The sequence below is a fragment of the Paractinoplanes durhamensis genome, from assembly GCF_016862175.1.
Classification (GTDB): Bacteria; Actinomycetota; Actinomycetes; order Mycobacteriales; family Micromonosporaceae; genus Actinoplanes; species Actinoplanes durhamensis.
In genome coordinates this window covers 1-56789 of the sequence record NZ_BOML01000060.1, presented here as the reverse complement: position 1 = coordinate 56789, position 56789 = coordinate 1, and the positions used below count along the sequence as shown (strand labels likewise).

Genomic DNA, 56789 nt, shown 5'->3' with positions numbered 1-56789 from the left:
CACAGCGTCCCGCACGCCGGCGAGACCACCGGTCCGGAGACGATCTGGTCAGCCCTGCGCGACCTCGGCGCCGAGCGGATCGGGCACGGCATCTCCGCCGCGCAGGACCCGGAGCTGATGGCCTACCTGGCCGAGCACCGGATCCCGCTGGAGATCAGCCCGACCTCCAACCTGTGCACCCGCGCGGTCGCGGCGATCGGCGAGCACCCGCTGCCGGCGCTCAAGGCCGCCGGCGTGCTGTTCAGCATCAACTCCGACGACCCGCCGATGTTCGGCACCAGCCTCGAAGAGGAGTACGCGGTGGCCGCCCGGCTGCTCGACCTCGACGAGGCCGGCGTGGCCGGGCTGGCCCGTGCCGCCGTCGAGCAGAGCTTCCTCGCCCCGGCCGGGAAGGAAGCCCTGCTCGCCGAGATCGGCGACTATCAGAACCGCGCGTAGAGCGGGTCCTGCCAGACCGCGAGCACCACGATGATGCCGATCGTGAGTATCGCGATCCAACGGATCATTCGCCGTCGGTTGAACCGGGCCGGGCCCTCATCGGGCTCGGTCTGTTGCCTCTCCAAGGTGTCGCGCATCGCCGTCGCCTCCGGTCAGTCGGGTACCGCGGTCCAGCTCTGGTGGCGCTGCCCGTTGCCGTTCTGAAGCACCAGAACCCGGTGCGCGCCGAAACGTTGCTCTCCCACCCCCGCCACCAGGTCACCGACCGTGGTGCGCAGGGTGAAGCCGTAATCCGAGGCCTGCAGCTGCCAGCGGGCCCCGTCGTCGGTGCCGCAGTCGCCCTGCGCCAGCGGGGTGCCGGCGACCGGGTTGCCGTCCAGCGGCACCACGCACTTGCCGGTCGCCCGGGAGACCAGCGAGTAGGAGCCGTTGCCGGCCGGCACCAGCTGCCACTGCTGCTGGGCGTTGCCGTCGGTCTCGGCCAGGGTCAGCGGCGTGCCGTTGGCGGTGCGCGCCGCGTAGAGATCGGCCGCGCCGCCGGTCAGCGCGTTGGTCAGGGTGAACCAGGTGTTCTGCGCGGGCGCGGCGGCGGGCGCGGTCTCGGCCGTCGCCTTCGCCGTGTAGGCCGCCCCCGACTTGATCGTCACCTGGACCTTCGCGTCCGGCTTGAGGCCGATCAGCCGGGCCCGGGTCGCCTTCGTGGTGGCGATCGGCGCGTCGCCGACCCACACCTCGTAGGTCGCGGTCGGGGCAGCCGCGCTCCAGGTCAGCCGGACCGAGCTGCTGTCCGCGTCGCGGATCTCCAGCACGGCCTGCACCGGCGCCCGGGCGATCGGGTTGGTGATCGGCTCGACCTTGGAGCCGACCGGCTGGGTCGACGGGTTCGCGCCCGGCGGCTGCGCGTCGGCGGCGCTCGGTGCCGTGCTCGGCGGGGCGTCGCCGCCACCGTTCGCGACACCCGGGTCGGCCGGGGCCGGGGCGGTCCCGGTCGCGCCCGGCGCCGGGGTGGTCGGGCTGCTGCTCGGCGTGGCGGTGTCCTCCGGCGCGCCGACCGAGTCGGGGATGTCGTCGCCGCCGTCGCTGCGGAGCAGGAAATCGCTGGTCGCGATGTTCCAGTTCTTCGCGAGGTAGCTGCCCGCCTTCGGGCTGGTGCTGAAGTAGTCGTCGTGGCCGCAGTCGAGGCGGTTCTCGTGCTTCTTCGGGCACACGTTGCGCACCGCCTTGCCCGAGCGGTCCTGGTCGCAGAGCAGGTCGTACTCGTCCAGGCAGCCGCCGGCGCCGCTGGCGTTCGGGGTGTCGATCAGCACCGCGCCGAGCGTGCGGGTCAGCTCGCGGGCCGCCATCACCGAACTCCAGCAGCCGGCGTCGACCCGGCCGTACGACGGGCCGCCGTTGTTTCGGTTGCCCAGGCCGGCCCGGCGGTCGGCGATGAAGGTCGCGATGCCGCAGTAGACGTTCGAGTCGGCGAACATCAGGTATTTACGGTCGTTGCGGTTGTAGCCGAGCGTCTGCAGCGCCTTGACGCTTGTCGCGAACGAGCTCAGCTGGTCGGGCGGCAGCTGCACCTCGGCCACCTCGACCCGGCACTGCGGGGTGGTGACGAAGCGGACGTGCCGGGAGCCGCCGGTCTCGCCCGCGCTCTCGTCGAAGATCTGGTCGGCCCCGGCACTCCAGGTGCGGATCGAGCCGAGGTAGTCGGTGTAACGCGACGGCGTGCCGAACTCGTGCAGGTAGAGGACCTGGATGCGCTTGCCGCTGCGGCCGTCGGCCTCGCAGGCCACCCCGTTGGAGCCCATGATGAAGTCGGCCTCGCCGGGCGCCGCATCCGGGATCAGCGCCGGAGCGTCCGCGGTCAGCGCGCTGCCGCCCTGGTCGCGGGCGATCTCCGCGTCGGTCGGCACGGTCGCCGCCTCCAGGGTCGGCATGACCGGCTCGGGCGCCTTCGACGTCACCGGGATGACGTTGCGGCGCACCGACAGACCGGCCGGCGCCGCGTCCGGGCCGCTCGTGCAGGTCTGCTCGTCGAGCTGGTAGGTGCCGGCGCAGATCGCGTCGGACTTGGCGGTCTGCAGTCCTTCGTAGATCAGGCCCTGGCCGGGGTCGTCCTCGGGCACCGAGGTCAGCTCGAGCTGGTGCGAGCTGCCGCCGGAAACCTCTTCGACCACGCTCGGCCCGACCACGCCGCCGATGCCGAGCACCGCGAGTCCGAGGCCGACCGGCAGCAGCCGATGGGTCCACGGACGCTCCATCCGGCGATGCGCGCTCGCGGCGAGCGGCCGGCGGTGGATCGACAAATCCTCTCCTTGCCTGGCGGGTGCGCGGTGGGAGGTGGCTATGGGGTGACCACCCCGCACCGCGCGCTGGCTCCGCCGGTTCGACTCGCGGGGACGATTTGCGGGCTCCGAACCGGAGAGCCGGATGGGATCGGGAGGAAGACTGCCAGCCCGGACACGCGAGCGGAACGCCTTTAATCCATTTCTAAGCAACTGTTGCACCGTCTTGCGTAATCGGGCTCACTCGGACTTGCCCGGCCTGCTCGTCCGTTCCCGGGCGAGCCGGCCGACCAGACCGAAACGGCTGACCTGTTTCGGGGTCGCCTCGGCGTCGGCCAGAAGCATCACCACGCTGGCCCCGCCCATCGCGGCGCGGTCGAGGCTGACCGAACCACCCGCGTCCTGCGCGGCCCGGCGGGCGATGTCGAGGCCGAGGCCGGTCGATCCCTGGTCGCTCTGGCCACGCTGCATCGCCTTCTCCGGGTCGGGGATCCCGGGCCCCGCATCGTCGACACGGACCGCAACCCAGCCGTCACGCCGGGAGATGCCCACCTCGAACGCGGTGCCCTGAGGTGTGTAGCGGAACACATTACCGAGAATCGCGTCGAGTGCGGCAGCCAACTCGGCCCGGGCGACCGGAACCGGGATCCGCAGGTGCGCACCGATCACTTTGTACTGCCTGTTCTGGTCCCCGGCCAGCGCCGACCAGAACATCATCCGTTCGCGTACGACCTCGCTGGCGTCGCACAAACCGTCCTCGGCGGCCTCCGCGACCTGGGCCGCGACCGCCTGCCGGGTGGTGTTGATCAGCTGGTTGACCTCACCCTCCAGGGTCACGATCGCCTGCCGGATGCGCCGGATCCCGCGCCGCCGGTCCAGCTCGGCCTGATCGAACATGATGCCGACCTGGGTGTCGTCCGGGTCGAGCGCCTCCGCGTCCAGCCGCAGTGCGGTCAGCGGGGTGCGCAGCCGGTGCGACAGGTCGGCGACCATCTCGCGCTCGTCGGTGCGCGCGGTGACCAGGCGGTCGGCCATCCGGTTGAACGCGTACCCGGCCTCGGCCAGCTCGCGCGGGCCGGACGGCTGGATGCGCACGCCGAGGTCGCCGCCGCCGACCGCGAGCGCGGCCTGCACCAGGTTGCGGGCCGAGTTGACCGCGCCGCGGGCCAGCCGGTCGACCACGAACACCGAGCCGGCCACGAGGCCGAGCGCGATGCCGAGCAGCAGCAGCCAGTCGCGCGAGGTATCACCGTCGAGCTCGGCCGACGGCACGAAGATCTCGACGACCGAGGTCTTGCCGGCCACCGTCACCGGCTCCAGGCGTACCACCCCGGCGGAGACGTCGATGGTGCGGATGTCGCCGCTGTCGGCCGTGCGTTGCACCTCGGCCGCGCTGACCCGGCCCTCGACGTTGCCGGTCGGCGGATGCACCACCGCGCCGCCGCCCGCCGCCGTGACGGCGGCGGCCAGGCCCTTCTGATTGGCGCCCGCGGCGATCGCGCCGGCCACCGTCGCGCTGTGCCGCTCGGCGACCGCCATCACCTCGTCGCGGTGGTCGGCACGCAGTTCCCAGCCGAGCGGGACGAGGAAGGCGATCGCGGCGACGGCCGTGGTGGCCGCGGTGATCGCGGCCAGCCGGGACCTCAGTCCGGCGCCACCAACCGGAATCCGACCCCCCGCACGGTGCGCAGGTAGCGAGGCTTCGCCGCGGATTCGCCCAGTTTCCTCCGCAGCCAGTACAGATGGACGTCGATCGTCTGGTCCTCGCCGACCGATGGCTGTCGCCATACCTCCTCCAACAGCTCACGACGGGAGACCACCCGGCCCGGGCGGGCCGCGAGGTATGCCAGCAGGTCGAATTCCTTGCGGGTCAGGGCCAGCACCTGGTCGCCCAGGCTGGCGCTGCGCTCGCCGACATCCACCCGGAGCTCGCCGACCTCGTGCACGGCGGGCTGGGCGGTGCGGCTGGCCCGGCCCACCCGGCGCAGCACCGTGGCGATGCGCGCGTCGAGGTGGGCACCGGTGAACGGCTTGACCATGTAGTCGTCGGCGCCGGCCCGCAGCAGCCGGACGACGGTCTGCTCATCGTCACGCGCCGTGGCGATGATGATCGGGACGTCGGTGATGCCGCGCAGCATCCGCAGCGCGTCCGAACCGTCCAGATCGGGCAGTCCCAGGTCGAGCACCACGAGGTCGGGTGTTTCCGCGGCGACCCGGCGCAGTGCGTCCAGCGCGGTGCCCACGGCGTGCACGGCGTGGCCCCGATCGGTGAGCGATCGGAGCATGGCGCCCCGCACGACGTGATCGTCCTCGACGAGCAACACCGTGGCCATGCAGAGACCGTAGCGCCAAGCGCGGGCACCGCCTAACCGGTGATTGAGGGACACCTCTCGATCACGCAGCGTGCTCGAATACCATCCGATGTGCCGATGTCGTTCACTCTGTTTCCCGGTACCAGGCTGGCTCTCGCGCTGGAGAGCCTGGCCGGACTGAGTGTGGGCGACGCCCTCGGCGCGGCCGCTCCAACGGACATTTCGGACCTGCCGCCGGCGCCCTGGGCGTGGACCGACGACACCGAGGAAGCCTGCTGCCTGGTCGCGGTGCTCGCCGACGGCGACTTCGACCGGGACGCCTTCGCCGACCTCCTCGGCCGCCACCACGATCCGGACCGCGCCTACGGCCGGGGTGCGCTGCTGATGCTGCGCGAGATCCGCGACGGGCTGCCCTGGCCGATCGCGTCCGCCGCCGCCTTCGACGGTCAGGGCTCGGCCGGTAACGGTGCCGCCATGCGGGCCGCGCCGCTCGGCGCCTGGCACGCCGACTCCCTCGTGCACGCGGCCGTGCAGGGGGCGCGGGCCGCCGAGGTCACGCACGCGCACGCGGAGGGGATCGCCGGGGGAGTGGCGGTCACGGTCGCCGCTGCCGCCGCCGCGGCCGGCCGGCTCAACGGGGTCAAGCCGTCGCTGCTGGGAGCGGTCGCGGCGCACACGCCCGAGGGGCATGTGCGGGAGGGGTTGATCCAGGCGGTTCGCCTGCGCTCAATTCCCGAGGCTGCGTACGCGCTGGGCACCGGCGCCCGGTCGATGGCGCAGGACACCGTCCCGTTCGCGATCTGGGTCGCCGACCGGTTCCTTGGCGACTACCCGGCCGCGATCGCCGCGTGCCTGGCCGCCGGCGGGGACGTCGACACCACCTGCGCGATCGCCGGGGGCATCGTCGCGGCGTACACCGGCCTGGGCGGCATCCCGCCGGCCTGGCGCTCGGCCCGGGAGCCGCTGCCGGGATGGCTGGCGGCGGCGACAGCCGCGGGCGAATGACCGTAGTCTGCTGACGTGACGGAGCAGCGACTCGAGACCGGCGAACCGGACGGGCTGGACCGGCTGTGGACGCCGCACCGGATGGCGTACATCTCCGGCGAGGATCGGCCCGACGGCGGCTACGAGAAGCCGTCCGGCTGCCCGTTCTGCCTGGCGCCCGGCACGCCCGAGCCGGAGAGCCTGGTGGTCGCGCGCGGCAGCCTGGTCTACGCGGTGCTCAACCTCTATCCGTACAACCCGGGCCACCTGCTGATCTGCCCCTACCGGCACGTCGCCGACTACACCGACCTCACCGAGGAGGAGACGGTCGAGGTGGCGGCGTTCACCCGGACGGCGATGCGGGTGGTGCGTTCGGTGAGCAGCCCGCACGGTTTCAACCTGGGTATGAACCAGGGCTCGGTGGCCGGCGCCGGCATCGCCGCCCACCTGCACCAGCACGTGGTGCCGCGGTGGGGTGGCGACGGCAATTTCATGCCGGTGATCGCCCGCACCAAGGTGCTGCCGCAGCTGCTCGCCGACACCCGCCTCATGCTGACGAAGGCGTGGACCGCGTCAGAGCTCTGATCCCGGCCACGATCTCCTCCGGGGCGGGCGCGGTCGCCGGGTCGGCCAGCCACTGCGTCAGCACCCCCGACATCAGCGCCATCTGCATCGAGCCGACGGTCCGCACGATCTCATCGCTGAGCTGATCCTCCGGCGTCCCGGTCAGCAGCGCCGCCATGCCCCGGCGACCCTGCTGGATCCCGTCGGCCAGCTGCGCACGCAACTGCGGATTGTGCTCGGCCTGGATCATGACTTCGACGCTGGCCAGCCAGAGCGGCCGGTGCTCGGTGATCGAGCCGATGATCCGCCGCCAGAACCCGACCATCGGATCCTCATCGGCCTCACCCGGCCCGGTCAGCGCGACAAAGACGGCCTCGCCCCAGTCCTCCATGGCGCTCAACATGGCCGTGGTCATCAGCGCCTCGGTCGAGCCGTAGTGATAGCCGATCGAGCCCAGGTTGGTGCCGGAGAACGCCACGATGTCGCGCGCCTTGGTGCGCGCATAGCCCTTCTCGTACAGCGATCGCTTGGCCCCAGCCAGCAGATCTTCTTTGTGCCCCACGACCAGGATCCTAACTTCGGAGTCGACCTGCACATCTATACAAACGTGTAAGACGTTTGTATATTACTCCCATGACGACCTCACGGGTACTGATCTCCGGAGCCGGCGTTGCCGGCCCCGCCCTGGCTATGGGCCTGCGCCGCCGAGGCTTCGAGGTGACGATCGTGGAGCGCGCCCCCGCACCGCGCCCCGGCGGCTACAAGGTGGACGTGCGCGGCGCCGGCACCGAAGTCCTGAAACGACTGGGCATATACGAGGCCGCAAAGGCCCGCGACTGCGGCATGAAGCAGATCACCTACGTGAAGAAGGACGGCCACCCCCTGGCCGCGCTCCCGGCGAGCCTGCTGATGGGCCGGCGCGGCGACGACCTCGAGCTGATGCGCGGAGACCTGAGCCAGATCCTGTACGAGGAGACCGCCGCCGACGTGGAATACCTGTTCGGCGACTCGATCACGGGCCTGACCGACGGCCCCGACGGTGTCGACGTGACGTTCGAGCGGGGGACGGCACGCCGATTCGACTACGTGGTGGGCGCAGACGGCCTGCATTCCAACACGAGGAAACTGGCCTTCGGCGAGGTGGAGCCGGTCCACTTGGGCGCGTACATCTCGATCTTCACAGTGCCGAACCACTTGAAGATCGACCAGGAGGAACTGATGTTCTCCCGCCCAGGCCGCCTGGTCTTCGCGTACGCCATGGGCGCCGACGAGCCGGCCAAGGTGGGCCTGACGTTCGCGTCTGCGCCGCTGGGTTACGACCGCCGGGATCAGGCCGAGCAGAAGGAACTGGTGAAGCAGGCCTTCGCCGGTCTCGGCTGGGAGACCGACAAGTTTCTGGCTTCGATTGACGCGGCGGACGACTTCTACTTCGACTCGCTGAGCCAGATCCAGATGCCGCGCTGGTCCTCCGGCCGGGTCGTCCTGCTCGGCGACGCCGCCCACTGCCCTTCCCCGGCCTCCGGCCAAGGCACCAGCATGGCCCTGGTCGGCGCGCACGTCCTGGCATCGACCTTGGGCACGCCGGGTGGCTTCAAGGAGTACGAGGAGACGCTGCGGACGTTCGTCGAGAAGAACATGGCGTTCGGCCGCAAGATGGCCAAGGACATGGTCCCCGGTGGCCGTGTGGCGATCGCCTTCCGCAACTACGGGATGCGGACCCTCAAGTACCACCCGCGCAAGGAGCAGGTGATCGACAAGTTCTTGGCCCCGATGCACGAAGCTGCCAACGCCATCACGATCTAGCTCCGATTGCTTTCTTACTCCGGGACGGCTGAGGGCCGGGGTGACCACGCACGGCGGTAAAGCATCCAGTGCCGTGCGTGGTCACCCCGGCCCTCAACCTTGCCTGGGAGAAAGCGCAGGCCAGGAGATGGCTCACCCGCAGCTGAGGGGCCGAGCGAGCAAGCGGTCCCCTGACGGCGAGTGGTCTGGCTGCCGCGCCGTGGCACAGCCGGCAGACCCACCTGGTAACTGGTCCACGGCGCGAGCGCGCAAGCTCTTAACGAGATCGACCAAGGCCCCCACCTGTAGCCCCGTCGGGTTCCGATTCCGCCGACGGCGGCCGGCCTGACGGCCGAAAAAAGGGTCAAACCCGTGGTGGGTACGGGTGGGAGGGTTGGAGGAGCTTTTTAGAGCTTGCGTGCCCCCGCCGTAGTCCACGTTGACTTCGAGCGCTTCGTTGTGTCCACCCCTGGTTTGGTTACCTGTCTATGGCGCGAGCGCGCAAGCTTTAAAAGGGGTTCCACCACTACCCACCTGTACCCACCACGGGTTTGATCTTTTCTTTGGCCGTGGGCGGCGCTGAATGTTCGCTTGACCCACCACGCAGGCTGGCCCGGGTGAGTGGACGTCCTGGCTGTGCCACAGCGCGGCAGCCCGACCGGTCGCCGTCAGGGGACCGCCGGCTTGATCGTGCATTCAGCTGCGGGTGACCGAAGTCCTGGCCGTCAGGTGTTCCCATGCAAGGTTGAGGGCCGGGGGTGACCACGCAGGGCATAGATGCTTTACCGCCCAGCGTGGTCACCCCCGGCCCTCAACCGTCCCGGAGTGAGAGAGCCTATTTGGCGGCATGCTCCTTGCTGACGGCTTCAGCCAGATGGGAAGGCATCGGCTCGTGCCGGATATAGGTGCGACTGAACGTCCCAGACCCAGAGGAAAGGGCACGGAGCTCCACGGCGTAGCGGACCAACTCGGTAGCAGGGACCTCGGCTCGGACCACGCTGTGGACGCCATCAGGCTCGGACTCGGAACCCAGCGGGCGGCCTCGGCGGCCCGACAAGTCGCTCATCACTGCGCCGACGAATGACTCCGGCACTCGCACTGCGATCTCGTCGATCGGCTCCAACAGCGTCACCTGGCCCGCCGCTGCTGCCTCTCGCAACGCCAGTGCTCCTGCTGTCTGGAATGCGGCGTCTGACGAATCGACGCTGTGGGCTTTGCCGTCGAACAACGTCACTCTCAGGTCCACCACCGGGTAACCCGAGACCAAACCCCGTTCCAGCTGGGCTCGTACGCCCTTTTCTACTGATGGGATGTAGTTGTGGGGTACTGCTCCGCCTACGACCTTGTCTACGAACTCGAAGCCGGCGCCTCGGGGGAGGGGCTCTACCTCGATGTGGCATACCGCGTACTGGCCGTGGCCTCCGGACTGCTTCACGTGCCGGCCGTGGCCTTTTGCGGTGCAGCCGAATGTCTCTCGTAGTGGCACCTTTACCGGCTCTGTGTCGAGCTCTACTCCGCCGGAACGCAGACGGTCCAGGACCACGTCGGCGTGTGATTCGCCCATGGTCCATAGCACCAGCTGGTGGGTTTCGACGTTGCGTTCCAGGCGCAGGGTTGGGTCGCCTGCTACCAGCCTTCCTAGGTTTTTCGCCAGGGCGTCCTCGTCTGAACGTGTCTTGGCTACCACTGCGATTGGCAGTAGTGGCTCCGGCATCGTCCAGGGCTCCATCAGGAGCGGGGTTTCCTTGCTGGAGAGGGTGTCGCCGGTTTCTGCGCTTCCCGACTTTGTTATTGCGCAGATGTCGCCTGCTACGCAGTAGGGGACCTCGCGTAGCTGGGCGCCCAGGGGGGAGTAGATGTGGGCCACTCGCTCGTCTGCGTCGTGGTCGGGGTGGCCGCGCTCGCTCAGGCCGTGGCCGGAGACGTGCAGGACCTGCTCGGGCTTCAGGGTGCCGGAGAAGACTCGGACCAGGGAAACTCTGCCTACGTGGCGGTCGATCGTGGTCTTGACCACCTCGGCCACCAGTGGGCCATGGGGGTCGCAGGTCAGTGGTGGGCGTGGTGAGCCGTCCACTCCGGTGACCACCGGCAGGTCGTGCTCCAAGGGAGTTGGGGCGGCGCTTACCAGGCCGTCGAGCAGGGCGTCGAGGCCCACTCCCGTCGCCGAGCAGACCGGGATGACCGGGTAGAAGTTGCCCTTGGCTACCGCTTTCTCCAGGTCCTTCATCACCGTGTCGGTGGAGACCAGCTCGCCGCTCAGGTAGCGGTCCATGAGGGTCTCGTCCTCGCTCTCGGCGATGATTCCCTCGATCAGCGTGTTGCGGTCGTCGGCGATCGGGTTCAGGTGTTCCGGCTCGGCCTCGCCCACGCGCGGTGGGTAGCCCTCGGAGTAGTCCAGTACGCGCAGCGATACCAGGCCGATCAGGCCGACCACCGACTGGCCGTCGTCGTCGAGCATCGGCTGGTAGGTCGGCATCACGTTCTCGCCGAACGCCTCCTGGCAGTCCTGCAGGGTGCCGTCGTAGTCGGCCCGCGGGTGGTCCAGTCGGGTGATCGCGACCGCGCGGGGCATGCCGACCGCGGCGCACTCCTCCCAGAGGGCGGTGGTCGCGTCGTCGACGCCGTCGACCGCGGAGACGACGAAGAGCGCGGCGTCCGCGGCCCGCAGGCCGGCGCGCAGCTCTCCGACGAAGTCGGCGTAGCCGGGGGTGTCGAGCAGGTTGATCTTCACGTCCTGGTGCATCAGCGGGGCCGCGGCCAGCGAGACCGAGCGCTGCTGGCGGACCGCTGCCGGATCGTGGTCGGACACCGTGGTGCCGTCGGTCACGTTGCCCGCCCGCGGAATCGTCCCGGTGGCGGCGAGCAGGGCCTCGACCAGAGTGGTCTTGCCCGAACCCGAATGACCCACCAGCACCACGTTGCGTACTCTGCCGGGCTCGTTCACCACCGGCGCCGTCGCGCCGTTGAGCCCCTTCTCCAAGGTCTTCTGCGCCATGGCGTCCGCTCCTGTCGTTTCGTGACTGTTACGACGCTGTTCCTGAATCCCACACCCGCTGCCGCGGCGGCCGCAACCCTTTGTAGTCGTCAAACGACATAGAGGGGACTTTGGTCCTTTTGTGGGGTGCGCGCGGAGATGACGATACGGCTACTCCCCGGCCGGGTTGTGCCGTGCCCGGCCGAGCGCCGATAAGGTGGGACGGCCATGGCAAAGATCGTCAACATTCCCGCGCGTGCCGTCGTCTCGCACGTTGTCAATCCGACCGCCCGATTCCTCCTGAAGATCGGCGTCACTCCCAACGCCGTCACGGTTGCCGGCACGATCGGCGTGCTCATCGGCGCGTGGTTCGGCTCCCAGGGCTACCTGCTCGTGGGCACCGTGGTGGTCACCGCCTGCGCGCTGACCGACGCGCTGGACGGCACGATGGCCCGGATGCGCGGCGGCACGAGCAAGTTCGGTGCGCTGCTCGACTCGTCGATGGACCGGATCGCCGACGGTGCCGTGTTCGGCGCCGTCGTCTGGTACATGGCCGTGCAGGGAAATCCGTACGGCGGCATGATCGCGTGCCTGATCAGCCTGGTCGCCGGGCAGGTCGTGTCGTATGTGAAGGCGCGCGCCCAGAGCCTCGGCCTGAACGCCGACGTGGGCATCGCCGAGCGCCTCGAACGCCTGCTCATCCTGGGTGTCGGCGGCCTGCTCGGCAGCGCCGGGCTGGAGTGGGGGCTGCCGGGGGCGCTGTGGGTGCTCGCCGCGCTCTCCGTGATCACCGTGTTCCAGCGGCTGATCCACGCGGGCCGCACCGAGGTCCTGCCGGAGCCCGCGGCGCCGACCGAGCCGGCGGCATGAAGGACCGGCTCACCGAGATCGGGTTCGCCGCCGGGTGGCGGCTGGTCCGGATGCTGCCGTTGCCCGCGGCGCGGGCCCTGTTCAACGCGGGGGCCGACCGGGCGTACAAGAAGAACGGCCGGGGCGTGCAGCGGCTGCGCCGCAACCTGCAGCAGGTCGATCCCGGCCTGCCGGAGCCGGTGGTCCGGGACGGGCTGCGCTCGTACGCGCGGTACTGGCTCGAAGCGTTCCGGCTGCCGTCGCTGAACAAGCAGCAGTGCCTGGACGGGTTCGGCATCTCGGACGAGCACTACGACTGGCTTCGTAAGGGTGCTGCCGACGGCAACGGTGTGGTGCTGGCCCTGCCGCACATCGGCAACTGGGACGCGGCCGCCGCGTGGGTCGTCTCGAACGGCTGGCCGATGGTGACGGTCGCCGAGCGGCTCAAGCCGGAAGCGGTGTACCAGCAGTTCGTGGCGTACCGGGAGACGCTCGGCATGGAGGTGGTGCCGCTCACCGGCGGCCCGCGCCCCCCGCTCGACGTGCTCGCCGAACGGCTCGGTCAGGGCTGGATCGTCTGCCTCCTCGGCGACCGGGACCTGTCCCGCAGCGGCGTCGAGGTCTCGTTCTTCGGCGGGAAGACCCGGATGCCGGCCGGCCCGGCGATTCTGGCGATCCGGACGGGTGCCCCGCTGTACGCGGTGGATCTGTCGTTCACGCCCACCCAGACCTACGCGGTGCTGCGGCGGATCGTCCCGCCGACCGAGGGGCCGCTGGACCAGCGGGTCAAGGCCACCACGCAGCTGCTGGCCGACGCGTACGCGGCGGGCATCGCCGAGCACCCGCAGGACTGGCACATGCTGCAGAAACTGTGGCTGTAGGGGGACCATCGTGCGGATCGGGATCGTCTCGCCCTACTCCTTCGACGTGCCCGGCGGCGTACAGAACCACATCATGGACCTGTCCGAGGCGCTGATCGCCCTCGGTCATGCGGTGAGCGTGCTCGCGCCCGCCGACGAGGACGCCGACCTGCCGCCCTACGTGGTGCCGGCCGGCCGGGCGGTGCCGCTGCCCTACAACGGGTCGGTCGCCCGGATCGCGTTCGGGCCGGTCTCCACCGCCCGGGTGCGGCGCTGGATCAACCGGGGCAACTTCGACGTGCTGCACGTGCACGAGCCGCTGGCCCTGTCGCTGTCGATGCTGGCCGTGCTGTCCGCGCGTGGGCCGGTGGTGGCCACCTTCCACACGGCGATGACCCGGTCGCGGGCGCTGTCGTTCGGCCAGGGGCTGCTCCAGCTCGTCATCGAGAAGATCACCGCCCGGATCGCGGTCAGTGAGCTGGCCCGGAAGGTGCAGGTCGAGCACCTCGGCGGGGGAGCGGTGGAGATCCCGAACGGGGTCGCGGTGGCCAAGTTCGCGTCGGCCGAGCCGCTGGACGGCTGGCCCGGCGACGGCGGGACGCTGGGCTTCCTGGGGCGCTTCACCGAGCCGCGCAAGGGCTTCGATCTGCTGACCGCGGCGTTCGTCCCGCTTGCCCGTTCGCGTCCGGGGCTGCGGCTGCTGGTGGCCGGGCCGGGGGATCGCGACGATCTGTACGAGGAGTTCCCGGCCGATCTACGCGATCGGGTGACTTTCCTCGGTCTCGTGTCGGAGAAGGACAAAGCGCGCATGCTGCGCAGCGTCGACGTCTACGTGGCGCCCAACACCGGCGGCGAGAGCTTCGGCATGATCCTCACCGAGGCGATGGCGGCCGGCACCGCGATCGCGGCCAGTGACCTCGACGCGTTCCGCCGCGTCCTGGACGGCGGCCGGGCCGGGGCGCTGTTCCCCACCGGCGACGCCGATGCGCTGGGCGTTCTGCTCGGTGAGCTGCTCGACGACCCGGCCCGCCGGGCCGCGCTGACCGCGGCGGCCGGCACCGCCGTCGCGGCCTTCGACTGGACCAGCGTCGCCCAGCGGGTCCTCGAGGTCTACGCCGCCGCGATCGAGGCCACCGACGGCCGGGTCATGGACGAAGAGTGGTCGGAACCACGGTCGGGCACCTGACTTTTTGTTTCGCGGGGGAACTACGATGCCCGGCATGTGGTGGGTGCTGGGGGTGGTCGCGTGCGTCGTCCTGCTCGCCACCTACCTCGGCTGGACGGCCCACCGGGTCGAGCGGGTGCACGTGCGGGCGCAGTCGGCCGAGCGGGCCCTGGACGCTCATCTGGTGCGCCGGGCCGCGGCCGCCGCGGTCGTCGCCGAGCAGAACGACAACGTCGAGCTCTACGCCGCCGCCCGGCTCGCGCTGGACGCCGACCCGGACGAGCGGGAGCAGGCCGAGAACGACCTCACCCGCCAGCTGAGCACGGCCGCGCCGTTCGGGGCGGACCTGGCCGAACGCCAGCTCATCGCGACCTCGCGGCGGCTGGTGCTGGCCCGGCAGGTGCACACCGACCAGGTCCGCGACGCGCTGACCGCCCGGCACCGGCTGCTGGTGCGGGCGCTCGGGCTGGCCCGGCGGTACCCCCGCCCGCAGTACTTCGACATCGAGGACCCGGCGCTGCCGGAGCCGGCGTTCGGGATTCCGGTACCGGCCACCCCGATCGCCCCACTCGAATCGGTCTGACTTACCAGCCGCGCTCGGCCAGGCGGTGCGGCTGCGGGATCTCGTCGACGTTGATGCCGACCATCGCCTCGCCCAGGCCGCGCGACACCTTGGCGATCACGTCCGGGTCGTCGTGGAACGTGACGGCCTTGACGATCGCGGACGCGCGCTGGGCCGGGTTGCCCGACTTGAAGATGCCGGAGCCGACGAACACGCCCTCGGCGCCCAGCTGCATCATCATCGCGGCGTCGGCCGGGGTGGCGATGCCGCCCGCGGTGAACAGCACGACCGGCAGCTTGCCCGCCTCGGCGACCTCTTTGACCAGGTCGTACGGCGCCTGGAGCTCCTTCGCGGCGACGAACAGCTCGTCCTCCGGCAGGGTCTGCAGCCGGCGGATCTCCTGCCGGATCTTGCGCATGTGGGTGGTCGCGTTGGACACGTCGCCGGTGCCCGCCTCGCCCTTCGAGCGGATCATCGCGGCGCCCTCGGTGATCCGGCGCAGCGCCTCACCGAGGTTGGTGGCACCGCACACGAACGGCACGGTGAACTGCCACTTGTCGATGTGGTTGGCGTAGTCGGCCGGGGTCAGCACCTCGGACTCGTCGACGTAGTCGACACCGAGCGACTGGAGCACCTGGGCCTCGACGAAGTGCCCGATCCGGGCCTTGGCCATCACCGGGATGGACACCGCGCTGATGATGCCGTCGACCATGTCGGGGTCCGACATGCGGGAGACGCCACCCTGCGCGCGGATGTCGGCGGGCACCCGCTCCAGCGCCATGACCGCGACGGCCCCGGCGTCCTCGGCGATCTTCGCCTGCTCCGGCGTGACCACATCCATGATCACGCCACCCTTGAGCATCTCCGCCATCCCGCGCTTGACGCGCGCGGTCCCGACGGCGGGCTGGTTATCGGTAGACATGGCGAATCGGCTCCTCAAGCGGGGTTCTCGGTACTACGGATCGTACGCACGAGGACCCCCTCGACCGATGGCCAATCGACCCCCCGGTGGCCTGCTCCCCGGGTTTCGGGTGACCACTCACGCAGAATGAAGGGCCAGGGCCAGCTCTGCTGGGCCCCGGCCCGGCCTCGGCGTGAGCGACGGTCCGCACCCACCACCCAGGTGCGACATCCGGATCTTGAATTTGATCTTGATGGGCTCGTGCCTAAGCTGGGACGCGTGAATATCGGTGTGCTGGCCCTGCAGGGTGATGTTCGGGAGCATCTGTCGGCGCTTGCGGAGAGTGACGTTCTGGCGCGGCCGATTCGGCGGCCCGAGGAGTTGGCCGATGTCGAGGCGCTGGTCATTCCGGGCGGGGAGTCGACGGCCATCAGCAACCTTGCCGTGTCGTTCGGGCTGCTTGATCCGATCCGGAAGCGGATCGCCGACGGGATGCCGGTCTACGGGTCCTGTGCCGGCATGATCATGCTGGCCACGACCGTGCTGGACGGGCGGCCGGACCAGGAGTCCTTCCAGGGGATCGAGATGACCGTGCGGCGCAATGCGTTCGGGCGGCAGGTCGATTCGTTCGAGGCTTCGGTGCCGATCGACGACATCGCCGGCGGCGATTTTCATGCCGTTTTCATCCGGGCGCCGTGGGTCGAACAGGTCGGCGACGACGTGCGGGTGTTGGGCCGCGTCAAAGATGGACCGCGCGCCGGTAGGATTGTCGCCGTTCGGCAGGGGAACCTGCTCGCCACGGCTTTCCACCCGGAGCTTACCGGCGACCTACGAGTCCACCGGTACTTCGTCGAGATGGTCCGCCAGGCCGCCTGACACCACGGAGGTTTTGCATGTCCGGCCACTCCAAGTGGGCGACGACCAAGCACAAAAAGGCCGTCATCGACGCAAAGCGCGGCAAGATGTTCGCCAAGCTGATCAAGAACATCGAAGTCGCGGCCCGCACCGGCGGTGGGGATCCGGCCGGCAACCCGACCCTCTACGACGCCATTCAGAAGGCCAAGAAGAGCTCCGTTCCCAACGACAACATCAACAACGCGGTCAAGCGCGGCTCCGGCCTGGAGGCCGGCGGCGCCGACTGGCAGACGATCATGTACGAGGGGTACGGGCCGAACGGCGTGGCCATCCTGATCGAGTGCCTGACCGACAACCGGAACCGTGCGGCCACCGAGGTCCGGACCGCGTTGACCCGCAACGGCGGCACGTTCGCCGACGCCGGCAGCGTGTCCTACCTGTTCAACCGCAAGGGCGTGGTGCTGGTCCCGAAGGGCGGCAGCAGCGAGGACGACGTGATGCTGGCCGTCCTGGACGCCGGCGCCGAGGAGATCAACGACCTCGGTGACACGTACGAGGTGGTCAGCGAGCCGACCGATCTGGTGCCGGTGCGCACGGCCCTGCAGGAGGCCGGCATCGAGTACGACTCGGCCGAGTCGTCCCTGGTGCCGACGATGACCGTGCCGGTCGACGAAGAGGCGGCCCGCAAGGTCTTCAAGCTGATCGACGCGCTCGAGGACTGCGACGACGTCCAGAACATCTTCGCGAACTTCGACGTCTCCGACGAGGTCATGGCGGCGATCGACGCGTGACCTACCTGTCATGCGACCAGATGGCTAGTGACATCTGGTCGCATGACCAGTAGAGTGAGGGAGTGCTTGTGATGACAGGCTTCAATCTGCCACCAGTCGGAGACCTTGATGTCGAAGACCTCCTCACCCTGCCCAAGGGTTACCGCTACGAGCTGCACGAAGGAAACCTCGTCATCATGACGCCGGCGTCCTTCTGGCATCGGGACATCGCGCACCGCATCCTGTTGATGCTGCGAGCGGCCGGCGTCCGTGCATATCTAGACCCTGGTGTCCTCGGGGATCGGCCACGCGACTGCCGTCTGCCTGACGTCGGCGTCGTCACGGAACTGCCGTCGGGCAAGCGTTCGTATTCGAACCTGCCGGGCTCGGCGTACAGTCTCCTCGCCGAGGTCGTGTCGCCGAACTCGCTCAACGGCGAGTACACCCACAAGATGGAGTGGTACGCGGAACGCGGCATCCCGGAGTACTGGATCGTCGATCAGGCGCCGGACGACTCAGAAGATGACGCGCTCGTCCTAATCCATCGGCTGGAGACGTTCGGTGGCAAATCCGTCTACGGGTTCGAGCGCAGCCTGCTGCTCTCCGAGCTGGAAGCGGAATATCGGGCCGAAAAGGCCTGACAATGTCGGCCGTCGATGTCGATCAGTTCGACAGCGACAGCCAGGACGCGGACTGGATCAGGCCGCCCACCACCAGAATGACGGTGACGGCGAGGCGGCCGATCCGGTGCCACTCGGACTTTCGGTAGGCCTTTACCCACGCGATGCCGGCGTCGGCCATCGAGGCGGATCCGGTGCGGACCGTGTCCGGCAGGACCATCGCTTTGCGTAACGCCAGGCTGGTGCGGCTCGACGCGGCCGCCGGCAGGTAGATCTGGGTGCGCAGAACCCGGATGTCGACCTCGTAGATCTGCTCCTCGCGCCACTGCTTGGTGCGCTGGGTGAGCCGTTTCGCCAGGTAGATGCCGGCGGCGTCGGTTCCCGCCAGCCGGCCCCACCAGTACAGCCGCCGCCAGTGGCCGGCCACGTCGGTGAGCACGTCCATGTAGAGATGGGCGGCCTCGAAGTCGCCGCCGACCAGGCGGTTCGTCTCGGTGCGTAGCGAAGTCAGGTGGGCGGCGACGAAGTCGAGGTAATCGCTCGGCGGTTCGTCGTCCATCGGCGGTACGAGGTACATGACTACCTCCCGCATCCATCGTCGGAGCGTGTCGGTGCCGGGCGCAAGAGCGGGGCGTATTAGGGTGTCGAACACACGTACGTGAGGCAGGGGAGGTCCGTGGTGCGCGTGCTCGGCATCGACCCGGGGCTCACCCGGTGTGGGGTCGGTGTCGTCGAGGGCGTCCCGGGCCGGCAGTGCAAGCTGATCGGCTACTACGTGGTCTACACCGATCCGGACGATGACATCGCCCTGCGCCTGCTGCGGCTGGACACCGAGCTGGCCGCCCTGGTGGCCGAGCACAAGCCGGAGAGCGTGGCGGTGGAGCGGGTGTTCGCCCAGCACAACGTGCAGACGGTGATGGGCACGGCACAGGCCAGCGGGGTCGCGGTGCTGGCCGGCGCGCGGGCCGGGCTGCCCGTCCAGACGTACACGCCGAGCGAGGTCAAGGCGGCCGTGACCGGCTCCGGCACCGCCGGCAAGGCCCAGGTGACCAGCATGGTCACCCGGCTGCTGGGGCTCGACGCGCCACCCCGCCCGGCCGACGCCGCGGACGCGCTCGCCCTCGCCATCTGCCACATCTGGCGTGGCGGCACGAAAGCCCGCATCGAAGCGGCGAAGGCAAAAGCGATGAAGAACATGCGAGGAGCCCGACGATGATCGCGAGTGTGCGTGGCGTGGTGGCCGCGGTCCTTCCGGACAGCGCGATCGTCGAGATCGGCGGCGTGGGCATGCAGGTGATGTGCGCCCCGGGGACGCTCGCCGGTCTGAAGGCCGGGGTCGAGTGCCGGCTGGCGACCAGCCTGATCGTCCGGGAGGACTCGCTCACCCTGTACGGGTTCGCCGACGACGACGAGAAGCACCTGTTCGAGCTGCTGCAGACGGCGAGCGGGGTGGGTCCGCGGCTCGCCCAGGCGGTGCTGGCCGTGCACCCGCCGGACGTGGTGCGCCGCGCCATCGCCGGCGCCGACCTGGCCACCCTGACCCGGGTGCCGGGCATCGGCAAGAAGGGCGCCGAGAAGATGGTGGTGGAGCTGCGCGACCGGATCGGCCCGATGCCGCTCGGCGACGGCACCCCGGCCGGGATGCTGCGCGGTGAGTGGCAGGAGCAGGTGCGCCAGGGCGTGCTCGCGCTCGGCTGGACGGTCGCCCAGGCCGACCAGGCGGTGGCCACGGTCGCCGAGTCGATCGAGGGTGACGCCCCGCCGGTGCCGGTGCTGCTGCGCCAGGCGATCCGCCTGCTGGGCAAAGCGCGATGAGCGAGCTGGTCTCGCCGGACGCGGAGGACGAGGACCTCGACGCCGAGGCCAGTGTCCGGCCGCGCCGGCTGGCCGAGTTCATCGCTCAGCACCGGGTGCGTGACCAGCTCGAACTCCTGCTGAAGGGGGCGATGGGCCGGGGCACGCCGCCCGACCACATCCTGCTGTCCGGGCCGCCCGGGCTCGGCAAGACGACGCTCGCCAACATCGTGGCGGCCGAGCTGGGCACCGGCATCCGCACCACGAGCGGTCCGGTGATCGAGCGGTCCGGCGACCTGGCCGCGATCCTCACCAGCCTGGCCCCGGGTGACGTGCTGTTCATCGACGAGATCCACCGGATCGCGAAACCGGCCGAGGAATTGCTCTACTCGGCGATGGAGGATTTCCGGGTCGACGTGATCGTCGGCAAGGGGCCGGGCGCCACCGCGATCCCGCTCGACGTCGAGCCGTTCACCCTTGTGGGTGCCACGACACGCGCGGGATTACTTTCCGGCCCGATGCGAGACCGGTTCGGGTTCGTCGCCCATCTCGACTTCTACTCACCGGCCGATCTGGACTCGTTGTTGCACCGTTCGGCCCGGATCCTGGGGGTGCCGATCACCCCCGAGGGGGCGACCGAGATCGCCGGTCGCTCGCGCGGCACGCCGCGCATCGCGAACCGGCTGCTGCGCCGGGTGCGGGATTATGCCGAGGTGCGAGCGGACGGCGTGGTCACCGAGGAAACTGCCCGCGAGGCCCTCAAGGTGTACGACGTGGACGCGCTCGGCCTGGACCGGCTGGACCGGGCCGTGCTGCGGGCGCTGATCGAGTCGTTCCGCGGCGGGCCGGTCGGTTTGTCCACCCTGGCGGTGGCGGTCGGTGAGCAGTCCGACACCGTGGAGGAAGTGTGTGAACCGTTCCTGGTCCGGGCCGGCCTTCTCGCGCGCACTCCGCGCGGACGGGTCGCGACCGAGGCGGGATGGCTGCACCTTGGGAAAACTCCGCCGTCGGGGGTGGTTCAGGGTGATCTGTTCGCCCGAGACGCGTGAAATCCGCTCGTAATGTGAACGTGATGTGTGCCGCATTCGGACTTCCCAGGTTGACCGATTAGACTCGCCGCGGTTCAACCGGGATGTGCATATCGCCCCGACGCGCCCATGTCGCGCTTCGGTGGCCTACGGAAGGTCTTCTAGTGGTTCACGCAGCAGCAGCGTCAGGCTCAGGAAACGGCTTTACCACCATCCTGTTCCTGCTCCTGCTCTTCGGCGTCGTTTATTTCCTGATGATCCGCCCGCAGCAGAAGCGCCGCCGCGAGGCGCTGAACATGCAGAACACTCTCGGTCCGGGCGACCAGATCGTGACCATCGGCGGTCTGCACGGGACCGTTGTATCCATCGATGACGATGTGGCTAGTCTGGAGGTCGCTCCCGGCGTCGTGCTGAAGTTCGCCCGCCCGGCGATCGCCCGCGTGCTGCCCAAGGCCGAGCCTGTCGCAGACGCGGACGATGTGCCGGTCGAGGACGAGCCAGTCGTGGTCGACGAGCCGGTGGTCGAGGACTCGACCGCCGACACGCGCAAGAAAGACTGATAAATCTTTCCGGACCGGCCCGCGGCGCATTCTGCCGTCGGGCCGGTTCGTCCGGCCGGACATCGGCCACCGCAATCTGATCGGCGCCGCCCGGGGGGCGGCCGAAACGCACAGGGAGACCGAACGCCGTGGCACGACCACCACAGGGACAGATGCATCCCGGACGCCAACTCGGCGTGCTCGGCCTGGTCTTCGTCATCCTGTATCTGCTTGTCTTCTTCGCCGGTAACGCGAAGGGCAGCTTCACCGATCGGCTCCACCCGAAGCTGGGCCAGGACCTGGTCGGTGGCACCCAGGCCACCTACATCGCGTCCGTGCAGGGCGGCCAGCCGCCGACCAAGGACAGCATGCAGCAGGCCCGCGACATCATCGAGAACCGGGTGAACGCTCTCGGTGTCTCCGAGGCCGAGGTCATCATCCAGGGTGACCGCAACATCGTCGTGTCGCTCGCGGGCGAGTCCGACGACCAGCTGAAAAACCTGGCCACGGCCGCGCAGATGCGCTTCCGGCTGCTGACCGGGGTGACCGGCGACGTCGCCGAGACGGCGCTCAACCCGCCGACCGCGACGGCGTCCGCGTCCGCGGCCCCCTCCACCAGTTCCTCGGCCAAGCCGACGAGCAAGGCGAGCGCGCCGGCGGTCAACGCCTCCCCGTCGACCGGCGGGCAGGGCGGCGGCGAGGTCGTGAAGGCGCCGAGCCCGAGCGTCACCCCGACCACCCCGGCGCCGGCGGCGACCCCGGCGGCCGACAGCACCGCCGCGGTGCCCGGCCAGGAAGAGGTCACCCCGGCCCAGGTCAAGGCGAAGGTGGGGGCGACCGTCTGGGCCGCCGCCGAGAAGCTGACCGCGCCGGTGGACCTGTCCACCGACACCAAGGCCGGCCTGCCCTACGCGGCGTTCGGCAAGCTGACCGGCGCCGAGGTCAACGCGCTCACCCCGGACATGCAGTTCAACATCCCGACGATCAGCTGCACGCAGCTGGACGCCCGGCCGAACGGCGCGATCGACAACGTGGCCACCAAGGTCGCCGCCTGCTACAACGGCGCGAAGATCATGCTGGACCAGGCGAAGGTCGTCGGCGACGACATCTCCAAGGCGTCGGCGCAGCTCGACCAGCAGAACGGCCAGTGGGTCGTCTCGCTCGACTTCAAGAGCGACGGTCAGACCAAGTGGACCAACCTGACCCGGACGGCGTTCAACGCCACCTCGGCCGACCCCTGCTTCGTCGCCGCCCAGACGCTCTACTCGGGCGCTGAGCACTGCGCGGTCGCGGTGGTCCTCGACAAGAACGTCATCTCGGCGCCGCAGATCCAGGGCGTGCTGACCAGCACCTCGCAGATCACCGGCCAGTTCAACTCGGCCTCGGCCAAGGAGCTCGCCGACCAGCTGAACTTCGGCGCGATCCCGGTCACCTTCACCGCCGGCCCGGCGCAGACGGTCTCCGCGACGCTGGGCATCGCGCAGCTCAAGGCCGGCCTGCTGGCCGCCGCGATCGGCATGGCCCTGGTGGCGGTGTACGCGTTCTTCTACTACCGCCTGCTCGGCTCGGTCATCTTCCTGAGCCTCATCCTGTCCGGCCTGCTCACCTTCGGCGCGCTGGTCTTCCTCGGCCGGACGGTCGGCTTCACGCTGACCCTGGCCGGGATCGCCGGCTTCATCGTCTCGCTAGGTGTGGCAGCGGACTCGTTCGTCATCTACTTCGAGAGACTCAAGGACGAGATCCACGAGGGTCGAAGTCCGCGGAGTGCCGTGCCCCGCGCCTGGGCCCGCGCTCGCCGCACGATCATCTCGGCGAACACGATCACGATCATGGCCGCCGTGGTGCTCTACATCGTCTCGATCGGCGCCGTCCAGGGCTTCGCGTTCGCGCTGGGTCTGTCCACCGTGCTCGACCTTCTCGTGGTGTTCCTCTTCCGGCACCCGATCATGACGATGTTCGCGAACACCAAGGCGTTCCTGTCGCCGCGGGTCAGCGGTCTCGGCCGCGTCCTGCGTCGCGCCCCGACCGACGTCAAGGAGGCCTGAGATGGCCCGTAACGGTCTCGCCAACCGCCTTTACCAGGGCGAAGCGAATCTCAACATCGTCGGCCGGCGGAACACCTGGTTCATCGTCGCGGCCGTGCTGGTGCTGATCTCGATCGGCAGCTTCACGTTCAAGAGCTTCGAGCTGGGCATCGAGTTCGCCGGTGGCACGTCGTTCAGCGTGCCGGCCAAGACCACGACCGGCCAGGAGCTCAGCCAGGGCGAGGTCTCCAGCGCGGTCGACCGGGCCATCAAGGCGGTCGACCCGGCCGCCGAGATCGGCGCGGTGCAGCAGGTCCGCAGCACCGGCGGCGGCGACGCGTACTACACGGTCCGGGCCCCGGCCCTGGCCCCGGGCCAGGCGGAGAAGGCCAAGGCGACGCTGGTCGCCGACCTGGGCGTCAAGGCCGAGGACGTCAGCGACGACAACGTTTCGGCGGCCTGGGGTGGCCAGGTGACCAAGCAGGCCATCATCGGTCTGCTCGTCTTCCTGGTCCTGGTGATGGCCTACCTGGTCGTCCGGTTCGAGTGGCGGATGGCGGTGGCGGCGCTCTCGTCGCTGCTGCTCGACCTGGTCCTCACGGCCGGCGTCTACTCGCTGGTCGGCTTCGAGGTCACTCCGTCGACGGTGATCGGCTTCCTGACGATCCTCGGTTACTCGCTGTACGACGTGGTGGTCGTGTTCGACAAGGTCCAGGAGAACACTCGCGGCATCACCGCGAGCAGCGTCCGGACCTACTCGGAGGCCACCAACCTCGCGGTCAACCAGACCCTGATGCGGTCGCTCAACACCGGCCTGGTGGCGCTGCTGCCGGTCGGTGGCCTGCTCTTCATCGGTGCCGGTCTGCTCGGCGCGGGCACCCTGAAGGACCTCGGCCTGGTGCTCTTCGTCGGTATGGGCTTCGGCGTCATCTCCTCGATCATGTTCGCGGCGCCGGTGCTCAGCGCGCTGAAGGACCAGGAGCCGAAGATCAAGGCGCACACCGCCCGGGTCCTGGCCCGCCGGGCCTCGGTCCGCTCCGGCGACGTGGCGCCGCGTGCCGAGCGGCAGCGTCAGCCCAACGCCACCGAGTCGGACGAGGCTCCGGCGCTGGCCTCGACGGCGGCGCCGCGCCCGGGTGCCCGCCCGACGGCGAAGCGCAACACCAACCGCGGCGGCCGCCCCGGCGGCGCCGGCAACCGGCCCAGTGGTGGCACCAAGCGCCGCTGATCCACTCGCGCGAAGGCCCGTCGTCCCGCTGGGACGGCGGGCCTTTAAGCTTTCCGCCGTGACTGATCAGCCATCTGGTACTCCCCGCGGCGACAGCGGCCCCGAACTCGCCTCCGTGGTCCTCGGCGGCACGGTCGACGTGCCCGACTTCCCGAAGCCGGGCATCGTCTTCAAGGACCTGATGCCACTGTTCGCCGACGGCGCCGCGTTCCGCCGGGTGGTGGACGGCATCGTCGAGCACTACGGGCCGGGCGGGTTCGACGTGGTGGCCGGGGTCGAGGCGCGCGGGTTCGTGGTGGCCGCCGCGGTGGCGTACGCGACCGGGGCCGGCGTGGTGCCGGTGCGCAAGGCCGGCAAGCTGCCCCGCAAGGCTCTCGCGGCCACCTACGAGCTCGAGTACGGCGAGGCCACCCTCGAGGTGCACGAGGACGCGTTCATCGCCGGACAGCGCGTCCTGGTGGTCGACGACGTGCTCGCCACCGGCGGCACGGCCGGTGCCGCGCTGGATCTTGTCGAGCGGGCCGGCGGCACGGTCATCGGCTTCACGGTGCTGATGGAACTAGGGTTTCTGAAGGGCCGGGAGCGTCTCAGCCCGAGGACGGTCCACGCATTGCTGACCGTTTGATCCGGTTTCGTCCGGTGGATACCCGCTCTTTCGGAGGTTCGGCCGGGGCATCCGGGAAGTCCGTACGGGTAGGATGGCGTTCCTAACCAGGTGACCAACAGCAGGGGCTCCGGGATGAGCGAGCTTCACCGGCCGACGCCGGCCGGCGAGGTTTCTGTCGAAGGTGTGAGGAGACCGGTGTCCAGCGACGTCGCCCCTCCGACGGAGGGCACGGTGCAGCCGACCGAGAACGCACGGACCGGTGCGGACGATGCTGTTCGGACCCCGGAGCCGACCGAGACGCGCGCCGAGGTGACATCTCCGCGCCCGGCCGTTCCGGTTGCCGCCGACCCGGAGACGACCCAGCCGATGCCGCCCGGCGAGGAGCCGATGACCGGCTTCGGCCTGGCCGGCGCGCCGACCGGGCGCCGGGTCCGGGCCCGCCTGGCCCGCTTCAACGCACCGTGGCAGAGCACCCAGGTCAGCGAGGTGCTCGAGCCGCTGATCGCCACCCACCGGGCCAGCCACCCCAAGGCCGACGGCCGCCAGCTGCAGCGCGCCTTCGACGTGGCCGCGCGCTGGCACTCGGGTCAATACCGAAAGTCCGGCGACCCGTACATCACGCACCCGCTCGCCGTGGCGACGATCCTGGCCAACCTCGGCATGGACACGACCACCCTGGTGGCGGCGCTGCTGCACGACACGATCGAGGACACCGACTACTCGCTCGACTCGATGAAGACCGACTTCGGCGCCGAGGTGGCGCTGCTGGTCGACGGGGTGACCAAGCTCGACCGGGTCAAGCTGGGCGACGCGGCCAAGGCCGAGACGATCCGCAAGATGGTCGTGGCGATGGCGAAGGACCCGCGGGTCCTGGTCATCAAGCTGGCCGACCGGCTGCACAACATGCGCACCCTGACCTTCCTGCCCCGCCCCAAGCAGGAGCAGAAGGCCAAGGAGACGCTGGAGATCCTGGCCCCGCTGGCCCACCGCCTCGGTATGAACACGATCAAGTGGGAGCTTGAGGACCTCGCGTTCGGCACCCTGTTCCCGAAGCGGTTCGAGGAGATCAACCGCCTGATCGGTGAGCACCAGCCGCAGCGGGAGGCGCTGCTGCGCCAGGTGACCAACCGGGTCGGCCTCGACCTGAAGTCCGCGAAGATCAAGGCCGAGGTGACCGGCCGCCCCAAGCACCTCTACTCGATCTACCAGAAGATGATCGTGCGGGGCCGCGACTTCAACGACATCTACGACCTGGTCGGCGTGCGCATCCTGGTCGACACGGTCCGCGACTGCTACGCCGCGCTGGGCGTCATCCACGCGAACTGGCAGCCGGTGCCGGGCCGGTTCAAGGACTACATCGCGATGCCGAAGTTCAACATGTACCAATCGCTGCACACGACGGTCATCGGCCCGACCGGCAAGCCGGTCGAGATGCAGATCAGAACCTTCGCGATGCACCGTACGGCTGAGTTCGGCATCGCCGCGCACTGGAAGTACAAGGAGCAGAAGGGCGCGACGATCGTCGGCCCGCCGGCGCACATCGACGAGATGACCTGGCTGCGGCAGCTGCTCGACTGGCAGCGCGAGGCGAGCGACCCGTCCGAGTTCCTGGACGCGTTGCGCTTCGACCTCTCCAGCCAGGAGGTCTACGTCTTCACGCCGAAGGGCGACGTGATCCCGCTGCCGACCGGCTCGACGCCGGTCGACTTCGCCTACGCCGTGCACACCCAGGTCGGCCACAAGTGCATCGGCGCGAGGGTCAACGGCAAGCTGGTGCCACTCGAGTCGACCTTGTCCAACGGCGACGTAATCGAGATCTTCACGTCGAAGTCGGCAACGGCCGGCCCGACGCAGGACTGGCTGGGTTTCGTCAAGAGCCCAAGAGCCCGCACCAAGATCCGGCAGTTCTTCAACAAGGAACGCCGCGAGGAAGCGATCGAGGACGGCAAGGAGGCGATCGTCAAGGCAATGCGCAAGCAGGGCCTCCCCCTGCAGCGCATGCTGACCAGCGAAAACCTGACGACGATCGCCCGAGACCTGCACCTGGCCGACGTGGCATCGCTGTACGCCGCGGTAGGCGAGAGCACGGTCTCCGCCCAGTCGGTGGTGCAGAAGCTGGTGGCGGGCTTCGGCGGCGAAGAGGGCGCGGTAGAGGACATCGCCGAGACCGCAGTCGCAACCCGCCCACCACGAAACCGAAGCACAGCCCAGGACCCAGGCGTGGTGGTCAAGGGTGTGAGCGACGTGTGGGTGAAGCTGGCCCGCTGCTGCACGCCCGTCCCCGGCGACGCGGTCTTCGGTTTCGTAACGCGTTCAGGCGGCGTAAGCGTCCACCGGGAAGACTGCGCAAACGCCGAGGACCTGCGCGACCAGCAGGAGCGAGTGGTAGAGGTCAGCTGGAAGCCAACAAGCGCCTCAACTTTCTTGGTAGCAATCCAGGTAGAGGCCCTAGACCGCCACAAGCTCCTGGCGGATGTGACCCGAGTCCTCTCGGAGGAGCGGGTGAACATCCTGTCGGCCACGGTCACGACAACCCGAGACCGAGTAGCGGTAAGCCGTTTCACCTTCGAAATGGCAGACCCGAAGCACCTGGGCCACTTGGTGGCAGCCGTCCGAAAGGTAGACGGAGTCTTCGACGCCTACCGAGTGACGTCAGGCGCTTAACAGGGCCAAGCCCAAACCCAAACCCAAACCCGGGGCTCTGTGGCACATCGAGGGCTGACGGGGCACCCCTAAGCCCAGCAACTTCTGCACGGCGCGAACACGCAAGCCTCAAAAGAGTTTGACCACCCCCACCCCTACCCCCCACGGGTTTGATCTTTTCTTCTAAGGCCGTGGGCGGCGCTGAATGTTCGCTTGACCCACCACGCAGGCCGGCCCGGGTGAGCGGCTTTCCTGGCTGTGCCAAAGCGCGGCAGCCCGACCGCTAGCCGTCAGGGGACCGCCAGCTGGACCGTGCACGAAGCAGCGGGTGACCAAAGTCCTGGCCGTCAGTTGTTCCCACGCGAGGTTGAGGGCCGGGGGTGACCACGCAGGGCATAGATGCTTTACCGCCCAGCGTGGTCACCCCCGGCCCTCAACCGTCCCAGAGCAAGCAAAAGGGCGGAGCCCAAAGGCCCCGCCCTCAAACGCCGTAGATCAGGACATCACAAGAGACTTGATGTCGAGCTCCTTCTTAGGATGACCACCGCCGGCAGAGGCCTTGAACGCCTCGTCATCCCCGGCCTTGACCACATCCTTGACCAGATCAAGGCCAGAGGTGATCGTGCCAAGAAGCGTGTAGGAAGCAGGAAGCTGAGTGTCCTCAGAGCAGATGAAGAACTGCGACCCAGTACTACCGGCCTGCCCCGTATTAGCCATAGCAATAGACCCAGCCGGATACGGCTTGTTCGTGTCCGTAGGAAGGTTCTCCTCGGCCATCGTGTAGCTAGGCCCGCCCTGCCCATCAGTATCCCGGTAGCCCTTGCCAGTAGCGAACGGGTCACCACACTGCAGGACCTTGAAACTGGCCTCGTTCACCAGTCGGTGGCACTTCGTGTTATCCCAGAATTTCTTGCTCGCCAGGTACGTGAAGCTGGCCGTCGTGCACGGGACCTTGGACTTGTCCAGAGTGGCCACGATGTTGCCCAGGTTGGTGGCCATCGTCAGCGTCGCGGTGCCGGTGTTCGGTGCCGTGGCCGGCGGCGTGCCGACGTCCTTCACCTTGCCGCCACCCGTGTCCGGGGTCCAGGTGCAGGCGACCGAGCCGGCCGGCACGCTGCTGCTGGTCGTGGAGGTGGACTTTTTGTCGTCCTTCAGCGCGGTGACGATCCAGACCGCGGCGCCGGCGATGACCACCACGGCGATGGCCGTGCCGATGATTGCCTGCTTCTGCCGGCGCTTGCGAGCGGCTGCAGAGCGTTCCTGCATCTCCTTCTCGAGCCGGGCCCGCGCCGCCGCGCGCTGCCGGTCCTTGATCGACGACACGTCGTTCCTCCTGCTGTGTTCGGCCTGGGGACTTAAGACTGGGCGCTTGCCGAGGGGGCCGCGGAGGTGGCGGCCGCGCCGACGGTGAGCGTCTTGATGGTGATCTTCGTCGACGGCTTGATCTTGTCGCCGGCGGAGTCCGCGACGGTGGCGATCTTGCCGATCTTGGTGACCGTGTCGATGCCGGCGGTCACCGTGCCGACGATCGGGTATTCCGGGGTGGCCGGCGAGTAGTCCTTGAAGAAGATCAGGAACTGGCTGCCGTTGGTGCCGGTCGGGTTGCCGATCAGCGCGACCGTTCCCTTGGGGTAGGTGACGGCCGCCGCGCCGGTGCCGGCGCTCGGCGACGGGTCCGGCCCGGCCGGGGTGTTCTCGCTGTACACGCTGTAGGTCGGGCCGCCGAGGCCGGTGCCGGTGGGGTCACCGCAGCGGATCGCGCCGTACGTCGTGATCTCGTGGCAGGTGGTGTTGCTGAAGAAGTTCTTGCCGGCGAGGTAGCGAAGGTCCTCGGTGCCGCACGGTGCCTTCTCCTGATCGAGCTCGACCACGATGGGGTCGCCCTGATCGGTATTGATGGTCATCGTGTCGGTCCCAAGGGTTGGGACGTCGGTGGTGGGCGGGGTCCCGACGTCCTTGAGATTGGTGTTCGTCGTTGCGCTCTGCGGCGTCCAGGCGCACACGTCCTGCGCGGCCGTGGCGTCTTTGTCGTCGGAGTCGAATGCGCCACCGACCCAGGCGACGCCAGCGACAATCAGCAGGACAGCAGCGGCCGAGCCCAGGCCGGCATAGAGACGACGCCTACGCCGCTCCTTGACGGCCCGCTTCGCCAAACGCCGATCGAGCTTCGCCCGCGCAAGCTTGCGCTGCCGGTCCTTGCTGGAAGCCACGGATGCTGCCCTTCCTCAATGCTCCTTGTCACACGCCCGCAAGAGTGTACGGGTACCTCCTGGGAAAGTGGTGTGCCCCCGCCCGGCTAGGCTCGTTACGATTCGCACCAGATTTTCGGACCCGTTTATCGAGAGGTCGACCAGTGCTCGTCACCGGCGTTGAGGCGCAAGCCTTCGGCACCAATTGCTATGTGGTGGCTGTGGGCCCGGGCGAGCAGTGCCTGATCGTCGACCCCGGCATCGGCGTGCTCGACCAGCTCGACGAGCTGATCGCACAGCACCGGCTGCACCCGGCCGCGGTGCTGCTCACGCACGGGCACCTGGACCACACGTTCTCGGTCGCACCGGTCTGCGGCGCGCGCGGCATCACGGCGTACGTGCACCCGGCCGACCGGGAGATGCTGGCCGACCCGGCCAAGGGTCTGAGCATGGATCTGACCCAGCTGTTCGGCGGCCGGCTGCCCTACACCGAGCCGGAGGACGTGGCCGAGCTGACCGACGGCGCGACGCTGAGCCTCGCCGGCATCGAGGTCACCGTCGATCACGCCCCTGGCCATACCGGCGGGTCGGTGCTGTTCCGCCTGCCGGGCGACGATGCCCCACTGTGTCTTTCGGGCGACGTCCTCTTCGCGGGGTCCATCGGACGCACCGACCTGCCGGGCGGCAGCACGGACACGATGATGACCAGCCTGCGGGAGAAGATCCTGCCGCTGGGCGACGAGACCGTTGTCCTGCCCGGCCACGGACCGGCCACCACCATCGGCCGCGAGCGCGCGACGAACCCGTACCTTCGGGAGCTTTCCGCTGCGCCCGGCCGTGGACTCTAGTTCGCTGTCTTTAGGAGCAACGTGCCCATCTCCGGTTTTCCCGAATGGCTGCCCGCGCAGCGCATGATCGAGCAGCGGGTCATCGACCGCATCCGGTCGACCTTCGAGCTGTACGGTTTCGCCCCGCTCGAGACCCGCTCGGTCGAGCCCCTCGACACCCTGCTCAGCAAGGGGGAGACCTCCAAGGAGGTCTACCTGCTGCACCGCTTGCAGGGCGAGGCCGACGCCTCGAACGAGGATCAGCTCGGCCTGCACTTCGACCTGACCGTGCCGTTCGCCCGGTTCGTGGTGGAGAACGCGGGCAAGCTGCAGTTCCCGTTCCGCCGCTACCAGATCCAGAAGGTGTGGCGGGGTGAGCGCCCGCAGGAGGGCCGCTACCGCGAGTTCCTGCAGGCCGACATCGACGTGGTCAACCGCGAGTCGCTGCCGTTCCACTACGACACCGAGATGCCGCTGGTGATCGGGGACGCGCTGGGCGGCCTGCCGATCCCGGCGGCCCGCATCCTGGTCAACAACCGCAAGGTGTGCGAGGGCTTCTACCGCGGGCTCGGGCTCACCGACACCGACCAGGTGCTGCGGACCGTCGACAAGCTCGACAAGATCGGCCCCGAGAAGGTGGCGGCGCTGCTCGTCGAGACGGCCGGCGCGACCGACGCCCAGGCCGCGGCCTGCCTCGAGCTGGCCGCGATCTCGGCCGAGGACGGGTCCTTCGTGGACGCGGTCCGCAAGCTGGGGGTCAGCGACCCGCTGCTCGACGAGGGCCTGGCCGAGCTGCTGCAGGTGGTGGAGACCGCCCGGGAGCACGCGCCCGGCCTGGTCGTCGCCGATCTGAAGATCGCCCGCGGCCTCGACTACTACACCGGCACGGTCTACGAGACCCAGCTGCGCGGGTACGAGCGGTTCGGCTCGATCTGCTCCGGCGGCCGTTACGACAACCTCGCCTCCTCGGGCAAGGAGCGCTTCCCGGGCGTCGGCATCTCGATCGGGGTGTCCCGGATGCTCGGCCTGCTGTTCGGGCGGCAGGCACTCGAGGTCTCCCGGTCGGTGCCCACGTGCGTACTCGTCGCCCTGCCCCACGAGGACCAGCGGGTCGCCTGCGACCGGATCGCCGGCGCGTTGCGCCGCCGCGGCATCTCCACCGAGGTGGCGCCGACGGCGGCGAAATTCGGCAAGCAGATCCAGTACGCCGACCGGCGCGGGATTCCGTATGTCTGGTTCCCCGGCGACCCGGACACGGTGAAGGACATCCGCTCCGGGGAGCAGGTCGACGCCGACGCCTCCGTGTGGGTGCCGCCGGTCGCCGACCTGCACCCGGCGATCAGCGGCGCAGAGCCTCGATAGTCCGGGGCCGCTGCGCTCCGAGCGTGGCCACTTCCTGGTCGCCGCACGCCGCGGTGACCAGGAAGTTCCCGATCGCCTCGTCGATGGCGGGGTTGTCGTAGAAGGCCATGCCGTGCGCGTAGGTCACCTGGCGCTGCCCGTCGGCGCTGTGCCAGGAGATCGTCTGGTGGCCGACCGTCCCGCCGTCGTGCCCCCAGAACCGCCCGCACGGCAGGTCGACCCAGTAGAGGCCGAGGCCGTACCCGCCGGCCGCCGGATCGGCCGGGTTCTCGTCGACGGTCTTCTGCATCTCGGCCAGCAGCGCGGGCTTCAGCAGCCGGCCGGTCAGCAGCGCCCGGTAGAAGACGTCCAGGTCGCGGGCCGTCGACACGATCTCGCCGGCCGCCCAGCCCCACGTCATGTTGTAGAGCGTGAAATCCTTCAGCGTCCCGTCGGTCCACGGCACGTACGCGTGCAGGTGCGGCCCGCGGATCTTCGGGTCGGCCCCTTCGAAGTAGGTGTCGGTGAGGCCCAGCGGCCGTAGCACCCGCCGGCTCACCTCGGACTCGTAGCTGTGCCCGGTCACCCGCTCGATGATCAGCCCGGCCAGGATGTAGTTGGTGTTCGAGTACGACCAGGCGGCGCCGGGCGGGTTGGTGGCGCCGGCGTCGACCCCGAGTCGTACCAGTTGCTCCGGGGTGTAGATGGTCTTGCCCATCGTGATCAGGTCGTCGGGCGTCTTGATCAGGGCGTTGGTGTAGTTGCCGATCCCGCTCGTGTGCTGCAGCAGCATGCGCACGGTCACCCGGCTCGACAGGTCGGGCGGCAGCAGGTCGCGGGGCAGATAACGGCCGATCGGCGCGTCCAGGGCGATCCGGCGCTCGGCGGTCAGCTGCAGCACGGTGGTGGCCACGAACGTCTTGGTGATGCTGCCCACCCGGTGCCGCAGGCCGTCGCGCACCGGCGTGCCGGTGGCGATATCGGTGACGCCCGACGTCGGCGTCCAGGTGCGGCGGCCGTCGCGGACCTCGGCGAACACGCCCGGCATGCCGGCCGCGTGCACCGCGTCGAGCTGTTCCTGCAGGGTGCGGCCGAACGAGTCGGTGGCCGCGGCCGGCACCGCCGGCGCGATCATGATGGCAAAAGCGGAGAGAACGGTCAGGGCGCGTCGCAACATCGCTGCCTCCCGGAGTCGTCTGAGCCATCCATGATGGTCTACGGATGCCACCGGAAGCCGACTGTGAATTCCGCGCCGCGCGCTGGATACCGGCCGGTAAGAGGCTACGGTGGCGTAGGTTACGCAACCGTAGGGAGTGAACGTGGACCAGACCGCCCTGCTTCTCGAGTTGGAGCCCGTGGTGGCCACCAACCTCGACCGGCACCTGTCGCTGGCGAAGGAATGGTTCCCGCACGAATATGTGCCGTGGAGCGAAGGCCGCACCTTCGACGGCCTCCTGAACGGTGAGCCCTGGGCGCCGACCGACTCGGCGATCCCGGACGTGGCCCGCACCGCGCTGATCGTCAACCTGCTCACCGAGGACAACCTGCCGTCCTACCACCACGAGATCGCCAGCCTTTTCGGCCGCGAGGGCGCGTGGGGCAACTGGGTGCACCGGTGGACCGCCGAGGAGGGCCGGCACGGCATCGCGCTGCGTGACTACCTGACGGTCACCCGCACCGTCGACCCGATCGCGCTGGAGCGGGCCCGGATGGTCCACATGCAGGCCGGCTACGCCACCTATCATCCCGACGAGATGATGCACTCGATCGCCTACGTGGCGTTCCAGGAGCTGGCGACCCGCATTTCGCACCGCAACACCGGAAAAGCCACCGGCGACCCGATCGCCGAGCAGTTGCTGGCCCGGGTCGCGGCCGATGAGAACCTGCACATGGTCTTCTATCGCAACCTGCTGGCGGCCGCTTTCGACCTGGACGCCGACCACGCCATGCGCGCGGTCACCGACGTGGTTTCCCACTTCCAGATGCCGGGCGCCAACATCGAGGGTTTCCAGCGAAAGGCGTTGTCGATCGCATTGGCGGGCATCTACGACCTGCGTCAGCACAAGGACGAGGTGCTGGCCCCGGTTCTGCGCCAATGGAACGTCTTCGGCCGCACCGATCTGGGCCCCGAGGGCGAAAAGGCCCGCGAGGAATTGGCCGCCCACATGGACGGCCTGGAGATCCAGGCTTCCCGGTTCGAAGAAAAGCGCGAAGCACGGCGGCAGCGCCAGCAGAACCGATAAACCTCAACAGGTCTGGCGGTACGGCTCGTCCGGCAGGTAGAGCGCCCAGTCGGACGGGCGCAGGCCGCCGCCGGTGATGGCGCACGCGGTGCCGGCCGGGTCGGCGCTGAACGCGTCGAGCCGGGACAGGTCCCAGACGTACGTCTGATGGTCCTCGCTCGCGGTGATCAGCCGATTGCCGGGCAGGAAGGTCGCGCTGGTGACGTCGCCGGTGTGCCCGGTGAAGCGGGTGAGCAGGGCGGGCGCGGCCGGGATGCCGATGTTCCACACGGCGATCGTGCGGTCGCCGCCGGCCGAGACGAGCAGGCGGCCGTCCGGGCTGACGGCCAGGGACCGGATCACGCCGGTGTACGCGTCGAGCCGGGCGGGGGCCGCGGTCGAGTTCATGTCCCACACGTACACGTCGCCGTTGTTCCCGGCTCCGTAGAGCGTGTGGGCGTCCGGGCTGAAGGCGAAGTTGTAGAAGCCGGTGCCGACGTTCTTGATCTCGCGCCGCAGCCGCGGGGCGCCCTTCTCCGGAATGTCCCACAGCGCTACGTGCGGGAAGTTCGCCTGCGCGCTGGTCTTGCCGTCCGGCGCGACGAAGCCCTCCGCCCGGGCCAGGGACGGCACGGACGAGGCCGGCACCTGCACGGGACGGGATGGGTCGGCCAGGCTCCAGTAGGTCGCCGCCGAGTTCCAGTCCCCGTGCTGTCGCAGCAACCCGCCGTCGCCCATCAGCAGCGCCCGCGCGACGTCGTCGCGCTGATAGATCCGCACGGGATGACGGGGATCGTCGAGGTTCCACAGCGCCAGGTCGCCGCCCGCGCTGGTCGCCCGCCGGCCGTCCGGGCTGAACGAGACATTGATCGGGTAATGCGAGCCCGGGCCGGTCGGGAACTGGCCCAGCAACGCCGGTTTTCGCGGGTCGGCGACGGCCCAGAGTCGCACCATGTTGTCATCGGCGAGAGTGGCCACGACGCCGGCGCGGCCGGTCGGCAGCACCGTGTTCACCCAGGCGGCTTGCCGGGGGAACGCGCCGATGCGGGCCGGCTGGGGGTCGGCGGTGCGCCACAGCCGGACGATGCCGTTGTTGGTGCCGGTCGCCACGAGCTTGCCGTCCGGGCTGACCGCGGTCGAGGCGACCTGGCTGGCGTGCCCGTTCAGGGTCGCGGTGCGGACCGGTGCCGCGGGGTTGCTCAGGTCCCAGAGGACGCCCGTGCCGTCCGTGCCGGTCATGACCGCGTGCCTGCCGTCGGGGTAGAACGCCAGGTCGTAGAGGCCGCCGGCGTGTCCGGCCAGCACCGACACCTTCGCCGGCTGCCGCGGATCCTGGATGTTCCACAGCTGGGCCGTGCCGTCGGCGGCACCCTCGGTCAGCATGAACCGCCCGTCGCGGCTCAGCGCGACCTCGCACTGGGATTCGGCGACCGAGGTGACCTGGGCGAGGCGCACCGGCTTCCGCGGGTTCGTGAGGTCCCAGAGGATGACGTGGCCGCCCGAGTCGGCGGTCACCAGGAGCCGGCCCCGGCTCGCGAAGGTCAGGCCGTAGGCGGCGTCCGGCAGCGGCAGCGATCCGGCCGGGACGTCGTCCGCCCACAGCCGCACGGTCCGGTCGGCGACGGTCAACGCCAGCAGGTGACCGTCCGCGGAGTAGGCCAGGCCGTAGAGCTTCTTCAGGGTCTCCATCGGCAGCGTTCCGGCCGGGGTGAGCGTGCCGTCGGGAGCCACCGACCAGGTTCGCACCGAGTCGTCGGCGGTGGTGGCGGCGAGCCGGGTGCCGTCCGGGCTGAACGCCAGGGCGGACGTGTCCCTCTCGTGGCTGCCCGGCTCGCGATACAGCTGCCGGTGCGTCGCGACGTCCCAGAGGATCATCGTGCCGTCCGAGCTGATCGACGCGAGGCGCTTGCCGTCGGGGCTGAACGCGACCGTTCCGACACCGCGCGGGTGGCCGTCGAGCCGGGCCTCCAGTCGGGTGCCGGCCAAGGTGCTGAGCAGCCCCGACCGGGCCAGGCCGCCGGTCTCGTCGCGGTCCATCGCGGCCACGCTGAGCATCATCGACACGTCCGGGCGGCTCTCCCGCAGGCTCTCGGCCTGGGCGGACAACTGCCGGGCGACGGCGAGCCGGGTCTGCTGCCCGGCCCGGTCCGACTGCCGGAACGCGTAGGCCGCGAGCAGCGACATCCCCACCGCGACGGCGAGCGCCGTGGCGAATAACCCGCGCAGGCCCCAGCGAAGATTGCGGCGGCGGCGGGCGTGCTCGCCGATCAGTTCCTCCTTGGGTACGCCGCGGATCGGCGCCACGAACTCGGCGACCACGTCACCGATCTTGAGGTCCGCGGTGGACTCCGCGGAGGTGCGCAGCGTGCGGAGGTCGATCCAGCGCGGCTCGCCGGCCAGCTCGCCGGAGAGCAACTGGGGGAGGGCGTCGGTGACCGTCCAGTCGAAGTCGTCGCCGCGCCAGACGATCTCGCCGTCGGTCCAGGCGATCAGGAGGGTGTCGGGGGAGCGGTGGTCGAGCCACCACCGCAGCTCCCAGTTCACCCATGCGGATTCGGCGGACTTCGGCGAGGCCATCAGCACGAACCAGGCCGAGCCGGTCAGCGCGCGCTCGATCTCGGCCTTGATCAGCGGGGCAGCGGCGAGCCCGGTGACGTCGCGGAACACCCGCAGCGTCTGCGGCTTCCAGAAGGGACGCCCGAACCGCTGCATCTCCGACTGCAGGGCCTGCGCGATCGGCGTGTCGTAGCGCTGGCTGTAGGAGATGAACGCGTCGTAGCCGTCCGGCTTCGGGGCCACTGTTCGCACGGGTCCCAGGCTATCGGCGGGCGTCGCCGGCCGACTTCATCGTTCGGTTGCCGAATCGTGGCTCCCCGGCCAGTAGCGAGCGATAGCTTTCGATGTCGCATCGTTCGGGAGGGGACTGTCATGCGGATCGGCCGGGCGCTCGTCGCCGCGAGTACCTTGCTGGACTGGGCCGGCGACGTCGAGCTGACCGCCGCGGCACCGTCGGCGGTCGTCTGGCACCGCTGACGGGGCTCGCCTCGTCGCGAACCGGTCCGAAGTGGCCGCGCCGGTCACTACTCTGCCGGGGTGGAGATCTTCTCGTTCGAGGTGGCGTCGGGCCGGGCCATCAGTGCCTACGGCAGTGTCGGTCTGGTCGCGCAGAAGCTTGTCCGGGGTGACGCGGTCGACGTGACCGTGCTGCATGTGGCAGCCGGTGGGCACATCGGGCGGCACGTGGCGCCGGTCGACCAGCTGTTCGTCGTCACCGCCGGGCGCGGGGAGGTGCAGGCCGGTGACGGTGACTGGGAGCCGGTCGCGGCCGGGCGGGCGGTCTTCTGGGCGGCCGGCACCGAGCACGGGACCAGGGCCGACGAGGACATCACCGCGATCGTGATCGAGATGGAGGAGCTGCCGGTGGTTTTGAAAGCGTGACCACCGGGGCCGGGCCGGAAGCCGGGGACGGCCTTGGGCCGGCGCTCAGCTTTTCCCTGAAACACGGGACCTGGCTACGTCGTACTTTTATGAAGGCATTTCGAAGATGAGGCAACTGCTTGTTGCGTGGGCCAGTAGCCGGCCTTTGGTGTCGGTCAGCTGGGCCGCGGCCAGAGCGGTTCGGCGGCCCTTCTGGAGGACCGCGCCCCGGCACGTTATGCGGCCGGTCGCGATGGTTACCGGGCGGAGGAATTTCACCGTGAGGTCGAGGCTCGTGTAGCCGATGCCGATCGGCAGGGTGCTGTGCACCGAGCAGGCGGCGGCCGTGTCCAGAAGCGTGGAAATGATGCCGCCGTGCATGCCGCCCAGGGGGTTGTAATGGAATTCCTGGGGGTCCAGATGGACCGTTACCGAACCCTCCTCGACCTCCATCGACGCGACGTCGATCAATTGCATGATCGGCGGGGCCGGCAGCTCGCCTTTCGCCATCGCCTGCAGGTGGTCGAGGCCGCTGCGGCGGCCGATCAGGCTCGCGTGCACCGACGGGTCGCTCCAGCCGAAGGTGCGGGTCCGGTCCTGGGTCTGGGTCATGGACGCAGCCTCGCCGCCGCTTGCTGCGTCTGTCAAGCAGACCTAGCCTGGGTGTCATGAATTCCACAGCCGTCCCGGAAGCGCTCAGCTGGTCGATCGACGGGTGCACGATCGGGCGGGCGATGGAGGTGCTCGGCGAGAAGTGGACCGTCGTGGTGCTGCGCGAGGTCTTCAACGGGGTGCGGCGCTTCGACGACATGCGGGTGCGCACCGGGGTGCCGCGGCAGGTGCTGGCCAATCGGCTCGGGATGCTGGTCGAGCAGGGCGTGCTGCGCCGGGTGCCCTATCGCGAGCCGGGGGCGCGGGAGCGGCACGAATACCGGCTGACGCAGAAGGGCCTCGATGTCTATCCGGTGCTGATCACGCTGTTGGAGTGGGGAAATCGGTATCTCGCCGAGCCGACCGGGCCGCCGCTGGAGTTCGCGCACCGCGAGTGCGGGGCCGAGGTGCACGCGGAGATCCACTGCGCGGCCGGGCACAAGATCGGCGACGTGCGCGAGGTGGTGTCCCGGCCGGGGCCCGGAGCCAGCCGCCGGTGACCTCGTCGTGGGCCGGCGGGCGCTACGTCCGGTACTCGCCGACCGTGCGGCTCCAGCTGCTGCGGGTTACCCACCTGCTGCCCGCGGACTACCCGCATTAGGCGGATGTTTCGTATTTGTTCCGTTTAACCTCAGGGATGGCTGCTGCATCGTTGCGTCGCTGGGGGTGGAACTATGTCGAATCATGGCCGCCTCCTGATCATCGGTGGCGCGGCCGGCCACGCGTTGCTCGCGCGATTTGTCCAATTGGCCGGCGGGAATGCGGCGCGGATCGTCGTGATCGCCACCGCTTCGTCGGCGCCGGCTGAGGCCGAGGCCGCGCACGTGGCGGCCTTCACCGCGCTCGGCGCGGCGCAGGTCGTGCCGCTGCGCCTCGACGATCGCGCGGCCGCCAATTCGCCGCACCCGGTGATTCGCCAGGCCACCGGTGTCTTCTTCACCGGCGGCGACCAGGAGCGGATCGCCGCGGTGATCGGCGGGACGGCCACCGACTCGCTGCTGCAGGCCCTGGTGGCGGCGGGCGACGTGGTCCTCGGCGGCACCAGCGCGGGCGCGGCCGTCATGTCCGGCACGATGATCGTCGAGGGCGACGCGCCCGGGGTCAGCCGGGCGAGCGTGCGCACCGGGCCCGGCCTCGAGTTCCTCCCCGGCGTGCTGATCGACCAGCACTTCGCCGAGCGCGGCCGGATCAACCGGCTGCTCAGCGCGGTCGCCCTCTACCCGCACGAGCTCGGCCTCGGCATCGACGAGGACACCGCCATCCTCACCGACGGCGACCGGTTCGAGGTGCTCGGCAGCGGCGCGGTCACCGTGGTCGACGCCGGCGCCGCCACCGACATCCGGGTGCCTGCCCAGGGCCCGATCACGCTGGCCGGGGCACGCATCCACGTGCTGCCGGCCGGCCACACCTTCCACCTCACGGGACGCCGGCCGGTCGTCGACGCACCCGCGGCCGAACGGGGAGTCGCATGAAGATCGAAAGCCTGCGCCGCCTGCGCGGACCCAACGTGTACCTGTCCCGGCCGGCGGTCGTGGCCCGGCTGCGGCTGGGCGACCTGGCCGGGCGGGAGACGTCCGATGTCACCGGCTTCCCGGAACGGATGCTGCGCGCGCTGCCCGGCCTGGCCGAGCACCACTGCGCGGCCGGGGCGCCGGGCGGCTTCGTCAGCCGGCTGCGCGGCGGCACCTACTTCGGGCACGTCACCGAGCACGTCTGCCTGGAGCTGTCCCAGCTGATCGGCCGGGACGTCAGCTTCGGCCGGACCGTGTCGACCGGCGAACCCGGCGTCTACCACCTGATCCTCGAATGCCCGGTCGACGAGCCGGCCGGCTCGGACGTGCCCGGCGAGCTGCTCGAGGTCGCGGTCGACCTGGTGAGCGAGATCGTCGCGGGGCGCTCGTTCTCCAGCGTCGCACTGGCCACCGCCGCATCAGGCGTGCCGGAGATGCAGCATGGATCGACCGCGGCCCGGCTCGCCGACCTCGCCTCGCTGGCCGAGCGGGAGGCCACCGGGCCGAGCACCCGGGCGATCATCGCGGCCGCCCGCCGCCGGGGTATCCCGGTCGAGCGCTGCGGCGATCTCAGCCTCGTGCGTCTCGGCTGGGGCAGCCGGCGCCGGCTCGCCTGGGCGGCGATGAGCGACCGCACCAGCGGCGTCGGCATCGACATCGCCGGCGACAAGGAGATCACCCGGCGGCTGCTGACCGAGGCCGGCGTGCCGGTGCCGGCCGGTGGGGTGGCCCGCGATGCGTCCGCGGCGGCCCGGCTCTTCGCCGAGCTGGGCGCGCCGGTCGTGGTCAAACCACGGCAGGGCCGGCACGGCGACCGGGTCACGCTCAGCGTGATGACCGGGGCGGAGACGGCGTACGCGTTCAGCGCGGCCGGCGAGGACGTGATCGTCGAGCGGCAGCTGACCGGCCGCGACTACCGGGTGCTGGTGGTGGCCGGGGAGGTGGTGGCCGCCGCCGAGCGGATCGCCGCGCACATCGTCGGGGACGCCGGGCACACCGTCGCCGAGCTGGTCGACCGCACCAACACCGACCCGCGCCGCGGCGCCGGGCACTCCCGGGTGCTGACCCGGATCACCGTGGACGACGCGGTCCTGCGGGTTCTCGAACGGCAGGGGCGCACGCTGTCCTTCGTGCCGGCCGCCGGCCAGCGGGTGTGGCTGCGCGAGACCACCAACCTGTCCACCGGCGGCACCAGCCACGACGTCACCGACCGGGTGCACCCGGACGTGATCCGGCTGTGCCTGCGGGTGGCCGCCCTGGTCGGCCTGGACATCTGCGGGATCGACCTGCGGCTGCCGGACATCGCCGAGCCGCTGCCCCCGGTCCGCGACGGCGACGAGGTCACCGGCGGGGTGATCGAGGTCAACGCGGTGCCCGGCCTGCGGATGCACCTGGCACCGGTGCGCGGCCGCGCGCACGACGTGGGCGACGCGATCGTGCGGGCGATGTTCCCGGCCGGCTCGGACGGCCGGATCCCGGTCGCCGCGGTGACCGGCACCAACGGCAAGACCACGGTGGCCCGGCTGACCGCGCACCTGCTCGCCGACACCGGGCTGCGGATCGGGCTCACCACCACCGACGGGGTCAGCATCGACGGGCGGGAGATCTTCAGGGCGGACGCGACCGGGCCGCTGTCGGCGCAGATGGTCCTCGGCGACCCGGGCGTGCAGACCGCGGTGCTGGAGACCGCGCGGGGCGGGCTGCTCAAGCGCGGCCTCGGCTACGACTTCTCGGACGTCGGCGTGATCACCAACATCACCGCCGACCACCTCGGGCAGGACGGGCTCGACACGATCGAGGACCTCGCGCACGTCAAGGCCCTGGTCGCCGAGCGGGTCCGGGACGGCGGCACGCTCGTGCTCAACGCCGACGACCCGTGGGTGCGGTCGCTGGTGGACCGGCCGCGGGTGCGCGCCGACCGCAAGCGGATCGTCTGGTTCGGCCTCGACCCGCGGCAGCCGGTGGTGGTCGAGCACCTCGCCAAGGGCGCCACCGCCTACCTCCTGCAGGACGGCTGGCTGGTCCAGGCGACCGGGGCCCGGCGCACCCCGCTGGTGCGGCTGGCCGACCTGCCCGGGGCGTACGGGGGAGCGGCCCTGCACGCCGCCGCGAACGCTCTGGCCGCGGCCGCCGCGGCCCGGGCCCTCGGGGCCGGGCAGGAGTCGGTGGTGCGCCGGCTCGCCGACTTCGACCCGCCGGTGGCCAACCCCGGCCGGGCCACCCTGCTGCGCCTGGGCGACGTGGCGGTCTTCGTCGACTACGCGCACAACCCGGCCGCGCTGGCCGCCACGCTGCGGACCCTGCACCGGCTGTGGGGTGCCGAGCGCTGCGTGGCCGCGGTGACCCTGCCCGGCGACCGGCGGGACGACCTGCTGGCCGCCTGCGCGCAGATCGTCGCGGACGGGGTGGGCCGGGCGGTGCTCTACGACGACGAGGACCTGCGCGGCCGGGAGCCGGGCGAGGTGTCGGCGCTCGTGGAGCGGGAGATGCGGGCCCGGCGGCCGAAGCTGATGTCGATGCGCGAGGACGGCTACCGGGAGGCGATCACGTCGGCGGTGCGGCTGGCCCGGCCGGGGGAGGTCGTGCTGGTGCTCTACGAGCGGCTCGCGCCGGTGCTGTCGCTGCTGTCCGAGCTGGGCGCGATGCGGGGCGGGGACATGCCGGTGCCGGCCGGGATGCCACTGCCGTCGATGCCGGCGCCGGGCGCGCTGCCGTCACCCGCGCGAGACCTGGTGAAGGGCGTTCTACTCGGATAGGGATCTTCGGTGCGAGGCAACACGCGCCGTGCGCACATTGGCACGTGGAACTGGCTGAACAGCTGAGCGGTTCACCCGATCAGATGGGGTTGCACAGCTAGATCCTTCAACCTTTGTCACATGTCCAGTAATTAAAGATCATCTCTCAGTGACGTGTTTCGTCTCGATCAGTGACCGGACGGCGACAGCTGGTGGATCGTTCTGTTGCCGACCTTCAGAAGGCTGAACTTGCGAACCTTCCGACTTTCCACATTAAACGGTGATTTTCCGGGGAAAAATACCCGGTGATGAGTCCAAGATCCGACCTTCGGCCTGCTTGCCCCTGCCCCGACGGGTGGCAAGTGTCGGGAAACGGTCCGTAACGAGTCGCAGGTAGAGGGCGGTCTCGACCGCTCGTGGTAGAGGGCCATCGTGGGCTAACATCTCGCCGTCGATGGGGAACGCCCGGTAAGGGTGGCTCCCCGACGTCGAGAAGCATGGCGGTGCGACTCGGCGTTACTTCGGAGCGCGCATGTGGGGGCACATGAGCACGACGGACCTGCCCGGAGCGAGCCTGCTGGCCGATAGATATCGGTTGGTGGAGCGGCTCGGTGCCGGCGGGATGTCAGTGGTGTGGCGAGGCTTCGACGAGGTCCTCGGTCGCCAGGTCGCGGTCAAGGTTCTGCCGCCGTCGACCAGCACGGACCCGGCCTTCCGGCGTCGGCTGCGGGCCGAGGCCCAGGCGGCCGCGCGCCTCAGCCACCCCAACATCACGAATGTCTACGACTACGGCGAGGCCGTCACCGTTGACGGTGAGCCGGTTCCGTATGTCGTGATGGAGCTCATCGACGGCGAGTCGCTCGCCGCCGTTCTCGCCCGGAGTCGCCGGCTGCCCTGGCAGCACGCGGTCCGGATCACCGCTGAGGTGGCCGCCGCACTGGCCGCCGCGCACTCGCGCGGCATCGTGCACCGCGACGTCACCCCGGCCAACGTCATGCTCACCCCGAGCGGGGCCAAGGTTGTCGACTTCGGCATCTCGGCCCTGATCGGGGAGAACGACATAGACCCCGACGGCAGCCTGCTCGGCACGCCGGCCTACCTCGCGCCCGAGCGGCTCGAGGGCGGCCAGGTCAGCCCGGCCACCGATGTCTACGCGGTCGGCCTGCTGGTCTACCGCACGCTGATCGGTCAGCTGCCGTGGGACGTCGGCACCACCACCGCGCTGCTGCGCGCCCATCAATACATCGAGCCCGACCCGCTCCCGCCGGTCGAGGGCCTGCCGCACGCGGTCCGCGCGCTGGTCGGCCGCTGCCTGGAGAAGCGCCCGTCCGACCGGCCGTCCAGCGCCGAGCTGGCGCACGTGCTGGCCGGCATCGCCGCGGGTGCGCCGTCGGTGGGCCGCGGCTACGTGCCCGACTGGGCGGAGAGCGGCGAGGACACCACGATCCTGCCGCGCCAGCAGCGGTCGTACCCGGACGTGATCCGGGGCGGCCAGACTCCGGAGCCGCACGCCGAGGAGCCGCCGGTGCGCAACAGCCGGTTCGCGGCGCTGCGCTCCGGTCCGGTCGTGATGGGTGCGGCGGCCGTGGCCGCCGCGGGCGCCGCGCCGGCCCTGCGGCCGGCCTATGACGGCAACAAGCCGCCGGACGGCCCCGAGCGGCCGTCCAAGGGCCGCAACAGCGCCTCGCAGAACCACACCCGCCGGGTGATGATCGCGGCCGGCACCGTGCTTCTGCTCGGCACCGGCACCTATGGCTGGAGCCTGGTGAGCAACGCCACCGGTGCCGGCGGTGCCGGGGCGAAACCGCAGCCCAGCGTCGTGGCGGCCACCGGCAAGTGCGTGATCGGCTACTCGGTGACGTCCGACGCGGCCGGCAAGTTCACCGCGAACCTCATCCTGGCCAACCGCAACAACGAAACGCCGTTCCCCAGCTGGAAGCTGTGGTTCATCCTGCCCGGCGACCAGATCGTCGCCCCGAACGCCAAGACGCAGATGGTGCAGTCGGCCAACACGGTGACGATCGAATCGACCGCGTCGCTGGGTGCGCTGAAGACGATCACGCTGCCGATCACCGGGACCTACACGAAGAACAACACCGCCCCGCTGGCCTTCATGCTCAACGGCAGCACCTGCGAGACCTTCGTGTCGGATGCGCCAGGTGCGCCGGCTCGTCAGGTCGAGCACCTGTCCAACGGTGACACGCGGCTGTCCGCGACGCCGTCGGGCAGCACCCCGATCCCGGGGATCTCGATCGGCCCGGACAACGTCATCAAGGTCACGCCGACCACACCGACGGCCAGCGCGAAGCCGAGCGACAGCACGAGCAGCCCGGCGAAGGTCGACACCGACCCGACCACCAGCCCGCCCACCACGGCGCCGACGAAGGGTGGCCCGGCGCCGAACCCGGGCGACGTGCCCAGCAGCGACCCCACGACGGCGCCGACCACGGCACCGACGACGGCCGCGCCGACCACCACGCCGCCGACGACGTCGCCGGTCCTGAACTGCGACCCGGAGATCGACTGCCCGACCGCCTGAGCACGCGTTTGCGATCGGCCGTCCGGGGGAGAACCATCCACCGGGCGGCCGATCGCCGCGTTAGGGTGAAAGCGATGTGAGCAGGCACTTTCTGGAGCGATCCGGCGCCTGGCGACCGATCCGGCACCCCACCGGCGTGGCGGCGACCCCGGTGCCGCCCGCGCGGGACAGAATCGCTCCAGCGGGGCCAAACGAGTCGTACATCGGGGAGTTTCGACATGATCAGCATGGTGAAGGATCTGGCGGCCGAGGCGCTGTTCGTCTCCAGCCTGCAGCCGTCCGAGTGCCCGAGCAACCGGGCCGTGGAGCAGGCGGTGACCGCGATGCTTCTGCTGCACGGCAGCGAGGGTTGCGCGGCCGAGGTCGCCACCGAGTTCGGTGACCACCCGGACACCGCGGTTCGCCGGATGCACTGGGTGAACGAGGAGCTCACGGGCGTGGTCGCGCCCGCTCCTGCGCTTACCTGAGCTTTTCTCGCAAAAAGCACCATAAAAGCAACCGAGTTCGGCCGCCGCTGCACCTTTCGGCGACCAAGGTCTTCCTCGTCAGCCGGTTTCATCAACCGGTCGTATGAGCGAGGAGGACCACGTGACGACCACGACCGAGCTCCCCGCCACCATCGGCATCATCCACGACGCGCCGTCCGCGCGTGATATCGAGGACCTCGTCCGCGAACACATGCCGATGGTTGGCCACTTGGTCCGGGAACTGCTCAACCGGGTACCGGGCCACGTCCATGCAGATGACCTCTCCTCGGCCGGCTTCGCCGCGCTGCTGGGCGCGGCCCGCTCGTTCGACGTGACCCGGGGCATCCCCTTCCACCGTTTCGCCGCGGTCCGGATCCGGGGAGCCCTCCTGGACGAGCTGCGGGGCCAGGACTGGGCGAGCCGCTCGGTGCGGGCCCGGGCCCGGCGCAGTGCCGCGGCCCGCCAGGAGCTGACCGCCGCCCTGGGCCGTACGCCCACGGACGCCGAGGTGGCCGAATACCTCGGCATCGGCGTGGCGGAGCTGGCGACGGTGGAGGACGACGTGCAGAAGGCGGCCCTGCTGAGTTTGCAGGGCTTCCCGACGGGCGCCGCCGAGGAGATGGTGCCGGAGCTGTCCGAGGGCCCGGAGGACCTCCTGCTGAAGCGGGAACGTCTCGGCTACCTGCATCAGGCCATCCAGGCCCTGCCGGAACGCCTGCGCATGGTGGTCACCGAGTCGTTCCTGCAGGAACAGCCTCTCAGCGACGTAGCGGCCCGGCTCGGCGTCACCGAGTCCCGGATCTCCCAGCTGCGCACCGAGGCCCTGCAGCTGTTGCGCGAGGGCCTGAACAGCTCCCTGGCGCCGGAACTGCTGACGGTGGCGGCCGGCGGCCCCAGGACGAGAAAGGGCTGTCTGCAGCGCCGCCGTTCGGAGTATTTCGCCCGGGTGGCCACGCAGGGCAACCTGCACACCCGGCTGGCCCTGACGGACGCCCACGGCGTCCCGATAGCCGTAGCGGCCTAGCGAACGGGGGCGTCGGCTCTCGACGCCCCCCAAAACCCGCGTTCGGTTGCGCTCACCGGCATCCCTTCCGCCGAGCAGGCGGCTTCGCCGGCGGAGAGTACGCGGGTAAGCCGCCCCCAACCGCAACCAGCCCGTCCCCACCCCACCAAAACCACGCGTCCCCGCGTCAGCCTCCGCCGAGCTGACGCGCCGGCCGGCGGCGCAGCCCTGCGCGAGACCGTCCCGCGATCGGGGCTCAGGCTGCCAGCGGCTGCCGCGCGGCCGGCTCGGGCTCGCACAGCGGGTCCAGGGCGGCCTGGACCTGGCGGATGTCGGCGCCGACAGCGGTGGCCAGCATCCCGGGGCCGGCCAACGGCATCAGCGCGGCCGACGACGAAGCCTGCAGCGTGTTCGGAAGGCCCGGGACCGCGACCAGGGTGCCGACCGCGCGGCCGCCGCCCAGCACGGCTGCGCCGTCCCAGCCGTCGGCCTGCGGGCCGACCGCAAGGGTGTGGCGGTACAGGGTTCGGCCGGCGTAGCGGATCGTCGTGTCCATCCGGACGTTGCCGGACGGCTCGGCGTGCCGGCCGCAGACCAGGTCGTCCCGCCACAGCAGGGTGCCGCCCTCGGCCACCGCCACGACGGTCTGCGCGTGGTGGTCGCAGCCGGCCGCGGCGATCAGCGGTTCCGGCAGCCACCGCAGGGTTCCGGCCACCGACGCCTTGATGGTCAGGCGGGACGGTGGGGCGGGGCGGCCGGGCAGCGCCAGCTGGGCGGCCACGCTGCGAACCGTCAAGGTCGCGCCGGCCGCCACCGTGATCTCCAGGCGCAGGTCGTCGCCGCGCAGCGGGCCGGCCGCGCCGCCCACCAGGTGCACGGTCACCTCGCCGGGGGTGCGGCCGCCGGTGCGGCGCAGCAGCAGGGGGGACTCGCCGCGCAGGACGGCCAGGCGGGTGCCGCCCCGGTCGTCCGGCTCGGCGACCACCTGGGCGAACGCCTGCATCAGGCGGCCGGGACGCGGGCCGCCACCAGGGCGCGGATCCAGTCGGCGACCGCGGTGGCGCCGCGGTCCTCGACCAGGGACAGGAAGACCGTGGGCAGGTCGCCCCGGCGGTGTTTCGCGTCGTGCTCCATCACCGACAGGTCGGCGCCGACCATCGGGGCCAGGTCGGTCTTGTTGATCACCAGGAGGTCGGCGGTGGTGACGCCGGGGCCGCCCTTGCGGGGGACCTTGTCGCCGCCGGCCACGTCGACCACGAAGATCTGCTGGTCGATCAGGCCCTTGCTGAAGGTGGCGGTCAGGTTGTCGCCGCCGCTCTCCACCAGCACCAGGTCGAGCGGGCCCAGTTTCTCCTCGAGCTCCTCGACCGCGTCCAGGTTGGCCGAGATGTCGTCGCGGATGGCCGTGTGCGGGCAGCAGCCGGTCTCCACCGCGCGGATCCGCTCGGCCGGCAGCACCCCGTTGCGGAGCAGGAAGTCGGCGTCCTCGGTGGTGTAGATGTCGTTGGTGACGACGGCCAGCCGCAGCTCGGTGCCGAGGGCCCGGCACAGGGCCGCGACCAGGGCGGTCTTGCCCGAGCCGACCGGGCCGCCGATGCCGATCCGCAGCGCGCGCGGGCCGGTGCCGAGTGGGGTGTGCGGGTCCACGCCGGGGTCGGGGTGGGTGTGCGGCACCTCGTCGGGTTCGTGCGTGTGCGGGGCGACGTAGTTCTCGGAGGGCCGAGGCCAGGCCCCGCCCGTCGGTTCGCCGTGCTCGCCGTGTGTGTGGTCAGGAAGCAAAGAGACGCACCTCCCAGGTGGCGTGGTGCTCGGCGCCGATGTCGAGCAGGGGAGAACCCGCGGCCGGCAGGTCGTCGACCGGGTCGTCGGACCGGCGCGCGGCGTCGGCCGCGATCCGGTCACAAACAGGAGCGAGCCGGGCGAGGAGCCCGTGCACCGCATAGGGATCGAGCCCGAGCAGCCGCACCGCCGCGCTGGCCGCCCCGGTGGTGACACCGTGCGCGGCGGCGACCGCCGCGTCCAGCGGTCCGAGCCCGGCCCCGGCCGCGAGCAGCCCCAGCGCGACCGGCTGATGCATCTCGCGCGGGTAAGAGGCGGCGAGGGGCCACATCGAGCGGCCGGCCCGCAGGAGGGCGCGGCCCTGGGCCCGGGAAGCCTTCCGCAGGGCCGGGGACGGCGTGCGGGCGTCGAGGCCCTCGTCCAGGGCGGCCCAGTCGGCGGGGCGGTGGCAGGCGGCCGCGGCGAACGCGGCCGAGACCAGGCCGCTGGTGGCCAGCTTGCCGCGCAGGAAGCCGAACACGTCGTCGAGGTCGCGCACCCGGCCGGCCGAGACCTGGGCCTCGAGCCCGCCGGAGTGGGCGTGCCCGCCGGACGGCAGCCGCCCGTCGGCGAGCACGAGAAGAGTCGCGAGACCCATCAGAACAGGAAGTAGCGCTGGGCCATCGGCAGGGAGGTGACCGGGTCGGGTTCGACGACCTCGCCGTCGATGCGGACCGTGAACGTGTCCGGTTCGACCTCGATGCGGGGCAGTGCGTCGTTCAGCGGCATGTCCGCCTTGCCGACCCGGCGGGTGTCGCCGACCGCGGCGAACGCCCGCTTCACACCGATCCGGTCGCCGAGCAGCGCGTCGATCGCGGCCGGCGCCACGAACGCGACCGAGGTCTGGGCCGGCACCGCGCCGTACGCCCCGAACATCGGGCGCGGCAGCATCGGCTGCGGCGTGGGGATGGACGCGTTGGCGTCACCCATCTGGGCGTACGCGATCATGCCGCCCTTGATCACCAAGGCCGGCCGGACCCCGAAGAAGGCCGGGTCCCAGAGCACCAGGTCGCCGAGCTTGCCGACCTCGACCGAGCCGACCAGGGAATCCATGCCGTGCGCGACGGCTGGGCAGATCGTGTACTTCGCGACGTAGCGGCGGGCGCGGTTGTTGTCGGCGGCACCGTCGCCGGGCAGGGCGCCGCGGCGGGCCTTCATCACGTGGGCGGTCTGCCAGGTGCGCATGATGACCTCGCCGACCCGGCCCATCGCCTGCGAGTCCGACCCGATCATCGAGATCGCGCCGAGGTCGTGCAGCAGGTCCTCGGCGGCCATCGTGGACGGCCGGATCCGGCTCTCGGCGAACGCCAGGTCCTCCGGCACCGCCGAGTTGAGGTGGTGGCAGACCATCAGCATGTCGAGGTGCTCGGAGAGGGTGTTCCGGGTGTACGGCCGGGTCGGGTTGGTCGACGACGGCAGCACGTTGGCGTACGACGCGACCGTGATGATGTCCGGTGCGTGCCCGCCGCCCGCACCCTCGGTGTGATAGGCGTGGATGGACCGCCCGCCGATCGCGCGCAGCGTCTCCTCGACGAAGCCGGCCTCGTTCAGCGTGTCGGTGTGGATCGCGACCTGCACCCCGGCGGCGTCCGCGACGCGCAGCGAGGCGTCGATGACGGCCGGCGTCGTACCCCAGTCCTCGTGCAGTTTGAATCCGCCCGCGCCGCCGCGGAGCTGCTCCCACATCGACTCCTCCGACATGGTGTTGCCCTTGCCGAGCAGCAGCACGTTGATCGGGAAGGTGTCGATGGCCTCGAGCATCCGGGCCAGGTGCCAGGCGTTCGGCGTGACGGTGGTGGCCTTGGTGCCCTCGGCCGGGCCGGTGCCGCCGCCGATGATCGAGGTGATGCCGCTGGCCAGGGCGGTGTTGAGGATGGTCGGGCTGATCAGGTGCACGTGGCTGTCGATCGCGCCGGCGGTGAGGATCTTGCCGTTGCCGGCGATGATCTCGGTGCCCGGCCCGATCACCAGGTCGGGGTGCACGCCGTCCATCGTGTCCGGGTTGCCGGCCTTGCCGATGCCGACGATCTTCCCGTCCCGGATGCCGACGTCGGCCTTGATGATGCCCCAGTGGTCGAGGATCACCGCGCCGGTGATCACCGTGTCCGGGCTGCCCTCGGCGCGGGTGGCGCAGGACTGCCCCATCGACTCGCGGATCACCTTGCCGCCGCCGAAGACGACCTCGTCGCCCGGCTGCGGCCCGGCGCTGCGGTCCTCCTCGACCTCGATGAGCAGGTTGGTGTCGGCCAGCCGGATCCGGTCACCCTTGGTGGGTCCGTAGAGGGCGGCATACCGCCCGCGGTCGAGTGTGGTCATCGCGGGCTGCCGTTCTCGGGTTCGGTCGACTCTTCCTCGGCGAGCGGGGCCTCAACAGGGGCGCCGTCCAGCGAACCGCCGGCCAGGCCGCGCAGGCCCGGCACGATCCGGTTGCCGGCCAGCGCGACCAGCGCGACGTCGCGTGGCATCCCGGGCTCGAAACGCACCGACGTCCCGGCCGGCACGGCGAGCCGATGGCCCCAGGCGGCGGTCCGGTCGAAGTCGAGTGCCGCGTTCGACTCGGCGAAGTGGAAGTGCGAGCCGACCTGCACGGGACGGTCCCCGGTGTTACGCACCGTCAGCGACAGCACCTCACGCCCCGGGTTGATCTCGATCGACCCCTCACCCGGAATCACCTCGCCGGGGATCATGCGATCGGCCCGTGCACGGTGACGAGCTTGGTCCCGTCCGGGAAGGTCGCCTCGACCTGCACCTCACCCAGCATCTCGGGCACACCCTCCATGACGTCGTCGCGGGTCAGCACGCGCCGGCCGGCGTCCATCAACTCGGCCACGGTGCGCCCGTCGCGCGCGCCCTCCAGCAGGAACGCCACGATGATCGCGGTCGCCTCCGGGTGGTTGAGCTTGAGCCCGCGTTCTTGCCGGCGCCGGGCGACATCGGCCGCGACGTGGATGAGCAGGCGTTCCTGCTCGTGCTGGCTGAGGAACAACCGAACCTCCCTGAGTCCCGCCGGAAATGCTCGCAGCCGGAAGTTTCACATGTGTTACCCCTTCTGTATCGAAGCACGCGCCCGGTTGATGACCAGGACAAACCTCAAGATCAACTACATCGGAAAAGTACGCGGTGGATGGCGTCCCGGGCCTGGCGGATCGGCCGGTCGGTGGTCACGGCCGTCGCGGGCCGTCGGCCCGGCCCCGGTGGTCACCCTCGAAAACAAATGCCAACAAGCGTTTGCCAACAGCTGTTGGCATCGCTTACGGTGGTTGCCAACACCTGTTGGAAAACCAGTGAGGGGAACGGTCATGACATTCCAGACCGATGTGCTGATCGCCGGCGCGGGCCCGGCCGGGCTGACCCTGGCCGCCGCGCTCACCGCCCGGGGCGTCCCGGTGACGATCGTCGATCGGGCCGCCGAGGGCGCGAACACCTCGCGGGCCGCCGTCATCCACGCCCGCACGCTCGAGGTGCTCGACGAGCTGGGCGTCGCCGGTGAGTTCGTCGAACGGGGAGTGATCGTGCCCCGATTCACGATCCGTGACCGCGACCGGGCTCTCATGACGATCGACTTCGGAGGGTTGCCCACGGCGTACCCGTACACCCTGATGCTGCCGCAGAGCGAGACCGAGCGGATCCTCGCCGGACACCTCGCCAAGCTCGGGGTTGAGGTCCGCCGCCAGGCGGAAGTGGTCGGCGCCCGGCCGGACGCCGACGGGGTGACCGTCACGCTGACCGGCGGCGAGACCGTTCGTGCGCGCTACCTGGTCGGCGCGGACGGCATGCACAGCACCGTGCGCGAGCTCAGCGGCATCGGCTTCACCGGCGACGCGTACGCGCACTCGTTCGTCCTGGCCGACGTACGGATGGACGGGGCGCTGCCCGGCGACGAGGTGATGCTCTACTTCGCGCCCGCCGGTCTGGTCGTCGTCGCGCCGCTGCCCGGCGGCCGGCACCGCATCGTCGCCACCCTGGACGAAGCGCCCGAGAAGCCGACGCTCGCCGACGTGCAGGCCCTGCTCGACGCCCGCGGCCCGGTCCGCGCGCCGGCCCGGGTCCGCGAGCTGATCTGGAGCTCGCGGTTCCGGGTGCACCACCGCCTCGCCGACCACTACCGCAGCGGGCGGATCTTCCTGGCCGGCGACGCGGCGCACGTGCACAGCCCGGCCGGTGGCCAGGGCATGAACACCGGCATCCAGGACGCCGTCGAGCTCGCCGCGGTGCTCGCCGACGGCACCGACCTGGACGCTTACGAGCGGCGCCGGCGCCCGGTCGCGGCCGGAGTGGTGGCGATGACCGACCGGATGACCCGGCTGGCCACCTCCCGCAATCGCCTGGTGACCGGCCTGATCCCGGTGGCCGGCCGGGTCCCGGCGGTGCGGCGGCGGCTCGCGATGCGCCTGTCCGAGCTGTCTACGATCGCGGCATGACCTCGGCGGTACGCAGATCCGACGCGACCCGGGCGGCGATCCTGGTCGCCGCCCGCGAGCGATTCGCGAGTGACGGCTACGAGCGGGCCACCATCCGGGCGATCGCCGCCGACGCCGGCATCGACCCGTCGATGGTGATGCGCTACTACGGCAACAAGGAGAAGCTGTTCGCCGCGGCGGCCGAGTTCGACCTGCAGCTGCCCGACGCGGCCGGCATCCCCGCCGACCAGCTCGGCGCGACCCTGGCCCGGCACTTCCTGCAGCGCTGGGAGGGCGACGAGACGCTGACCGCGCTGCTGCGGGCGGCGGCCACCAACGAGGCGGCCGCCGAGCGCATGCGGTCACTGTTCGGCGACCAGCTCCTGCCGGTGGCCGCGGCCGCCTGTCCCGACCCGGCCGACGCCCCGCGCCGGGCCGGCCTGGTCGCCAGCCAGATGCTGGGCCTGGCCCTGTGCCGCTTCGTGCTGCGGCTGCCACCGGTGGTGGCGATGACCGCCGACGAGGCCGCCGCGTGGGTCGGCCCGACCATCCAGCGCTACCTGACGTCCGCCACCAGCGCGTAGATGTTGCCGTCCGGGCCGCGGAAGTGCTGCCAGCTCTCGCCCGGTTCGCCGATCACCTCGATCCCCGCCGCGCGCAGTTCCTCGACCGCGGCCGGCAAATCACGCACGGCGAAACCGGCCACCGGCCCGGTGTCGAAGAAGTCCTTGTTGCTGCCCGCTCCGAACACCTCGACGTTCCGCCCGTCCGGCAGGGTGAACACCCAGAACCCCGGCTCGGTGTAGGTCTCGCGCAGCCCGAGCACGGTTCGGTAGAAGCCGGCGAGCGCTTCCGCCCGGTCGGTCCGGGTGCCGAGCCAGCCCAATCCAGTGATCTCCATGAGCGTCAGTCGACAACGTGAACCGAGGTTGAGGTCAACCCCCGGTGCCTCCCGTCCGTACTGGAGACCGAGGAGAGCGCACCGGATGGTGCCGCCCTCCGTCCCAGGAGGAACGATGGCGCCACGCCCGCCCGGCGACGAACCGGCTCATACCCCCGAGCCGGACTCGTCCGCCGACGTCTTCGACTACGCCGACTACGCCCACGACGACTACGGCGCCGCCCCCGAGTTCCATGGGGAGCGGCCGGGCGCGGAGGAGTATGCGACCGGGGAGTATCCGGTGGAGCGGTACCCGGTGGCGGGGCCGCTGGCGCAGAACTATCCGGCCGAGACGAACCTGGACGACCGGACCGGGGAGTGGCCGGCACCGAGCGAGGAGGACACCGACCCGGTCGGCTTCGAGCCGGTCGAGCAGCGCGAATATCCGCCGCCCACCGACCCGTTCGACGACACCGAGTACGACGACTACACCGTCCGGGCGGCCTACCTCACCGTGCTCGACGACGATGACGACATCGACCTGCCCGGCTGGGGCACGCCCGGGGTGGAGGAGACCGCGCGCGGCGGCCGGGTGCGGCGTTACCGGCGTCCACTGCTGGTCGCCGGGCTGGTCCTGTTCCTGGCCGGGATGGCCACCGCGATCCTGGTGGCGCCGCGCTGGGTCGGCGGCGGCGGCGACGACCGCACCGAGGCGGTCGGCACGGCCGGGGTCAGCGGCGACGCGACCCGCGGCCCGGTCGACGGTCGCACCAAGGCCGTCTTCGAGCTGGTCGACGGCGCCGCGACGGTGCGGGTGGTGGCCGACGACCTGGGCGACGACCTCTACCGGATCAGCACGCCGGCCGGCGGCGGGGTGACCCCGAAGGTCGACGACGACGGCGACACGGTCCGGCTGCACCTGCCGGCCGGTGTGCACGGCGGCCCGTCCGAGGTCGCGATCGTGCTGAACAAGTCGGTGCGCTGGACGCTGTGGATGGACGGCGGCACCGCCCAGACCACGGTCGACCTGACCGGCGCCGAGGTGGACGGCGTCGAACTGCACGGCGGCGCCAGCCGGATCGACCTGACCCTGCCCGAGCCGGCCGGCCTGCTGCCGGTGCGGATGACCGGCGGGGTGGACCAGTTCCTGGTGAAGCTGGCCGGCGCCACTCCGGTGCGGGTGCAGGTGCAGTCCGGGGCGGGCGAGGTGACGCTGGCCGGCGCCACGCACCGCGGCATCGCCCCCGGGCAGAGTTTCACCGCGAACGGCTGGGGCACCGGCGAGACCGGCGTCGACGTCTCGGCCGTGGCCGGCATGTCGGCCCTGACGGTCACCGAGGGCTGACGGTCTCCAGCCATTGCTGGTGGGCCGCGGCGAGACGCGCCCAGAGCGCGTCCCGCTCGGCCGGGCCGACGTCGTCGAGAGTCATCCCGAAGACGTCGGCCAGCGCCGCGAAGTAGTCGTCCCGCCGTTCGAGCGTCGTCTGCCGCTCGCCGTCACCGACCCGGGTGAGCACCAGCCCGCGCACCAGATCGGCACCGGTGGCGTCCCGCCGCTGCACGGTGGCGACCCGCACGAACCCGGACTCGGGCGAGGTGGAGAGCTCATGATGCCGAGCGGCAAACGCCGACATCGCGGTGCTCTCCCCACGAAAGTCCATCCCGAGAAACCCGCCACGCCGGTCATGGTCGAACCGCCATCCACCAGGCTCGACGACCGAGGGCGACAGCCGATACCGAAACGGCCCTTGCTGGTAGTCACCCGCGACAAGCGGCAACGGTTCGTAGATGCCGTCACCCATGCCAAGGTCGACGAGCCACTCACCGTCAGGCGATTCGTCGGAGGGAAGCCCCGAAACGGTGAGCACAAGATGGTTCCCGGTGGCCCCCGCAGGCAATCCGGCATTCCCTTGGACCCCACCGACATGCCGGGTAACGGCATAGCCGAGATCAAGCAGCAGAGCCGAGAAGGCACCGTTCAAATGAAAGCAGTACCCACCGCGCCCGCTAAGAATTCGCCGAACCGAGTCGCCGGGTTCAACGGTGGTGGCCCGCCCGAGCCAGATCTCAAGACATTCATAGGGCACACGCTCGGCATGGGCACGGTGAAGAGCCCGAAGCCCCTCAAGACTGGGCGGTTCCCGCTCAGCACCGAGCCGCCGAAGATACCCGGAAGAGTCAATGGCGCCACCCACGCCCAAACCCTACCGAACAGCCCCCTCACCCACTGACCCCGTCAGCGCCCCCCGAGCCTCACACCGACCGGAGCTGCTCCAGCGGCACCCGATCCATGACCCACTTCCGGTGCTCTTCGAAGTCGGCAGCCACCAGCTTGCGCGCGAGTTCCGTCAGGTCATCGATGGTCCCGTAGTTGTGCTCCAGCAGCGCGGTCAGATTTTCCAAGCGCTCTTCATCGCGGCTGCGGCGGGCGATGTCCTGACCCACCGTGGTTTGTGCCAGTACGTCGCTCATGCCTCTCCTCTTCAGTGCCTCGATCAGCAGGATCGCGAGTGGTTCAGGTCCCAGTTTACTCAGCTCGACCAGGACCAGCTGTGTGTCCGGATCCTTCACCTCGACCAGGGAATCGGCGACCCGGTCCACTACGTCCGCCGGCGGATCACTTGCCCACAGCGCAAGCGGTGCGAGCGAGCTCGCCAACAATTCTTCCGGGTCCAGATCATCGGGCACGCTGACTGACTGGTATTGCAGTGCGAGTCGGTCTCTCTGGAAATGTCCGGGGTAGCCGTTACCCAGGGGCCAGAGCGCGAATTGATGGATCCGGTACTCCGAAGCTTTGTATTTCTGGGCCATCGAGCCCCAGTACGTCACCATTCGTTCCTCGAAGCCCTCTACCTTTTCGACCTGTATCTCGATGTGATAAACGTCGTGCAGAGGGTTCCGTTTGCCGCCGTCCCGCGCCCGTTTCTGATGCTTCTCTTCGCGCCGGACCAGGAAGACCTTGTCCTTGTTTCGAGTCAGATGGCGCTGTTGCTCCGTCGGCCCTTCCAGCACCACCT

Annotated in this window: 54 protein-coding genes (1 of these 54 running past the window's edge); 32 read left to right on the top strand and 22 right to left on the bottom strand. The window is 70.2% G+C overall.

Annotation, left to right across the window (positions count from 1 at the left end):
* On the top strand, positions 1–438 hold the final stretch of the coding sequence (locus Adu01nite_RS38005) for an adenosine deaminase (protein WP_203734164.1). The gene continues 582 nt to the left of window position 1, outside the view; 438 of the gene's 1020 nt are visible here — the last part of the coding sequence; the start codon falls outside the window, past its left edge; its stop codon occupies positions 436–438.
* Here Adu01nite_RS38005 and Adu01nite_RS38000 read toward each other — a convergent pair.
* The 4 genes from Adu01nite_RS38000 to Adu01nite_RS37985 all read right to left on the bottom strand — a co-directional run bounded on the left by Adu01nite_RS38000 (position 423) and on the right by Adu01nite_RS37985 (position 5044).
* Positions 423–575 (bottom strand): hypothetical protein, encoded by a 153-nt coding sequence (locus Adu01nite_RS38000; RefSeq protein WP_203734163.1) that lies wholly within the window; start codon positions 573–575, stop codon positions 423–425. The genes Adu01nite_RS38005 and Adu01nite_RS38000 overlap by 16 nt on opposite strands.
* 15 nt (positions 576–590) lie before the next feature.
* On the bottom strand, positions 591–2732 hold the full coding sequence (locus Adu01nite_RS37995; protein ID WP_239133010.1) for an RICIN domain-containing protein: 2142 nt from the start codon (positions 2730–2732) through the stop codon (positions 591–593).
* A gap of 219 nt (positions 2733–2951) precedes the next feature.
* Positions 2952–4250, bottom strand: coding sequence for a HAMP domain-containing sensor histidine kinase (locus tag Adu01nite_RS37990; RefSeq protein WP_239133017.1), 1299 nt, complete (start codon positions 4248–4250; stop codon positions 2952–2954).
* A gap of 104 nt (positions 4251–4354) precedes the next feature.
* Positions 4355–5044, bottom strand: coding sequence for a response regulator transcription factor (locus tag Adu01nite_RS37985; RefSeq protein ID WP_203734162.1), 690 nt, complete (start codon positions 5042–5044; stop codon positions 4355–4357).
* 96 nt (positions 5045–5140) lie between these two features.
* Here Adu01nite_RS37985 and Adu01nite_RS37980 point away from each other — a divergent pair, with 96 nt between their 5' ends.
* Both Adu01nite_RS37980 and Adu01nite_RS37975 read left to right on the top strand, forming a co-directional pair.
* Entirely contained in the window at positions 5141–6028 is an 888-nt protein-coding gene (locus tag Adu01nite_RS37980; RefSeq protein WP_203734161.1) for an ADP-ribosylglycohydrolase family protein, read from the top strand.
* A gap of 81 nt (positions 6029–6109) precedes the next feature.
* A complete protein-coding gene (locus Adu01nite_RS37975) occupies positions 6110–6592 on the top strand; it encodes an HIT family protein (protein ID WP_203734202.1) in 483 nt (160 codons plus the stop codon).
* On the opposite strand, the gene Adu01nite_RS37970 is transcribed toward Adu01nite_RS37975, so the two are convergent.
* Complete coding sequence (locus Adu01nite_RS37970) at positions 6555–7166, bottom strand: TetR/AcrR family transcriptional regulator (protein ID WP_239133009.1); 612 nt, start codon at positions 7164–7166, stop codon at positions 6555–6557. The two genes, Adu01nite_RS37975 and Adu01nite_RS37970, sit on opposite strands and share 38 nt — an antisense overlap.
* Positions 7167–7204: 38 nt before the next feature.
* On the opposite strand from Adu01nite_RS37970, the gene Adu01nite_RS37965 reads away from it, so the two are divergent.
* Positions 7205–8374 carry an FAD-dependent monooxygenase gene (locus Adu01nite_RS37965; protein ID WP_203734160.1) on the top strand — a complete coding sequence of 390 codons (1170 nt, stop codon included), beginning with the start codon at positions 7205–7207 and terminating at the stop codon, positions 8372–8374.
* A gap of 814 nt (positions 8375–9188) precedes the next feature.
* Here Adu01nite_RS37965 and Adu01nite_RS37960 read toward each other — a convergent pair.
* Positions 9189–11348: an elongation factor G-like protein EF-G2 gene (locus tag Adu01nite_RS37960; protein WP_203734159.1), complete on the bottom strand. Its 2160-nt coding sequence runs from the start codon at positions 11346–11348 to the stop codon at positions 9189–9191.
* 207 nt (positions 11349–11555) lie between these two features.
* On the opposite strand from Adu01nite_RS37960, the gene pgsA reads away from it, so the two are divergent.
* From pgsA to Adu01nite_RS37940, 4 genes are read left to right on the top strand one after another with little or no spacing between them, the layout of a single operon-like run.
* The gene (gene pgsA / locus Adu01nite_RS37955) at positions 11556–12197 is read left to right on the top strand and encodes a phosphatidylinositol phosphate synthase (RefSeq protein WP_203734158.1); all 642 of its coding nucleotides are present in this window, start codon (positions 11556–11558) and stop codon (positions 12195–12197) included.
* Positions 12194–13057: a phosphatidylinositol mannoside acyltransferase gene (locus tag Adu01nite_RS37950; RefSeq protein WP_203734157.1), complete on the top strand. Its 864-nt coding sequence runs from the start codon at positions 12194–12196 to the stop codon at positions 13055–13057. Before pgsA ends, Adu01nite_RS37950 begins: the two co-directional genes overlap by 4 nt.
* Positions 13058–13067: 10 nt before the next feature.
* A complete protein-coding gene (locus Adu01nite_RS37945; RefSeq protein WP_203734156.1) occupies positions 13068–14222 on the top strand; it encodes a glycosyltransferase family 4 protein in 1155 nt (384 codons plus the stop codon).
* A 25-nt stretch (positions 14223–14247) separates the two neighbouring features.
* A complete protein-coding gene (locus tag Adu01nite_RS37940; protein ID WP_203734155.1) occupies positions 14248–14784 on the top strand; it encodes a hypothetical protein in 537 nt (178 codons plus the stop codon).
* A 1-nt stretch (position 14785) separates the two neighbouring features.
* Here the strand turns inward: Adu01nite_RS37940 and pdxS are convergent, their stop codons facing one another.
* Positions 14786–15685, bottom strand: a complete 900-nt coding sequence (gene pdxS, locus Adu01nite_RS37935; protein WP_203734154.1) for a pyridoxal 5'-phosphate synthase lyase subunit PdxS — start codon at positions 15683–15685, stop codon at positions 14786–14788.
* 258 nt (positions 15686–15943) lie between these two features.
* Between pdxS and pdxT the strand changes: the two genes are divergently transcribed.
* From pdxT to Adu01nite_RS37920, 3 genes are all read left to right on the top strand, one after another.
* On the top strand, positions 15944–16540 hold the full coding sequence (gene pdxT, locus Adu01nite_RS37930; protein ID WP_203734201.1) for a pyridoxal 5'-phosphate synthase glutaminase subunit PdxT: 597 nt from the start codon (positions 15944–15946) through the stop codon (positions 16538–16540).
* A 17-nt stretch (positions 16541–16557) separates the two neighbouring features.
* Positions 16558–17310: a YebC/PmpR family DNA-binding transcriptional regulator gene (locus tag Adu01nite_RS37925; protein WP_203734153.1), complete on the top strand. Its 753-nt coding sequence runs from the start codon at positions 16558–16560 to the stop codon at positions 17308–17310.
* A gap of 71 nt (positions 17311–17381) precedes the next feature.
* Entirely contained in the window at positions 17382–17930 is a 549-nt protein-coding gene (locus Adu01nite_RS37920; protein WP_203734152.1) for a Uma2 family endonuclease, read from the top strand.
* 22 nt (positions 17931–17952) lie between these two features.
* On the opposite strand, the gene Adu01nite_RS37915 is transcribed toward Adu01nite_RS37920, so the two are convergent.
* The gene (locus tag Adu01nite_RS37915; RefSeq protein WP_203734151.1) at positions 17953–18486 is read right to left on the bottom strand and encodes a hypothetical protein; all 534 of its coding nucleotides are present in this window, start codon (positions 18484–18486) and stop codon (positions 17953–17955) included.
* Positions 18487–18588: 102 nt separating this feature from the next.
* Here Adu01nite_RS37915 and ruvC point away from each other — a divergent pair, with 102 nt between their 5' ends.
* From ruvC to Adu01nite_RS37875, 8 genes are all read left to right on the top strand, one after another.
* Positions 18589–19125, top strand: coding sequence for a crossover junction endodeoxyribonuclease RuvC (gene ruvC, locus Adu01nite_RS37910; RefSeq protein ID WP_203734200.1), 537 nt, complete (start codon positions 18589–18591; stop codon positions 19123–19125).
* The gene (gene ruvA, locus Adu01nite_RS37905; RefSeq protein ID WP_203734150.1) at positions 19122–19724 is read left to right on the top strand and encodes a Holliday junction branch migration protein RuvA; all 603 of its coding nucleotides are present in this window, start codon (positions 19122–19124) and stop codon (positions 19722–19724) included. The genes ruvC and ruvA overlap by 4 nt, the downstream gene beginning before the upstream one ends.
* Entirely contained in the window at positions 19721–20752 is a 1032-nt protein-coding gene (gene ruvB, locus Adu01nite_RS37900; protein ID WP_203734149.1) for a Holliday junction branch migration DNA helicase RuvB, read from the top strand. Before ruvA ends, ruvB begins: the two co-directional genes overlap by 4 nt.
* A 143-nt stretch (positions 20753–20895) precedes the next feature.
* Entirely contained in the window at positions 20896–21291 is a 396-nt protein-coding gene (gene yajC, locus Adu01nite_RS37895; protein WP_203734148.1) for a preprotein translocase subunit YajC, read from the top strand.
* Positions 21292–21443: 152 nt separating this feature from the next.
* A complete protein-coding gene (gene secD / locus Adu01nite_RS37890) occupies positions 21444–23315 on the top strand; it encodes a protein translocase subunit SecD (protein ID WP_203734147.1) in 1872 nt (623 codons plus the stop codon).
* A 1-nt stretch (position 23316) separates the two neighbouring features.
* On the top strand, positions 23317–24522 hold the full coding sequence (gene secF, locus Adu01nite_RS37885) for a protein translocase subunit SecF (RefSeq protein ID WP_203734146.1): 1206 nt from the start codon (positions 23317–23319) through the stop codon (positions 24520–24522).
* A gap of 58 nt (positions 24523–24580) precedes the next feature.
* On the top strand, positions 24581–25147 hold the full coding sequence (locus Adu01nite_RS37880) for an adenine phosphoribosyltransferase (protein WP_203734145.1): 567 nt from the start codon (positions 24581–24583) through the stop codon (positions 25145–25147).
* 177 nt (positions 25148–25324) lie between these two features.
* Entirely contained in the window at positions 25325–27793 is a 2469-nt protein-coding gene (locus tag Adu01nite_RS37875; protein ID WP_203734144.1) for a RelA/SpoT family protein, read from the top strand.
* A gap of 474 nt (positions 27794–28267) precedes the next feature.
* Here the strand turns inward: Adu01nite_RS37875 and Adu01nite_RS37870 are convergent, their stop codons facing one another.
* Together Adu01nite_RS37870 and Adu01nite_RS37865 are read right to left on the bottom strand one after the other, a co-directional pair.
* Positions 28268–29095 carry a peptidylprolyl isomerase gene (locus Adu01nite_RS37870; protein ID WP_203734143.1) on the bottom strand — a complete coding sequence of 276 codons (828 nt, stop codon included), beginning with the start codon at positions 29093–29095 and terminating at the stop codon, positions 28268–28270.
* 32 nt (positions 29096–29127) lie between these two features.
* Positions 29128–29982, bottom strand: a complete 855-nt coding sequence (locus Adu01nite_RS37865) for a peptidylprolyl isomerase (RefSeq protein WP_203734142.1) — start codon at positions 29980–29982, stop codon at positions 29128–29130.
* Between the two features lie 143 nt (positions 29983–30125).
* On the opposite strand from Adu01nite_RS37865, the gene Adu01nite_RS37860 reads away from it, so the two are divergent.
* Positions 30126–30809, top strand: a complete 684-nt coding sequence (locus tag Adu01nite_RS37860) for an MBL fold metallo-hydrolase (RefSeq protein WP_203734141.1) — start codon at positions 30126–30128, stop codon at positions 30807–30809.
* Between the two features lie 21 nt (positions 30810–30830).
* Entirely contained in the window at positions 30831–32150 is a 1320-nt protein-coding gene (gene hisS, locus Adu01nite_RS37855) for a histidine--tRNA ligase (RefSeq protein WP_203734140.1), read from the top strand.
* On the opposite strand, the gene Adu01nite_RS37850 is transcribed toward hisS, so the two are convergent.
* Complete coding sequence (locus tag Adu01nite_RS37850; protein ID WP_203734139.1) at positions 32128–33306, bottom strand: serine hydrolase domain-containing protein; 1179 nt, start codon at positions 33304–33306, stop codon at positions 32128–32130. The two genes, hisS and Adu01nite_RS37850, sit on opposite strands and share 23 nt — an antisense overlap.
* Before the next feature lie 136 nt (positions 33307–33442).
* Between Adu01nite_RS37850 and Adu01nite_RS37845 the strand changes: the two genes are divergently transcribed.
* Positions 33443–34372, top strand: a complete 930-nt coding sequence (locus Adu01nite_RS37845; RefSeq protein WP_203734138.1) for an acyl-ACP desaturase — start codon at positions 33443–33445, stop codon at positions 34370–34372.
* A gap of 3 nt (positions 34373–34375) precedes the next feature.
* On the opposite strand, the gene Adu01nite_RS37840 is transcribed toward Adu01nite_RS37845, so the two are convergent.
* Positions 34376–37159, bottom strand: a complete 2784-nt coding sequence (locus Adu01nite_RS37840) for a TIR domain-containing protein (RefSeq protein ID WP_203734137.1) — start codon at positions 37157–37159, stop codon at positions 34376–34378.
* Positions 37160–37444: 285 nt separating this feature from the next.
* On the opposite strand from Adu01nite_RS37840, the gene Adu01nite_RS37835 reads away from it, so the two are divergent.
* A complete protein-coding gene (locus tag Adu01nite_RS37835) occupies positions 37445–37789 on the top strand; it encodes a cupin domain-containing protein (protein ID WP_203734136.1) in 345 nt (114 codons plus the stop codon).
* Between the two features lie 87 nt (positions 37790–37876).
* On the opposite strand, the gene Adu01nite_RS37830 is transcribed toward Adu01nite_RS37835, so the two are convergent.
* A complete protein-coding gene (locus tag Adu01nite_RS37830) occupies positions 37877–38380 on the bottom strand; it encodes a PaaI family thioesterase (RefSeq protein ID WP_203734135.1) in 504 nt (167 codons plus the stop codon).
* 56 nt (positions 38381–38436) lie between these two features.
* Here Adu01nite_RS37830 and Adu01nite_RS37825 point away from each other — a divergent pair, with 56 nt between their 5' ends.
* The 6 genes from Adu01nite_RS37825 (at position 38437) to Adu01nite_RS37800 (ending at position 46695) form a co-directional block, all read left to right on the top strand.
* A complete protein-coding gene (locus Adu01nite_RS37825; protein ID WP_203734134.1) occupies positions 38437–38919 on the top strand; it encodes a winged helix-turn-helix transcriptional regulator in 483 nt (160 codons plus the stop codon).
* 174 nt (positions 38920–39093) lie between these two features.
* Positions 39094–39891 (top strand): cyanophycinase, encoded by a 798-nt coding sequence (locus Adu01nite_RS37820; RefSeq protein WP_203734133.1) that lies wholly within the window; start codon positions 39094–39096, stop codon positions 39889–39891.
* On the top strand, positions 39888–42686 hold the full coding sequence (cphA, locus tag Adu01nite_RS37815) for a cyanophycin synthetase (protein ID WP_203734132.1): 2799 nt from the start codon (positions 39888–39890) through the stop codon (positions 42684–42686). The genes Adu01nite_RS37820 and cphA overlap by 4 nt, the downstream gene beginning before the upstream one ends.
* Before the next feature lie 523 nt (positions 42687–43209).
* Positions 43210–45204, top strand: a complete 1995-nt coding sequence (locus Adu01nite_RS37810) for a serine/threonine-protein kinase (protein ID WP_239133008.1) — start codon at positions 43210–43212, stop codon at positions 45202–45204.
* A 218-nt stretch (positions 45205–45422) separates the two neighbouring features.
* Positions 45423–45671: a hypothetical protein gene (locus tag Adu01nite_RS37805; RefSeq protein ID WP_203734130.1), complete on the top strand. Its 249-nt coding sequence runs from the start codon at positions 45423–45425 to the stop codon at positions 45669–45671.
* Between the two features lie 121 nt (positions 45672–45792).
* A complete protein-coding gene (locus Adu01nite_RS37800) occupies positions 45793–46695 on the top strand; it encodes a sigma-70 family RNA polymerase sigma factor (RefSeq protein ID WP_203734129.1) in 903 nt (300 codons plus the stop codon).
* Between the two features lie 235 nt (positions 46696–46930).
* On the opposite strand, the gene Adu01nite_RS37795 is transcribed toward Adu01nite_RS37800, so the two are convergent.
* The 6 genes from Adu01nite_RS37795 to Adu01nite_RS37770 form a co-directional block, all read right to left on the bottom strand.
* Positions 46931–47677 carry an urease accessory protein UreD gene (locus Adu01nite_RS37795; protein ID WP_203734128.1) on the bottom strand — a complete coding sequence of 249 codons (747 nt, stop codon included), beginning with the start codon at positions 47675–47677 and terminating at the stop codon, positions 46931–46933.
* Entirely contained in the window at positions 47677–48321 is a 645-nt protein-coding gene (gene ureG / locus Adu01nite_RS37790) for an urease accessory protein UreG (RefSeq protein WP_239133014.1), read from the bottom strand. The genes Adu01nite_RS37795 and ureG overlap by 1 nt, the downstream gene beginning before the upstream one ends.
* 121 nt (positions 48322–48442) lie before the next feature.
* Positions 48443–49090, bottom strand: a complete 648-nt coding sequence (locus tag Adu01nite_RS37785; RefSeq protein ID WP_203734127.1) for an urease accessory protein UreF — start codon at positions 49088–49090, stop codon at positions 48443–48445.
* Positions 49090–50808 (bottom strand): urease subunit alpha, encoded by a 1719-nt coding sequence (locus Adu01nite_RS37780; protein ID WP_203734126.1) that lies wholly within the window; start codon positions 50806–50808, stop codon positions 49090–49092. The genes Adu01nite_RS37785 and Adu01nite_RS37780 overlap by 1 nt, the downstream gene beginning before the upstream one ends.
* Entirely contained in the window at positions 50805–51179 is a 375-nt protein-coding gene (locus Adu01nite_RS37775; RefSeq protein ID WP_203734125.1) for an urease subunit beta, read from the bottom strand. Before Adu01nite_RS37775 ends, Adu01nite_RS37780 begins: the two co-directional genes overlap by 4 nt.
* Positions 51176–51478, bottom strand: coding sequence for an urease subunit gamma (locus Adu01nite_RS37770; RefSeq protein WP_203734124.1), 303 nt, complete (start codon positions 51476–51478; stop codon positions 51176–51178). The genes Adu01nite_RS37775 and Adu01nite_RS37770 overlap by 4 nt, the downstream gene beginning before the upstream one ends.
* A 313-nt stretch (positions 51479–51791) precedes the next feature.
* Here Adu01nite_RS37770 and Adu01nite_RS37765 point away from each other — a divergent pair, with 313 nt between their 5' ends.
* Entirely contained in the window at positions 51792–52913 is a 1122-nt protein-coding gene (locus Adu01nite_RS37765) for an FAD-dependent monooxygenase (RefSeq protein WP_203734123.1), read from the top strand.
* Positions 52910–53476 carry a TetR/AcrR family transcriptional regulator gene (locus tag Adu01nite_RS37760; protein ID WP_203734122.1) on the top strand — a complete coding sequence of 189 codons (567 nt, stop codon included), beginning with the start codon at positions 52910–52912 and terminating at the stop codon, positions 53474–53476. The genes Adu01nite_RS37765 and Adu01nite_RS37760 overlap by 4 nt, the downstream gene beginning before the upstream one ends.
* Here the strand turns inward: Adu01nite_RS37760 and Adu01nite_RS37755 are convergent.
* Entirely contained in the window at positions 53449–53793 is a 345-nt protein-coding gene (locus Adu01nite_RS37755; RefSeq protein ID WP_203734121.1) for a VOC family protein, read from the bottom strand. The genes Adu01nite_RS37760 and Adu01nite_RS37755 overlap by 28 nt on opposite strands.
* A gap of 115 nt (positions 53794–53908) precedes the next feature.
* Here Adu01nite_RS37755 and Adu01nite_RS37750 point away from each other — a divergent pair, with 115 nt between their 5' ends.
* Positions 53909–55117, top strand: coding sequence for a hypothetical protein (locus tag Adu01nite_RS37750; protein WP_203734120.1), 1209 nt, complete (start codon positions 53909–53911; stop codon positions 55115–55117).
* Here the strand turns inward: Adu01nite_RS37750 and Adu01nite_RS37745 are convergent.
* Together Adu01nite_RS37745 and Adu01nite_RS37740 are read right to left on the bottom strand one after the other, a co-directional pair.
* Positions 55104–55859 carry an arylamine N-acetyltransferase family protein gene (locus Adu01nite_RS37745; protein ID WP_239133013.1) on the bottom strand — a complete coding sequence of 252 codons (756 nt, stop codon included), beginning with the start codon at positions 55857–55859 and terminating at the stop codon, positions 55104–55106. The two genes, Adu01nite_RS37750 and Adu01nite_RS37745, sit on opposite strands and share 14 nt — an antisense overlap.
* 166 nt (positions 55860–56025) lie before the next feature.
* The coding region (locus Adu01nite_RS37740) for a hypothetical protein (protein WP_203734118.1) at positions 56026–56789 on the bottom strand (764 nt) is incomplete at its 5' end.

Coding starts and splice junctions, on each gene's coding strand:
- Adu01nite_RS37830 (WP_203734135.1), bottom strand. CDS start 38,380: ATGACCCAGACCCAGGACCGGACCCGCACCTTCGGCTGGAGCGACCCG.
- pdxS (WP_203734154.1), bottom strand. CDS start 15,685: ATGTCTACCGATAACCAGCCCGCCGTCGGGACCGCGCGCGTCAAGCGC.
- Adu01nite_RS37795 (WP_203734128.1), bottom strand. CDS start 47,677: ATGCAGGCGTTCGCCCAGGTGGTCGCCGAGCCGGACGACCGGGGCGGC.
- Adu01nite_RS37990 (WP_239133017.1), bottom strand. CDS start 4,250: ATGGCGGTCGCCGAGCGGCACAGCGCGACGGTGGCCGGCGCGATCGCC.
- Adu01nite_RS37810 (WP_239133008.1), top strand. CDS start 43,210: ATGAGCACGACGGACCTGCCCGGAGCGAGCCTGCTGGCCGATAGATAT.
- Adu01nite_RS37780 (WP_203734126.1), bottom strand. CDS start 50,808: ATGACCACACTCGACCGCGGGCGGTATGCCGCCCTCTACGGACCCACC.
- Adu01nite_RS37765 (WP_203734123.1), top strand. CDS start 51,792: ATGACATTCCAGACCGATGTGCTGATCGCCGGCGCGGGCCCGGCCGGG.
- Adu01nite_RS37940 (WP_203734155.1), top strand. CDS start 14,248: ATGCCCGGCATGTGGTGGGTGCTGGGGGTGGTCGCGTGCGTCGTCCTG.
- Adu01nite_RS38000 (WP_203734163.1), bottom strand. CDS start 575: ATGCGCGACACCTTGGAGAGGCAACAGACCGAGCCCGATGAGGGCCCG.
- Adu01nite_RS37920 (WP_203734152.1), top strand. CDS start 17,382: ATGACAGGCTTCAATCTGCCACCAGTCGGAGACCTTGATGTCGAAGAC.
- pgsA (WP_203734158.1), top strand. CDS start 11,556: ATGGCAAAGATCGTCAACATTCCCGCGCGTGCCGTCGTCTCGCACGTT.
- Adu01nite_RS37775 (WP_203734125.1), bottom strand. CDS start 51,179: ATGATCCCCGGCGAGGTGATTCCGGGTGAGGGGTCGATCGAGATCAAC.
- Adu01nite_RS37785 (WP_203734127.1), bottom strand. CDS start 49,090: ATGGGTCTCGCGACTCTTCTCGTGCTCGCCGACGGGCGGCTGCCGTCC.
- Adu01nite_RS37960 (WP_203734159.1), bottom strand. CDS start 11,348: ATGGCGCAGAAGACCTTGGAGAAGGGGCTCAACGGCGCGACGGCGCCG.
- Adu01nite_RS37820 (WP_203734133.1), top strand. CDS start 39,094: ATGTCGAATCATGGCCGCCTCCTGATCATCGGTGGCGCGGCCGGCCAC.
- ruvA (WP_203734150.1), top strand. CDS start 19,122: ATGATCGCGAGTGTGCGTGGCGTGGTGGCCGCGGTCCTTCCGGACAGC.
- Adu01nite_RS37750 (WP_203734120.1), top strand. CDS start 53,909: ATGGCGCCACGCCCGCCCGGCGACGAACCGGCTCATACCCCCGAGCCG.
- secF (WP_203734146.1), top strand. CDS start 23,317: ATGGCCCGTAACGGTCTCGCCAACCGCCTTTACCAGGGCGAAGCGAAT.
- Adu01nite_RS37980 (WP_203734161.1), top strand. CDS start 5,141: ATGTCGTTCACTCTGTTTCCCGGTACCAGGCTGGCTCTCGCGCTGGAG.
- Adu01nite_RS37965 (WP_203734160.1), top strand. CDS start 7,205: ATGACGACCTCACGGGTACTGATCTCCGGAGCCGGCGTTGCCGGCCCC.
- Adu01nite_RS37975 (WP_203734202.1), top strand. CDS start 6,110: ATGGCGTACATCTCCGGCGAGGATCGGCCCGACGGCGGCTACGAGAAG.
- Adu01nite_RS37925 (WP_203734153.1), top strand. CDS start 16,558: ATGTCCGGCCACTCCAAGTGGGCGACGACCAAGCACAAAAAGGCCGTC.
- Adu01nite_RS37850 (WP_203734139.1), bottom strand. CDS start 33,306: ATGTTGCGACGCGCCCTGACCGTTCTCTCCGCTTTTGCCATCATGATC.
- ruvB (WP_203734149.1), top strand. CDS start 19,721: ATGAGCGAGCTGGTCTCGCCGGACGCGGAGGACGAGGACCTCGACGCC.
- Adu01nite_RS37825 (WP_203734134.1), top strand. CDS start 38,437: ATGAATTCCACAGCCGTCCCGGAAGCGCTCAGCTGGTCGATCGACGGG.
- Adu01nite_RS37985 (WP_203734162.1), bottom strand. CDS start 5,044: ATGGCCACGGTGTTGCTCGTCGAGGACGATCACGTCGTGCGGGGCGCC.
- Adu01nite_RS37805 (WP_203734130.1), top strand. CDS start 45,423: ATGATCAGCATGGTGAAGGATCTGGCGGCCGAGGCGCTGTTCGTCTCC.
- secD (WP_203734147.1), top strand. CDS start 21,444: ATGCATCCCGGACGCCAACTCGGCGTGCTCGGCCTGGTCTTCGTCATC.
- Adu01nite_RS37915 (WP_203734151.1), bottom strand. CDS start 18,486: ATGTACCTCGTACCGCCGATGGACGACGAACCGCCGAGCGATTACCTC.
- cphA (WP_203734132.1), top strand. CDS start 39,888: ATGAAGATCGAAAGCCTGCGCCGCCTGCGCGGACCCAACGTGTACCTG.
- Adu01nite_RS37760 (WP_203734122.1), top strand. CDS start 52,910: ATGACCTCGGCGGTACGCAGATCCGACGCGACCCGGGCGGCGATCCTG.
- Adu01nite_RS37950 (WP_203734157.1), top strand. CDS start 12,194: ATGAAGGACCGGCTCACCGAGATCGGGTTCGCCGCCGGGTGGCGGCTG.
- Adu01nite_RS37755 (WP_203734121.1), bottom strand. CDS start 53,793: ATGGAGATCACTGGATTGGGCTGGCTCGGCACCCGGACCGACCGGGCG.